Source organism: Solirubrobacter ginsenosidimutans, from assembly GCF_027587205.1.
Genome location: NZ_JAPDOD010000021.1, coordinates 1 through 55,815 on the forward strand (window position 1 = coordinate 1; position 55,815 = coordinate 55,815).

General features: G+C 71.3%; 53 protein-coding genes (1 of these 53 only partly in view). 28 read left to right on the forward strand and 25 right to left on the reverse strand.

Annotated features, from left to right (window positions below; translation table 11 throughout):
• The first annotated feature begins 108 nt into the window (after positions 1-108).
• The 7 genes from OM076_RS21150 to OM076_RS21180 all read left to right on the forward strand — a co-directional run bounded on the left by OM076_RS21150 (position 109) and on the right by OM076_RS21180 (position 6,227).
• Positions 109-420 (forward strand): AzlD domain-containing protein, encoded by a 312-nt coding sequence (locus tag OM076_RS21150; RefSeq protein WP_270042050.1) that lies wholly within the window; start codon positions 109-111, stop codon positions 418-420.
• A 199-nt stretch (positions 421-619) separates the two neighbouring features.
• Positions 620-2,737, forward strand: coding sequence for a carbon starvation CstA family protein (locus OM076_RS21155; RefSeq protein ID WP_270042051.1), 2,118 nt, complete (start codon positions 620-622; stop codon positions 2,735-2,737).
• Positions 2,734-2,925, forward strand: coding sequence for a YbdD/YjiX family protein (locus OM076_RS21160; protein WP_270042052.1), 192 nt, complete (start codon positions 2,734-2,736; stop codon positions 2,923-2,925). The genes OM076_RS21155 and OM076_RS21160 overlap by 4 nt, the downstream gene beginning before the upstream one ends.
• Entirely contained in the window at positions 2,919-3,845 is a 927-nt protein-coding gene (gene coaA / locus OM076_RS21165; RefSeq protein WP_270042053.1) for a type I pantothenate kinase, read from the forward strand. The genes OM076_RS21160 and coaA overlap by 7 nt, the downstream gene beginning before the upstream one ends.
• Positions 3,846-3,862: 17 nt before the next feature.
• The gene (locus tag OM076_RS21170; RefSeq protein ID WP_270042054.1) at positions 3,863-5,443 is read left to right on the forward strand and encodes a GMC oxidoreductase; all 1,581 of its coding nucleotides are present in this window, start codon (positions 3,863-3,865) and stop codon (positions 5,441-5,443) included.
• An 11-nt stretch (positions 5,444-5,454) separates the two neighbouring features.
• Positions 5,455-5,742 (forward strand): ATP-dependent Clp protease adapter ClpS, encoded by a 288-nt coding sequence (gene clpS, locus OM076_RS21175; RefSeq protein ID WP_270042055.1) that lies wholly within the window; start codon positions 5,455-5,457, stop codon positions 5,740-5,742.
• The gene (locus OM076_RS21180; RefSeq protein ID WP_270042056.1) at positions 5,742-6,227 is read left to right on the forward strand and encodes a DUF2017 family protein; all 486 of its coding nucleotides are present in this window, start codon (positions 5,742-5,744) and stop codon (positions 6,225-6,227) included. The genes clpS and OM076_RS21180 overlap by 1 nt, the downstream gene beginning before the upstream one ends.
• A 161-nt stretch (positions 6,228-6,388) precedes the next feature.
• Here OM076_RS21180 and OM076_RS21185 read toward each other — a convergent pair whose 3' ends face one another.
• The 3 genes from OM076_RS21185 to hisD form a co-directional block, all read right to left on the reverse strand.
• Positions 6,389-6,625: a PspC domain-containing protein gene (locus OM076_RS21185; RefSeq protein WP_270042057.1), complete on the reverse strand. Its 237-nt coding sequence runs from the start codon at positions 6,623-6,625 to the stop codon at positions 6,389-6,391.
• 257 nt (positions 6,626-6,882) lie between these two features.
• The gene (locus OM076_RS21190) at positions 6,883-7,629 is read right to left on the reverse strand and encodes an SDR family NAD(P)-dependent oxidoreductase (protein WP_270042058.1); all 747 of its coding nucleotides are present in this window, start codon (positions 7,627-7,629) and stop codon (positions 6,883-6,885) included.
• Positions 7,626-8,912 carry a histidinol dehydrogenase gene (hisD, locus tag OM076_RS21195; protein ID WP_270042059.1) on the reverse strand — a complete coding sequence of 429 codons (1,287 nt, stop codon included), beginning with the start codon at positions 8,910-8,912 and terminating at the stop codon, positions 7,626-7,628. The genes OM076_RS21190 and hisD overlap by 4 nt, the downstream gene beginning before the upstream one ends.
• Before the next feature lie 31 nt (positions 8,913-8,943).
• Between hisD and OM076_RS21200 the strand changes: the two genes are divergently transcribed.
• On the forward strand, positions 8,944-9,942 hold the full coding sequence (locus OM076_RS21200) for a LacI family DNA-binding transcriptional regulator (RefSeq protein ID WP_270042060.1): 999 nt from the start codon (positions 8,944-8,946) through the stop codon (positions 9,940-9,942).
• Positions 9,943-9,963: 21 nt separating this feature from the next.
• Here the strand turns inward: OM076_RS21200 and OM076_RS21205 are convergent, their stop codons facing one another.
• Positions 9,964-13,557 (reverse strand): serine/threonine-protein kinase, encoded by a 3,594-nt coding sequence (locus OM076_RS21205; RefSeq protein WP_270042061.1) that lies wholly within the window; start codon positions 13,555-13,557, stop codon positions 9,964-9,966.
• Positions 13,558-13,711: 154 nt separating this feature from the next.
• Between OM076_RS21205 and OM076_RS21210 the strand changes: the two genes are divergently transcribed.
• Positions 13,712-14,539: an Ig-like domain-containing protein gene (locus tag OM076_RS21210; protein ID WP_270042062.1), complete on the forward strand. Its 828-nt coding sequence runs from the start codon at positions 13,712-13,714 to the stop codon at positions 14,537-14,539.
• On the opposite strand, the gene OM076_RS21215 is transcribed toward OM076_RS21210, so the two are convergent.
• The gene (locus OM076_RS21215; RefSeq protein ID WP_270042063.1) at positions 14,540-15,901 is read right to left on the reverse strand and encodes an NCS2 family permease; all 1,362 of its coding nucleotides are present in this window, start codon (positions 15,899-15,901) and stop codon (positions 14,540-14,542) included.
• A gap of 47 nt (positions 15,902-15,948) precedes the next feature.
• Positions 15,949-17,325, reverse strand: coding sequence for an aspartate aminotransferase family protein (locus tag OM076_RS21220; protein WP_270042064.1), 1,377 nt, complete (start codon positions 17,323-17,325; stop codon positions 15,949-15,951).
• 150 nt (positions 17,326-17,475) lie between these two features.
• Here OM076_RS21220 and OM076_RS21225 point away from each other — a divergent pair, with 150 nt between their 5' ends.
• Complete coding sequence (locus OM076_RS21225; RefSeq protein WP_270042066.1) at positions 17,476-17,922, forward strand: hypothetical protein; 447 nt, start codon at positions 17,476-17,478, stop codon at positions 17,920-17,922.
• On the opposite strand, the gene OM076_RS21230 is transcribed toward OM076_RS21225, so the two are convergent.
• Genes OM076_RS21230 through OM076_RS21260 form a run of 7 tightly spaced genes read right to left on the reverse strand, consistent with a single transcriptional unit; the run spans position 17,873 to position 28,189 of the window.
• Positions 17,873-19,462, reverse strand: coding sequence for a hypothetical protein (locus tag OM076_RS21230; protein ID WP_270042067.1), 1,590 nt, complete (start codon positions 19,460-19,462; stop codon positions 17,873-17,875). The two genes, OM076_RS21225 and OM076_RS21230, sit on opposite strands and share 50 nt — an antisense overlap.
• The gene (locus OM076_RS21235; RefSeq protein ID WP_270042068.1) at positions 19,440-20,132 is read right to left on the reverse strand and encodes a hypothetical protein; all 693 of its coding nucleotides are present in this window, start codon (positions 20,130-20,132) and stop codon (positions 19,440-19,442) included. Before OM076_RS21235 ends, OM076_RS21230 begins: the two co-directional genes overlap by 23 nt.
• The gene (locus OM076_RS21240) at positions 20,129-20,797 is read right to left on the reverse strand and encodes a hypothetical protein (protein WP_270042069.1); all 669 of its coding nucleotides are present in this window, start codon (positions 20,795-20,797) and stop codon (positions 20,129-20,131) included. Before OM076_RS21240 ends, OM076_RS21235 begins: the two co-directional genes overlap by 4 nt.
• Entirely contained in the window at positions 20,797-23,850 is a 3,054-nt protein-coding gene (locus OM076_RS21245; protein WP_270042070.1) for a hypothetical protein, read from the reverse strand. The genes OM076_RS21240 and OM076_RS21245 overlap by 1 nt, the downstream gene beginning before the upstream one ends.
• Positions 23,847-24,587, reverse strand: a complete 741-nt coding sequence (locus OM076_RS21250; RefSeq protein WP_270042071.1) for a hypothetical protein — start codon at positions 24,585-24,587, stop codon at positions 23,847-23,849. Before OM076_RS21250 ends, OM076_RS21245 begins: the two co-directional genes overlap by 4 nt.
• The gene (locus OM076_RS21255; RefSeq protein WP_270042072.1) at positions 24,584-25,765 is read right to left on the reverse strand and encodes a hypothetical protein; all 1,182 of its coding nucleotides are present in this window, start codon (positions 25,763-25,765) and stop codon (positions 24,584-24,586) included. The genes OM076_RS21250 and OM076_RS21255 overlap by 4 nt, the downstream gene beginning before the upstream one ends.
• Positions 25,766-25,768: 3 nt before the next feature.
• Positions 25,769-28,189 (reverse strand): DUF6603 domain-containing protein, encoded by a 2,421-nt coding sequence (locus tag OM076_RS21260; protein WP_270042073.1) that lies wholly within the window; start codon positions 28,187-28,189, stop codon positions 25,769-25,771.
• A 172-nt stretch (positions 28,190-28,361) separates the two neighbouring features.
• On the opposite strand from OM076_RS21260, the gene OM076_RS21265 reads away from it, so the two are divergent.
• Positions 28,362-29,579, forward strand: coding sequence for an aldose epimerase family protein (locus tag OM076_RS21265; protein WP_270042074.1), 1,218 nt, complete (start codon positions 28,362-28,364; stop codon positions 29,577-29,579).
• Positions 29,580-29,600: 21 nt separating this feature from the next.
• Here OM076_RS21265 and OM076_RS21270 read toward each other — a convergent pair whose 3' ends face one another.
• The 4 genes from OM076_RS21270 to OM076_RS21285 form a co-directional block, all read right to left on the reverse strand.
• A complete protein-coding gene (locus OM076_RS21270) occupies positions 29,601-30,365 on the reverse strand; it encodes an ATP-binding cassette domain-containing protein (RefSeq protein ID WP_270042075.1) in 765 nt (254 codons plus the stop codon).
• Positions 30,358-31,464, reverse strand: coding sequence for an ABC transporter permease (locus OM076_RS21275; protein ID WP_270042076.1), 1,107 nt, complete (start codon positions 31,462-31,464; stop codon positions 30,358-30,360). The genes OM076_RS21270 and OM076_RS21275 overlap by 8 nt, the downstream gene beginning before the upstream one ends.
• 4 nt (positions 31,465-31,468) lie before the next feature.
• Complete coding sequence (locus OM076_RS21280; RefSeq protein ID WP_270042077.1) at positions 31,469-32,620, reverse strand: sugar ABC transporter substrate-binding protein; 1,152 nt, start codon at positions 32,618-32,620, stop codon at positions 31,469-31,471.
• 198 nt (positions 32,621-32,818) lie between these two features.
• Complete coding sequence (locus tag OM076_RS21285; protein WP_270042078.1) at positions 32,819-34,588, reverse strand: alpha/beta hydrolase; 1,770 nt, start codon at positions 34,586-34,588, stop codon at positions 32,819-32,821.
• A gap of 66 nt (positions 34,589-34,654) precedes the next feature.
• Here OM076_RS21285 and OM076_RS21290 point away from each other — a divergent pair, with 66 nt between their 5' ends.
• Both OM076_RS21290 and OM076_RS21295 read left to right on the forward strand, forming a co-directional pair.
• Entirely contained in the window at positions 34,655-35,920 is a 1,266-nt protein-coding gene (locus OM076_RS21290) for an nSTAND3 domain-containing NTPase (protein WP_270042079.1), read from the forward strand.
• The gene (locus tag OM076_RS21295) at positions 35,917-36,711 is read left to right on the forward strand and encodes a hypothetical protein (RefSeq protein ID WP_270042080.1); all 795 of its coding nucleotides are present in this window, start codon (positions 35,917-35,919) and stop codon (positions 36,709-36,711) included. Before OM076_RS21290 ends, OM076_RS21295 begins: the two co-directional genes overlap by 4 nt.
• Here the strand turns inward: OM076_RS21295 and OM076_RS21300 are convergent.
• Entirely contained in the window at positions 36,698-38,125 is a 1,428-nt protein-coding gene (locus tag OM076_RS21300; protein ID WP_270042081.1) for an acetate--CoA ligase, read from the reverse strand. The genes OM076_RS21295 and OM076_RS21300 overlap by 14 nt on opposite strands.
• Before the next feature lie 37 nt (positions 38,126-38,162).
• Between OM076_RS21300 and OM076_RS21305 the strand changes: the two genes are divergently transcribed.
• A complete protein-coding gene (locus tag OM076_RS21305) occupies positions 38,163-39,362 on the forward strand; it encodes an acyl-CoA dehydrogenase family protein (RefSeq protein ID WP_270042082.1) in 1,200 nt (399 codons plus the stop codon).
• A 5-nt stretch (positions 39,363-39,367) separates the two neighbouring features.
• On the opposite strand, the gene OM076_RS21310 is transcribed toward OM076_RS21305, so the two are convergent.
• Positions 39,368-40,717, reverse strand: coding sequence for a DUF8189 domain-containing protein (locus tag OM076_RS21310; protein WP_270042083.1), 1,350 nt, complete (start codon positions 40,715-40,717; stop codon positions 39,368-39,370).
• A gap of 103 nt (positions 40,718-40,820) precedes the next feature.
• On the opposite strand from OM076_RS21310, the gene OM076_RS21315 reads away from it, so the two are divergent.
• Positions 40,821-41,063 (forward strand): hypothetical protein, encoded by a 243-nt coding sequence (locus tag OM076_RS21315; RefSeq protein ID WP_270042084.1) that lies wholly within the window; start codon positions 40,821-40,823, stop codon positions 41,061-41,063.
• A 135-nt stretch (positions 41,064-41,198) separates the two neighbouring features.
• On the opposite strand, the gene OM076_RS21320 is transcribed toward OM076_RS21315, so the two are convergent.
• Positions 41,199-41,582 (reverse strand): helix-turn-helix transcriptional regulator, encoded by a 384-nt coding sequence (locus tag OM076_RS21320; protein ID WP_270042085.1) that lies wholly within the window; start codon positions 41,580-41,582, stop codon positions 41,199-41,201.
• A 158-nt stretch (positions 41,583-41,740) separates the two neighbouring features.
• Between OM076_RS21320 and OM076_RS21325 the strand changes: the two genes are divergently transcribed.
• Together OM076_RS21325 and OM076_RS21330 are read left to right on the forward strand one after the other, a co-directional pair.
• Positions 41,741-42,001, forward strand: coding sequence for a hypothetical protein (locus OM076_RS21325; protein WP_270042086.1), 261 nt, complete (start codon positions 41,741-41,743; stop codon positions 41,999-42,001).
• Entirely contained in the window at positions 41,980-42,789 is an 810-nt protein-coding gene (locus OM076_RS21330) for a class I SAM-dependent methyltransferase (protein WP_270042087.1), read from the forward strand. The genes OM076_RS21325 and OM076_RS21330 overlap by 22 nt, the downstream gene beginning before the upstream one ends.
• On the opposite strand, the gene OM076_RS21335 is transcribed toward OM076_RS21330, so the two are convergent.
• Together OM076_RS21335 and OM076_RS21340 are read right to left on the reverse strand one after the other, a co-directional pair.
• Positions 42,755-43,621, reverse strand: coding sequence for a LytR C-terminal domain-containing protein (locus OM076_RS21335; RefSeq protein WP_270042088.1), 867 nt, complete (start codon positions 43,619-43,621; stop codon positions 42,755-42,757). The genes OM076_RS21330 and OM076_RS21335 overlap by 35 nt on opposite strands.
• A complete protein-coding gene (locus OM076_RS21340; RefSeq protein ID WP_270042089.1) occupies positions 43,618-44,172 on the reverse strand; it encodes an RNA polymerase sigma factor in 555 nt (184 codons plus the stop codon). Before OM076_RS21340 ends, OM076_RS21335 begins: the two co-directional genes overlap by 4 nt.
• A 76-nt stretch (positions 44,173-44,248) precedes the next feature.
• On the opposite strand from OM076_RS21340, the gene OM076_RS21345 reads away from it, so the two are divergent.
• From OM076_RS21345 to OM076_RS21355, 3 genes are read left to right on the forward strand one after another with little or no spacing between them, the layout of a single operon-like run.
• Positions 44,249-44,596: a PadR family transcriptional regulator gene (locus OM076_RS21345; protein WP_270042090.1), complete on the forward strand. Its 348-nt coding sequence runs from the start codon at positions 44,249-44,251 to the stop codon at positions 44,594-44,596.
• Positions 44,580-45,191 (forward strand): HAAS signaling domain-containing protein, encoded by a 612-nt coding sequence (locus OM076_RS21350; protein ID WP_270042091.1) that lies wholly within the window; start codon positions 44,580-44,582, stop codon positions 45,189-45,191. Before OM076_RS21345 ends, OM076_RS21350 begins: the two co-directional genes overlap by 17 nt.
• Complete coding sequence (locus OM076_RS21355) at positions 45,157-45,807, forward strand: DsbA family oxidoreductase (RefSeq protein WP_270042092.1); 651 nt, start codon at positions 45,157-45,159, stop codon at positions 45,805-45,807. The genes OM076_RS21350 and OM076_RS21355 overlap by 35 nt, the downstream gene beginning before the upstream one ends.
• Before the next feature lie 113 nt (positions 45,808-45,920).
• Here the strand turns inward: OM076_RS21355 and OM076_RS21360 are convergent, their stop codons facing one another.
• A complete protein-coding gene (locus tag OM076_RS21360; protein ID WP_270042093.1) occupies positions 45,921-46,877 on the reverse strand; it encodes a cyclase family protein in 957 nt (318 codons plus the stop codon).
• A gap of 258 nt (positions 46,878-47,135) precedes the next feature.
• On the opposite strand from OM076_RS21360, the gene OM076_RS21365 reads away from it, so the two are divergent.
• Together OM076_RS21365 and OM076_RS21370 are read left to right on the forward strand one after the other, a co-directional pair.
• Complete coding sequence (locus OM076_RS21365; RefSeq protein WP_270042094.1) at positions 47,136-47,942, forward strand: endonuclease domain-containing protein; 807 nt, start codon at positions 47,136-47,138, stop codon at positions 47,940-47,942.
• A 24-nt stretch (positions 47,943-47,966) separates the two neighbouring features.
• Positions 47,967-48,134, forward strand: coding sequence for a hypothetical protein (locus OM076_RS21370; RefSeq protein ID WP_270042095.1), 168 nt, complete (start codon positions 47,967-47,969; stop codon positions 48,132-48,134).
• On the opposite strand, the gene OM076_RS21375 is transcribed toward OM076_RS21370, so the two are convergent.
• The gene (locus OM076_RS21375; protein WP_270042096.1) at positions 48,131-49,912 is read right to left on the reverse strand and encodes an ABC-F family ATP-binding cassette domain-containing protein; all 1,782 of its coding nucleotides are present in this window, start codon (positions 49,910-49,912) and stop codon (positions 48,131-48,133) included. The genes OM076_RS21370 and OM076_RS21375 overlap by 4 nt on opposite strands.
• 27 nt (positions 49,913-49,939) lie before the next feature.
• On the opposite strand from OM076_RS21375, the gene OM076_RS21380 reads away from it, so the two are divergent.
• The 4 genes from OM076_RS21380 to OM076_RS21395 are packed head-to-tail and all read left to right on the forward strand — an operon-like array spanning position 49,940 to position 52,994.
• The gene (locus OM076_RS21380; RefSeq protein ID WP_270042097.1) at positions 49,940-51,934 is read left to right on the forward strand and encodes a HelD family protein; all 1,995 of its coding nucleotides are present in this window, start codon (positions 49,940-49,942) and stop codon (positions 51,932-51,934) included.
• A gap of 10 nt (positions 51,935-51,944) precedes the next feature.
• A complete protein-coding gene (locus OM076_RS21385) occupies positions 51,945-52,322 on the forward strand; it encodes a glyoxalase superfamily protein (protein ID WP_270042098.1) in 378 nt (125 codons plus the stop codon).
• A 5-nt stretch (positions 52,323-52,327) separates the two neighbouring features.
• Positions 52,328-52,651: a VOC family protein gene (locus OM076_RS21390; RefSeq protein WP_270042099.1), complete on the forward strand. Its 324-nt coding sequence runs from the start codon at positions 52,328-52,330 to the stop codon at positions 52,649-52,651.
• Entirely contained in the window at positions 52,644-52,994 is a 351-nt protein-coding gene (locus OM076_RS21395) for a hypothetical protein (protein ID WP_270042100.1), read from the forward strand. The genes OM076_RS21390 and OM076_RS21395 overlap by 8 nt, the downstream gene beginning before the upstream one ends.
• On the opposite strand, the gene OM076_RS21400 is transcribed toward OM076_RS21395, so the two are convergent.
• A complete protein-coding gene (locus OM076_RS21400; protein ID WP_270042101.1) occupies positions 52,984-54,639 on the reverse strand; it encodes a cupredoxin domain-containing protein in 1,656 nt (551 codons plus the stop codon). The genes OM076_RS21395 and OM076_RS21400 overlap by 11 nt on opposite strands.
• On the opposite strand from OM076_RS21400, the gene OM076_RS21405 reads away from it, so the two are divergent.
• Both OM076_RS21405 and OM076_RS21410 read left to right on the forward strand, forming a co-directional pair.
• Positions 54,629-55,255, forward strand: a complete 627-nt coding sequence (locus OM076_RS21405; RefSeq protein WP_270042102.1) for an AAA family ATPase — start codon at positions 54,629-54,631, stop codon at positions 55,253-55,255. The genes OM076_RS21400 and OM076_RS21405 overlap by 11 nt on opposite strands.
• Before the next feature lie 13 nt (positions 55,256-55,268).
• On the forward strand, positions 55,269-55,815 hold the 5' portion of the coding sequence (locus tag OM076_RS21410) for a hypothetical protein (RefSeq protein ID WP_270042103.1). The gene runs 512 nt beyond the window's last position; 547 of the gene's 1,059 nt are visible here — the first part of the coding sequence; the start codon lies at positions 55,269-55,271; the stop codon falls past the right edge of the window.

The window sequence follows — 55,815 nt, forward strand, 5'->3', positions numbered from 1 at the left end:
CGCGGCGCGGCGCGGCGACGGTGCGGGCGGGCGCGGCTCGGCGCGGCGCGATGACGGCGCGCCTGACCGCGGTTCGGCGCGGCGCGATCTCGCCACGGGGGAAGTGGCATGAACGCGGTCTGGCTCACGATCGCCGTGCTCGCCGTCGGCACGGTCGCCACGAAGGTCGTCGGACCGCTCGTCCTCGGCACCCGCCCGCCCAACGAGCGAATGCTGTCGATGACCGGTCTCGTCGCCCCCGCGCTGCTCGCCGCGCTCGTCGTCTACGAGACGCTCGGCGCCCACGGCCAGGGCATCACGATCGACGCCCGTGCCGCCGGCCTCGGCGCAGCGCTGCTCGCGATCCTCGCCCGCGCACCGATGCTCGTCGTCGTGCTCGTCGCCGCCGCGGTGACCGCCGGCGTGCGCGCGCTCACCTGAGCCTCGCGTCCCGCCGGCGACGCCGCCATGGATCCAAGTCGTATACCGGGGACAGACCCCGGTATACGCGCGGTATGCAAGTCGTACACAGGGGTCTGACCCCGGTATACGTGCGGTATGCATGGGCGGGTGGCGTTTAGGTCGCCGTTAGGGCGGGGAGGAATTCGGGGGTCGGGAGCCTGGTAGGGGAGGAGACGCCATGAGGACGAAGTCACGTTCCATCGCGATCTGGACGGCGGTTGCGGTGGTTGGTGCGGTGGCGTGGGGCGTGATCGCCCTCGTGCGCGACGAGGAGATCAGTGCGGCATGGTTGATCGTCGCGGCGGTGATGTCGTATCTGATCGCGTATCGGTTCTATGCGCGGTTCATCGCGTACAAGGTGCTCGGGGTTGACGCCCAGCGGGCGACGCCCGCGGAGCGGCTCGAGAACGACGTCGATTTCCAGCCGACCGACAGGCGGGTGCTGTTCGGGCATCACTTCGCCGCGATCGCGGGCGCCGGCCCGCTGGTGGGGCCCGTCCTGGCCGCGCAGATGGGCTATCTGCCGGGGACGATCTGGATCGTCGCGGGCGTGATCTTCGCCGGCGCGGTGCAGGACATGGTGGTGCTGTTCTTCTCCATGCGCCGCGACGGCAAGAGCCTTGGGCAGATGGCACGCGACGAGATCGGGCCGGTCGGCGGCGCGGCGGCGCTCGTCGCGGTGCTGGCGATCATGGTGATCCTGCTGGCCGTGCTCGCGCTCGTCGTCGTCAACGCGCTGGCGAACTCCCCGTGGGGCACGTTCAGCATCGCGATGACGATCCCGATCGCGTTCTTCATGGGCTTCTACATGCGCGTGCTGCGACCGGGCCGCGTGCTCGAGGCCACAGCGATCGGCGTGGCGATGCTGCTGACGGCGATCGCGCTCGGCAAGGTGGTGCAGGACTCGAGCCTCGCCGACGCCTTCACGCTGGAGCCGGAGACGCTGGTCTTCTGCCTCGTCGCCTACGGCTTCATCGCCTCGATCCTGCCGGTGTGGATGCTGTTGGCGCCCCGCGACTACCTGTCGACCTTCATGAAGATCGGCACGATCCTGCTGCTCGCGATCGGCATCCTGGTGACCCTTCCGGTGCTCAAGAACGCGCCCGTGACCGAGTTCGCCCACAACGGCGAGGGCCCGGTGTTCGCCGGCTCGCTGTTCCCGTTCGTCTTCATCACGATCGCGTGCGGCGCGCTCTCCGGGTTCCATTCGCTGATCGCCTCAGGCACCACGCCGAAGATGATCGAGAAGGAGACCCAGGTCCGCTTCATCGGCTACGGCGCGATGCTGATGGAGTCCTTCGTCGCGGTCATGGCGCTCATCGCCGCCTCGATCATCGATCCCGGCCTCTACTACGCGATGAACGCGCCCGCGGCGCTGGTGGGATCGACCGTCCAGTCCGCCTCCGAAGCCGTCAACGGGCTCGGCTTCGCGATCACGCCGCAAGCGCTCGATGCGGCAGCCCGCAGCGTCGAGGAGACCACCCTCATCGCCCGCACCGGCGGCGCACCCACCCTCGCGGTCGGCATGTCGAGCATCTTCGCCGGCGCCACGGGCGAGGGCCTGCGGGCCTTCTGGTACCACTTCGCGATCATGTTCGAGGCCCTGTTCATCCTCACCACGGTGGACGCGGGCACGCGGGTCGGGCGCTTCATGCTCCAGGACACGCTCGGCAACGTCTACAAGCCGTTCAAACAGGTCTCGTGGAAGCCCGGCGTGTGGTTCTGCAGCGCGGTGATCGTCGGCGCGTGGGGCTACTTCCTCTACGCGGGCGTGACCAACCCGCTCGGCGGCATCAACCAGCTCTTCCCGCTCTTCGGCATCGCCAACCAGCTGCTGGCCGCCGTCGCGCTGACCGTCTGCACCGTGCTGCTCATCAAGCACGGCAAGCTCAAGTGGGCGTGGGTGACCGGCATCCCGCTGGCCTGGGACGCGGCCGTCACGCTCACCGCGAGCTACGAAAAGGTCTTCAGCTCGAATCCGAAGCTCGGCTTCTTCGCGCAGCGCGACAAATTCAGCGACGCGATCGCGCAGGGACAGGTCCTCCCACCCGCGAAGTCGATGGACGACATGCACGCCGTGGTCACGAACTCGACGGTGGACGGCGTGCTCGCAGCATTCTTTGCGATCCTGGTCATCGTCGTGATCGCCGACGCCACCCGCATCGCCATCAAGGCCATCCGCGCAGGCGGCCTGCCGACCACCGAAGTCCCGGCCGAGGCGTCGCATCTGGACGCCCCGTCGGGCCTCTTCACCCGCGACACCGAAACCGCGCACGAGCCGGCGGGGCGGACGTGACCACCCCGCGCGAGCTGGCCAAGGGCCTGCACTGGTACCTGCGCGAGGTGTCCGGGGAGTCCGCGTACGACCGTTACGTCGAGCACCGCCGCCGGGAGCACCCGGGGGAGCCGGTGATGGGGCGGCGCGACTTCGAGCGCCGCCGCCAGGACGCCCGCGAAGCCCGCCCACAGGCCCGCTGTTGCTGAAACTCAGAGCGGCGGCGTCCCCGTTCGCCGCGATCGAACGCGAACGCTGGAGGCAGCTCGGCGGCAACGGCACGACCGGCCTCGCCTATGACGAGCTCGCCGGGTTGAGCGGCCTCGGCGAGCCGGTCGCGGTCGACGAGGTCTCAGACGTCTACGTCCCGCTCGCGCGGCTGCTGGCGATGCGGATCGAGGCCGCGCGCGAGTTGTCGGCCAAGCAGGGCGAGTTCCTCGGCGAGACCCTGCGCGTGCCGTATCTGATCGCGCTCGGCGGCAGCGTGGCGGTGGGGAAGAGCACCGCGGCGCGCCTGGTCGTACGCCTGCTGTCGAGCCTCAGGCCGGATTGGCGCGTCGAGCTCGTGACCACCGACGGCTTCCTGCTCCCGAACGCGACTCTGATCGAGCGCGACATCCTCGCCCGCAAGGGCTTCCCCGAGTCCTACGACCGCCGCGCGCTGCTGCGCTTCGTCGCCGATCTCAAGAGCGGGATCCCCGAGCTGCAGGTCCCGCAGTACTCGCACCTCACCTACGACGTGCTCGACGAGACGCAGCGCGTGCGCTCGCCCGACGTGCTCATGCTCGAGGGCGTCAACGTCCTCCAGCGCGGGAGCGGGCGGGTCTACGTGTCGGACTTCGTGGACTTCGCGCTCTACCTCGACGCGGAGGAGGACGACGTCCGCCGCTGGTACCTCAGCCGCTTCCTCAAGCTGCGCAGCGGCGCGTTCCAGAACCCCGACTCCTACTTCCACCGCTATGCGCAACTCACCGACGACGAGGCGGTCGAGGTCGCGAGCGGGATCTGGGAGCGGACCAACCGCCCCAACCTGCTCAACAACATCCAGCCCACGCGCCCACGCGCCGACGTCATCCTCGAGAAGGGCGCCGACCACTTCGTCTCGCGCGTCCTCCTGCGCCGCGCGTAGTCCCGTAGGGTCTACGAGTGCACTACGACTACGACTGGCTGGTCATCGGCTCCGGGTTCGGCGGCAGCGTCAGCGCGCTGCGGCTCGCGCAGAAGGGCTACAAGGTCGGCGTGGTCGAGTGCGGGCGGCGGTTCGCCGACGACGAGTTGCCCAAGTCGACCTGGGACGTGCGCAGGTACTGGTACGCGCCGAAGCTCGGCCTCAACGGCATCTTCCGGCTGACGATCTTCAAGGACGTGGCGATCGCGTCCGGCTCGGGCGTCGGCGGCGGCTCGCTCGGCTACGCGAACACGCTCTACCGCGCGCCCACCCGCTTCTACGAGGACGCGCAGTGGGCTGGGCTGAACGACTGGCAAGTCGCACTCGCCCAGCACTACGAGGAGGCGGAGCGGATGCTCGGCGTCGCCACCTACGACGAGGACGACCCTGCCGACGACTACCTGCGCGAGTACGCGGAGGAGATCGGCGCGGCCGCGACCCACGCCAAGACCCGCGTCGGCGTGTTCCTGGGCGAGGCGGGCGTGACCGTCAAGGATCCGTTCTTCGGCGGGGACGGCCCCGATCGCACCGGCTGCCTGCGCTGCGGGCGTTGCATGGTCGGCTGCCCGCACGGCGCCAAGAACACGCTCGTCAAGAACTACCTCTGGTTCGCCGAGCGCGCGGGCGTGAACGTCATGGCAGAGCGCATGGTCACCGATATCAAGCCGCTCAAAGCAGCCGACGGCGCCGACGGCTACACGATCACCACCGAGCGCTCCGGCGCGTGGGTGCGGCGCGGCCGACAGACCATCACCGCGAAGGGCGTCGTCGTCGCCGCCGGCGCGCTGGGCACCAACCGCCTGCTCGCCACCTGCCGCTTGAACGGCTCGCTCCCACACATCTCGCCCCGCCTCGGCGAGTTGGTGCGGACCAACTCGGAGGCGATCCTCGCCGTCACGCTGCCCCACGGCTCGCCGGACGTGATCCGGCGCGTGGCGATCACCGGCTCGATCTACCCCGACCCGGACACCCACATCGAGACCGTCGTCTACGGCGACGCCGGCAACGCCATGTGGGGCCTGTTCACCATGCTGACCGCGGACGGCACCCCGCTCACGCGGCCGCTGAAGCTCGCGGGCGCGGCGGTGCGCCATCCGCGCACGCTGGCGAAGACCCTCAACCCGAGGAAGTGGTCGGAGCGCACGATCATCGTGCTCGTGATGCAGTCGCTGGACAATGCGATCTCGCTGCGGGCGCGAAAGGGCCGCAAGGGACGCGTCCGCTTGAGCACCGAGCAGGACCCGGAGCGCCCGAACCCCACGTTCATCCCCGTCGCCAACGCGTTCGCGGAGTGGCTGGCCAAGCGCACGGGCGGCATCGCGCAGAGCTCGATCATGGAGGCCGCGGCCAACATCCCTTCGACCGCGCACATCCTCGGCGGGGCCGTGATCGGCGAAAGCCCTGCAACCGGCGTCGTCGACGCCCGCCAGCGGGTCTTCGGCTACGAGAACCTGCTCGTCACCGACGGCGCCGCGATCCCGGCCAACGTCGGCGTCAATCCGAGCCTCACGATCACCGCGCTGGCCGAGCACGCGATGACTCACGTCCCGAGTGCGTAGCCTAAGCGGGAGTGTCAGTCGCTCCCGCTGAGGTCAAACTCCCCGAATCCGACGAGGACCAGGCCGCGGATCGACCGTGGATCGTCATCGTCTGGAACGACCCCATCAACCTGATGAGCTATGTCGTCCTGGTCTTCCAGAAACTGTTCGGTTACGACCGGGCGAAGGCGACGGAGCTCATGCTCGACGTGCACCACAAGGGCCGCGCGGTCGTTTCCAGCGGCACCCGCGAGAAGGCCGAGCTGGACGTCTTCCGCCTCCACGAGCACGGCCTCTGGGCCACGATGAGACAGGACTGATGTTCGGCCGCAACCGCCCACGCCCGCGCGTGTCACCGCGCGACGGCAGCTACGTGCTCAACCTCGACGATCGCGAGCGCGAGCTGATCCGCCAGATCCTCGGCGAGATGCGCGCGCTGCTGATCCTCGACGCGACCGACCCGCGGGTCCGTCGCCTGTACCCCGCCGCCTACGCCGACGACGCGAAGAAGGAGGAGGAGTACCAGCAGCTCACCCACGAGGAGCTGCGTTCGAGCCGGCTGGCGAACGTCGATGCCGTGGAGGCCTCGATCGCCGCGGAGCTGCTGACCGAGGAGCAGTTGACGGCCTGGATGCAGGCCATCAACTCGTTGCGGCTCGTCCTCGGCACGCTCCTGGACATCAGTGACGACGACCAGGAGCTGGCGTTCGACCCGGATGACCCGGAGGCTCGCACGCAAGCTCTCTACGGGTATCTCGGCGGCTTGCTCGACGAGATCGTCGACGCGCAGCTCGAGGTGCTTTGAGAGCCCGTTGAAGACTCCCGGTGCGCCCGCTGCGGCACATCCGCAGCGCCTCGCGCCACCCACGCTGCTCACGTGCCAGAGGCACGCATCGCGAGCGCGTGCGGCCCGAGGCACTGGCGGCCGCACCACATCGGTCGGACCGATCAGTCTTCAACGAACTCTTAGGCAGGGACACCCGGGAGCCGATCCTCGGTGGCGGCATCGTCACGGGGGACGACGACCAGCAGCGCGGCGTAGGCGAGCAGCGCGGCGCCGCCGGTGACGAGGGTGGCGAAGACCCAGCCGACGCGGACGACGGTCGGGTCGACGCCGAAGTGCTCGCCGAGGCCGCCGGAGATGCCGCTGACGTACTTGTCGGTGGACGAGCGGGTGAGTCGGTGGGGAGGAGTCGTGTTCATGGGATGCAAGATCGCGCAACCCGGGCCCTTCCACCATTGGGAATGACCCTTAGGGTCCCCGGGGGCCCCTAGGGTCCGACCAGGAGCGAACGTACGTCCAACCGATGGCGGATCGCCGGGCGATGAACCTACCTTGAGCATCGATGGGCGCCATCACCTTGCTCCTGGCCGTTGCCGCGCTGCTCGCTCCGCCGCGGACGACGGTGTTCGAGATGCCGTCGGAGAGCCTGGGCTGCTCGGTGCCCGCGAGAACCGGGTCACCAGGCGACCCAGCCGCCGTCGACGGCCAGGATGTGGCCGGTCACCATCGCGGCGCCGTCTGACACGAGATACAGCACCGCGGCCGCCACGTCCTCGGGCTCGCCGATCCGCCCCGCCGGGATCCGCCGCAGCACGTCCTCGCGGAACCCCGGTTCAGCGAACATCGGCTCCGTCAGCGGCGTGCGGACGAACGTCGGCGCGACCGCGTTGACCGTGATGCCCGCCGCGGCCCACTCGACGGCCAGCGCCTTCGTGAGCCCGTTGACGGCGTGCTTGCTCGCGCAGTAGACCGCCCGCCCCGGGTAGCCGACGCTGCCCATCTGCGAGGACATGAGCACGAGGCGTCCTGGCCGTGCCGCGTCGAGCAGGAGGCGGCCGAACGCCTGGGCGGCGACGAACGTCGCCCGCACATTGAGGTCCATGACCGCGTCGAAGTCCTCCAGCGCCGCGTCGACCGTCGGTCCGGGCCGGTTCGTGCCCGCCGAGGCGACGAGGATGTCCAGCGGCGCCCGCGCGTCGGCCTCGGCGATCACACGCTGCACCGCCGCCGGGTCGGTCACGTCGGCGACCGCACCGTGCAGGCCGCCCTGTGCCTCCTCCACGGCGGACGCGAGGTCCGACGCCGTGCGTGCGACGACCGTGACCTCGGCGCCCTCCCGCGCCAGCGCCAGCGCGCACGCCCGCCCCAGGCCGCGGCCGGCCCCGGTGACGAGCGCGTGCCGGCCCTGCAGCGAGCCGGTCATGACCGGAACCGCTCGACCCGCACGTCGCAGGACCGGGCGTGGCCCTCGAAGTTCTCGATCCGGCACTGGCGCGCGCAGATCTCGCCGATCTCGGCGCTCGCCCGCGGGTCGCACTCCTGGTAGGTCACCGTCTTGAGGAACTTGCCGACCCACAGCCCCCCGCTGTAACGCGCGCCGCCGCGCGTCGGGAGCACGTGGTTGGTGCCGATCGTCTTGTCCCCGTACGCCACGGTCGTGCCCTCGCCGAGGAACAGGGCGCCGTAGTTGCGCAGGCGCTCGAGCGCCCAGCGGGGCTCGCGGGTGAGGATCTCGACGTGCTCGAAAGCGAGCGCGTCGGCCAGCACCGCGGCCTCCTCGAGGTCGCCGACGAGGTGGATCTCGCCGTGCTGCTCCCACGCCACGCCGGCGATGTCCGCGGTCGGCAGCCCGACGAGCTGGCGCTCGATCTCGCGCAGCGTCGCGTGGGCCAGGCCCTCCGAGGTCGTGACGAGGATCGCCGGGGACGTCGGGCCGTGCTCGGCCTGTCCGAGGAGATCGGCCGCGACCAGCTCGGCGTCGACCGAGTCGTCGGCCACGATCAGGATCTCGGTCGGGCCGGCGATGAGGTCGATGCCCACCTCGCCGAAGAGCTGGCGCTTGGCCTCGGCGACGTACGCGTTGCCCGGCCCGACGAGGAAGTCGACGCGCTCGATCGTCTCCGTCCCCACGGCGAGGGCCGCGACCGCCTGCACGCCGCCGAGGATCCGGATCTCGTCGGCGCCCGCGAGGTGCATCGCCGCCACCGTCGCCGCGGGAGGCCGGCCGGCGAGCGGCGGGGTGACCGCCGCCACCCGCTCGACTCCGGCCACCTTCGCCGTGATCACGCTCATGTGGGCGGAGGCGACCATCGGGTAGCGCCCGCCGGGCACGTACGCGCCGACGTTCGCGATCGGGAGGTGGCGGTGGCCGAGCCGGACGCCCGGCAGCGTCTCGACCTCGACATCGGTCATGGTCGCGCGCTGCGCCTCGGCGAACGCGCGCACCTGCCGCTGGCAGAACCGCAGGTCCTCGATGACCTGGTCCGGGACCTCCGCGACGCAGCGGGCGATCTCGTCCTCGCTGAGGAGGAACGACTCCGGCGACCACTGATCGAACCGCTCGGAGTAGTCGCGGACCGCGGTGTCGCCGCGCCGGCGGACGTCGTCGATGATCGCTTCGACGGTGCCGCGCACGTCCGGGCCGCCGCCGTCGCCGTCACCGGTCGCGACGGCCGGCGCCTTGATGACTCGGGAAGTGGAATGCATGAATACGTATGCATACTACGATTCAGGCGTCTTGGCCACCACCACCCGTGACGTCGCACGTGAAGCGGGCGTCTCCCAGAGCACCGTCTCGCGCGCGCTGAACGGCGACCCGCGCGTCGCGCCCGAGACGCGGGCGCTCATCCAGGCGGCCGCCAAGCGGCTGAGCTACCTGCCCAACAGCGCCGCGCGCAGCCTGATCACGCAGCGCACGGACACGATCGGGATCCTGATCGGCGAGATCACCAACCCGTTCTATCCCCAGCTCGTGGACGTCCTGCACGACGAGTTCACGCTCGCGGGCTTCAGGACCGTCCTGCTCAACGAGCGCGCGGACGCCGGCCGGGCGGACGAGCTGTTCCCGCAGCTGCAGGGGCGCTTCGTCGACGGCATCGTCATCGCCAACGCGATGCTCGGCGCGACCTTCGTCGACGACTTCCACAAGCAGGGCATCCCGGTCGTGCTGCTCAACCGCGACGTCGACGACGCGCACGTCGATCGCGTGGTCTCCGACAACACGGGTGGGGGCGAGGTCGCCGCGACGACGCTGGTCGAGCTCGGGCACCGCAGGATCGGGCTGATCGGCGGGCCCGCGAACGCGTCGACCGCGCGCGACCGCGCCCTCGGGTTCGAGCGCGGCCTCGCCCGCGCCGGCCTCGAGGTCGCATCGCGCCGGGTGGGCGAGTTCACGCACCAGAGCGGCTACCAGTGGTGCCTGGAGCTGCTGCGCGAGCCTGCGCCGCCGACCGCGATCTTCGCCGCCAACGACGTCATCGCCTTCGGCGTCCTCGACGCGGCGAAGCGCATGGGCATTCGCGTCCCCGAAGACCTCTCGGTGATCGGCTACGACGACATCGAGATGGCCGGCTGGGAGCTGTTCGGCCTCACGACGGTCCGCCAGCCGCTCTCGCAGATGGCCAAGGCCGCCGCCCGCATGCTGATCGAGCGGATCGAGGGCCGCGTGGTGCGCGAGCCTGCGCGGCTGGTCTTCCCCGCGAACCTCATGCGGCGGCAGACGACTACGTATGCATGATCGCGGCAAGCCGCAAACACGTCAGGCGATCTGCGTCGGCGCCGGCGGCGCGACCTGGGTCGCCTCGCCGGTGTTCTCGAGCGTCTCGGCGCGCAGCTGGGCGGCGCGGATGCTGTCGCCGGGGCCGCCCCGCGCCTCGAGCATCGCGGCGTAGTCGTTGCGGACCATCGCGAAGCAGTGGTCGATGCCACCCGCGGCGTTGCGCTCGATCGCGGTGTCGAAGTGCACCTCGGCGTGCGGGTAGTCGCCCGTCGTGAACGCCAGCAGGCCGAGGTAGCGCTCAGCCGAGCCCATGCAGTTGGCCATGCCGACCATCACGTTGCGGTCGCGATGCTCGAGCAGCAGGTCGTAGAGCACGCGGGCGCGCTCGGCGTCGCCGACGACCGCGCAGGTCTGGGCGAGCAGGCACATGCTCGCCATCCACAGCATGTCGCGCGGGATCGCCGCGATGTCGGTGCCTTCGAGCACCTCGCGGGCGGCGTCGAGTTGACCCGACTGCGCGAGCGAGAGCGCGAGCACCGGGCGGTTGGTGCCGAGCTGCGGGTTCTCGCGCGCCTGCGTCTCCAGCAGCTCCGCGAACTGCCCGAGCGCATCGTGGCGCCATGCGACCGAGAGCTGGCGGCCGGCGGCCTCGATGTCGATCTCCGGAGCCTGCGCGCGGCGGCCGATCTCGTACGCGCGCATGATCAGCGCCTGCGTCTCCTCGCCGCGGTCGGCGAGCATCGCCCACATCGTCTCCCAGCGCACCGCGAAGTGCTGGTAGGTCGGCTGGCGCAGCTCCTCGGCCAGGACGGCCAGCCCGCGGCTCTCGGCGCGCGCGTCGTCGACGTTGCCGGACTCGAGCAGGTGGTAGATGTGCCAGTGCAGCGCCATGGCCTTCAGCTCACGGTCGCCGAGGCGCGCGGCGAGGTCCAGCAGCTCGCGAGCGAGCCCCACACGCTGCTCGAGGTCGGCGCTCTGCACCAGCGCGGTCTGGCGGCTCTCGAGCGCGGTCATCAGCGCGAGCGGGTCGCCGCTGCGGTGGGCGAGCTCCAGCGCCCGCGCGCTCAGCGCCTCGACGAGCTCGCCCTGGCCGGCGAAGTGCAGGACGTTGGCCAGCCGCGCCTGCAGCTGGGCGGCGAGCGCGTCGTCGTCGACGACGAGGTCCAGCGCGGCCTCCAGCAGCGCGATGCCCTCGGTGTCGATCGCCGCGGCCTGCGCGTAGCCCATCGTGCGGCCGAGCGCGGCGTGCGCGAGCGGCTCCGCGAGACCCTGTGAGCGGGCGAGCTCCGCCGCCCGCGCGAACGTCGTCGAAGCGCTCGCCTCCCCGCCACGTGACTCCGCGCCGCCGAGCGCGAGCAGCAGCGTGCAGCGGCGCTCGTCGTCACCCGCGTCGAGTCGCTCGAGCGCGTTCCGGTACTGCGCTGCGGCCTCCTCGTAGGCGAACGCGGCGCTCGCCTCGTCACCCGCCCGCACCGAGAAATCGACCGCCTTGCCCTCGCGGTCGAGGTGGCGGCTCTCGAAGTAGTGGTGGGCGACCTCGGCGGGCGCCGCGCGGCCGACCTCCTCCAGCGCGCGGGCGATCCGGTGGTGCGCGCGCACCCGCCGGCTCGTGCTCTGGCGCTCATAGAGCGTCTCGCGCACGAGCGCGTGGGTGAAGACGAAGCGATCGGCGGCGTCCTCGACCTCGGCCACCAGCGCCGCGTCGGTCGCCTCTTCCAGGGCGGAGATGATCCGGTCCTCGGGCTCCTCCACCAGAGCCTCGAGCACCTCGAGGTCGAACTCGCGGCCGATCACCGACGCCACCGTGAGCAGCTGGTTGGCGGTCTCGGTGAGGCGGGCGAGGCGGGTGCCGATCAGGTCCTTGACGCCTTCGGGCACGCCCGCGCTGCCGCCCTCGGCGAGGCTGCGCAGGGTCTCCTTGATGAAGAACGGGTTGCCGTCGGTGTTCTCGTGCAGGCGCAGCACGAACGAGTCGCTGATCTCGCCCGCGCCCTGCGTGTCGACGAGCGCGTGCGTCTCGGCGTCGTCGAGTCCGCTCAGGTCCAGCCGCTCGTACGTGGTGTCGCGGTTCAGGCGGGCGAGGAGGTCGGTCAGCTCCTCGCTGCGATGGCCGTCGGCGTCGCGGATCGTGCCGAGCACGAACTGGCGGGCGGGCTCGCCGTCGGCCAGCAGGTGGGCGAGCAGGAGCGCGGTCGACGTGTCCGCCCACTGGAGGTCGTCGAGGACGAGCACCACCGGCGCCTCGCGGGCGGCGTGGGCGAGCAGGCGGGTGACGGCCTCGAAGAGCCGGTAGCGGCGCGTCTCGCCCGCCTCGGCCAGCGGGCTCACCGCGTCGGTGTCGGTGGGCCGCCGCAGCGCGGGGACGAAGCGCGCGAGCTCGGCCAGCTCCGGCTCGAGCTCCTTCGGCAGCGTCAGCGTCTCGCGCTGGGCGAGGTAGTGCTGGACGGCGGTCACGAACGGCTGGTAGGGGACGAGCGATTCGAGGTCGCAGCGGCCGTAGAGCACGATCGCGCCGTCGGCGTGCGCCTCGCGGGCGAGCTCGGTCGCGAGCCGGGTCTTGCCGATGCCCGGCTCGCCGGAGAGGAGCGCGAGTTGCCGCGTGCCGTCGGCGGCGCGGGCGAAGCGCTCGCGCAGGCGTTCCAGCGGCGCCTCGCGGCCGACGAACGCGCCGGTCTCCGCGGTCAGCGCGCCGGGAAGGGCGACGCCGCGCGGGCGCGGGAGGGGCGTGTCGGCGAACTTCCAGCCGGGTGCGCGCTCACCCGCCGCGAGCCGGCTGACGCCGCGCGCCAGCGACGGGCGGTCGACGGCGCTCAGCGCGGCGCGAGCGAGGTCCCCCGCCGAGGCGTAGCGCTCGCGCGGGTCCTTGGCGAGCGCCTTGGCGATCACCCCGTCGAGGGCGGGCGGGACCTCTGGGACGAGCGCCGTGACGGACGGCGGCGGCGATTCCAGGTGGGCGTAGAGCTTGGCCGCGAGCGTGTCCTGCGGGTAGGGCACGCGGCCGGTGAGCGCCTGGAAGAGCACGCAGCCGAGGGCGTAGGCGTCGGTGCGCGCGTCGACGGGCTGCTCGTTGAGCTGCTCGGGCGCGGTGTAGTCGAACGTGCCGACCAGCGTTCCCGCCTGCGTGACCTGGGTGTCCGAGTCCAGGAACTTCGTCAGCCCGAAGTCGGTCAGCAGCGCGCGCTCGCTCGCGCCCGGCGCCTCGATCAGCACGTTGGCCGGCTTGACGTCGCGGTGCACGAGCCCGGCGGCGTGGGCGGCGTCGAGCGCCGCCGCGACCTGGCCGATGATGACGGCGGCGCGGACCGGGTCCAGCCGGGTCTCGACCGCGATCAGCCGCGCGAGGTCGGTGCCGTCGACGTAGCGCATCGTCACGTAGAGCAGGCCCTCGTGCTCGCCCGCGTGGTGGATCGGGATCACGTTCGGGTGCTGGATCAGCGCCGCGGCCTCGAACTCGTGGCGGAAGCGGGTGCGGAACTCCGCGTCGTCGGAGATGTTCGCCGCGAGCACCTTCAGCGCGACCTCGCGCTTGAGCGGGACGTGCAGCGCGCGGTAGACGATCCCCATGCCGCCGCGCCCGGCCACGCCGCGGATCACATGATCGGCGAAGGTGGCGCCGACGGCGAGCTCGTCCATTGCAGGGCCGTATTAGCAGTCACCCGAGCACGGCGCAATGGCCTGTATATCCGTCCGTTCACGTCGTCTTTGGTCTAGGTCCGCCCGCGTTCGCCGGCCGTCCGTCTACGGTCGGTCTTGTTCACCGCATCAACGCGCCGGAGGGGCGCCGGGGATGCCGGCCATTTCTTCTCGCCGGGAGGCGACCTTGTTCCAGCTGTCCCGCCGTGCCCTGCCGTTCCTTCTGGCCGTGCCGCTGCTCGCGTTCGCCGCGCCGGCCGCCCAGGCCATGCCGCCGGTGGTCACGCTGTCTTCGCCGGTCGGGCACCAGGCGGTCAACCCGCCGTCGTTCGCCGGCACCGCCGGCAAGAACGAGTGGGAGAGCTCCGAGATCGCCGTCGACATCTACGCGGGCAACGGCGTGGCCGGCAAGCCGATCGTCATCGGCAACGCGATCCTCAGCCGCGAGACCGGCGCCTTCAGCGGCACCCTCCCGGCGGCGCTGGCCGACGGCACCTACACCGCCCAGGCCCGCCAGTCCAACTCCGAGCAGGAGATCGGGAGGTCCGAGCCGCTGGTCTTCACGATCGGCGCCGAGGCCACGCCCACACCCACGCCGACGGCCACCGCCACGCCTGAGCCCGCTCCCGTCGTCGCCGCCGCGACGCCCGAGCCCACACCCGCCCCGGTCGTCGTCGCGCCGGCCACCAAGCCCGCCGCCCCGTACGTCTGCGCCAGCCGCCGCGACTTCACCAAGCACGTCTTCCGCCCCGCCGGCACCAAGCTGCGCGTCGCCGCCACGCTCAACGGCCGCAAGCTCAAGAGCAAGATCGGCGACGAGATGATCCGCATCCGCGTGAACCTCCGCGGCGAGCCGAAGGACACCTACACGCTGCGCGTCGCGATCACCCGCACCCGCGCGGACGGCAAGCGCATCACGACCGTCGCGGTCGAGCAGATCAACTACCACACCTGCATCCCGACCAAGAAGCCGAGCTACTAGTTAGAAGACGTTCTTCGTCAGCCAGTCGCTGCTGAAGAACGCGAGAAAGAGCGGCACGAGCGCCCACATCAGCGGGTGGATCTTGGCCGCCTTGCCCGTCGCGACCATGGTCGCGACGTAGCCGAGGATGCCGAGGCCGATCCCGGCGCTGATCGAGAACGTCAGCGGCACGCCGGCGATCACCAGGAACGCGGGGATGCCCGCCTCCGGGCGGTTCCAGTCGACCTCGGCCACCAGCCGCATCATCAGGTAGCCGATCATGATCAGCGCGGGGGCGATGGCCGGGTGCAGACCCGCTTCGCCCACGCTCTGGCCGACGACCGCGGTCAGCGGCACGAAGAAGATCGTCAGCAGGAACAAGAACGCGGTGACGACGCTCGCGAGGCCGGTGCGCGCGCCCTCGGCCACGCCCGCGCCGGACTCGACGTAGGTGGTGACGCTCGAGACGCCCATGATGCCGCCACCCGCGGCGGCCGCCGAGTCGACCAGCAGCAGTTGCTTGAGCTTCGGCGGCTGGCCGTCATCGTCGAGCAGGCCGCCGGCGCTCGACACCGCCACCGCGGTGCCGATCGTGTCGAAGAAGTCGCTCACGAAGAGCACGAAGATCACCGGCACGAGCGCCCAGGTCAGCGCGTCGGCGAGGTAGTGCGGGGCGAGTGCGTCGCCGATCGTCGAGAAGTCGCTGCTCGTCGGCCATTGCGCGACCTTGTCCGGGGCGTCGAGGACGCCGAAGATCAGGCCCACGACCGTCGAGGCGAGGATCCCGAGCAGGATCGCGCCGCGCACGCCGCGCGCGGTCAGCACGATCATCACCAGGAGGCCCGCGAGCGCGACCATCGGCGCGCCGCCGGTCAGCACGCCCAGGCCGATGCCGGTCGCGTCGTTGTTGACCGTGATGCCGGCGTCGCGGAAGCCGACGAGCGCGATGAAGAGGCCGATGCCGACGCCGATCGAGAGCTTGATCTCCATCGGGACCGCGCGCATGATCGCCTCGCGCAGGCCGGCGATGACGAGGATCAGCGCGACGACGCCCTCGATGATCACGCACGCCATCGCGACCTGCCACGGCAGCTTGCGCCCGAGGATCAGGTCGAAGGCGACCACCGCGTTCAACCCCAAGCCGGACGCCAGCGCGAACGGCAGGTTGGTCAGCAGGCCCATGGCGAGCGTGAAGATCGCCGCCGCCAGCGCCGTGGCCACGGCGACCGCGTTGAACGGCAGCCCGGCCTGCGACAGGATCGCGGGGTTGACGAAGACGATGTAGGCCATCGTCAGGAACGTCACGAAGCCGCCGAGCACCTCGGTCCGCGCCGTCGAACCGCGCTCGTGAATGGAGAACCGACGCTCGAGAGTGCTCGACATGCCGCCGGAAGCTATATCCGCTTCCGGCGGCAATGAAACGGCGTGCGCTAGCGGTTCGTCACTTCACGCGCGAACGTCTCGAAGACGTCCACGTAGCGCTGCAGGTCCGCGTCGGTGTGCAGCACGGAGAGCGTCCACTCCTCGTCCTGGCCCGGCGTCATGAAGATGCCGTTGTTCATGTGGTAGAGCCACGCGAGGTCGGTCAGGTCGTGGTGGATGACCGTCAGGTAGTCGCGGTACTCGCGCACCGGCGTCTCCGACATCACGACGCAGCCCTTCGAGCCCAGGCCGACCGTGTGCGCCGGGAGGCCGTACTCGGCGATCACGCGATCGCAGCCCGCCATCAGCTTCTCGTTGGCGGCGTGCAGCTGCTTGTAGGCGTCCGCGGTCAACACGTCGAGCAGCGTCGCCTGCGCGGCGGCCATCGTCAGCGGGTTGCCGTTGAACGTGCCCTGCTGCTTGACCTGGCCCGCCTCGATCAGCGCGGCCAGCTCGTCGGTCATGCCGATCGCGCCGCCCGGGAGGCCGCCGCACATCGCCTTGGCGAGGCAGACGACGTCGGGCGTGACGCCGAACAGCTCGGTCATGCCGCCGGCGGCGACCGCGGCGCCGGTCTTGACCTCGTCGTAGATCATCACCGTGCCGTTGGCGCTGCACAGCTCGCGCACCTTGTCGAGGTAGCCCGCGACCGGCGGGACGATGTTGATGTTCATCATCGCCGGCTCCATGATCACGCCCGCGACGCGCTCGTCGAGCGCGCCGGCCAGCGCCTCGGCGTCGTTGAACGGCACGACGCGCGTGTTCTCCGCCGTGCCGGGCGCGAAGCCGAGGCCGTACGGGACCGGGTTCGGATGCGACCGGTCGCCCATCGTCTCCGGCGAGGGCTTGACGGAGATCATCACCGCGTCGTGATGCCCGTGGTAGGTGCCCTCGATCTTGACGATGATGTCGCGGCCGGTGTGGCCGCGGGCGAGGTGGATGGCGTCCATCGTGGACTCGGTGCCGGAGTTCGTGAAGCGCCAGTGGGGGAGACCCCAGCGCCGGCGCAGTTCCTCGGCGACGATGATCGAGCCTTCAGTCGGCGCGGCGAAGTGCGTCCCCTCGTCCATCCGTGCCTTGACGGCGGCGGCGATCGTCGGGTTCGCGTGGCCGACGCACATCACGCCGAAGCCGTTGTGGAAGTCGGTGTACTGGTTGCCGTCGACGTCCCAGACCTGCGAGCCGCGACCGTGGGTGAGGTACGTAGGCCACGGGTCGTTCTTCTGGAACTGCGACGGCACGCCGCCGGGCATGACGGCCTTGGCGCGCTCGTAGTACTCGCCGGACTTGGCGGTCCGCTCGAGAAGGCGCGCCCGCTCACGCTCCATCAGAGCATTCACGCGATCGCGATCGATGTGCTGCAGGGCAGGCAGAGCTGCGGACATGCGAAAGCACCTCCTCTAAAGGTCGACCTTGGAGAGCCGGCTACCGGACCGGGTCGCCGTCGGACGAGCGTATCGCCGAAACCGGCTGATCTAGGTACGGATATCCCGCCTAAGTTGGCTGTCGGTCGACCCCGGCGGTAGGTTCTCGCCATGCCCCCGGTACCCAGCAAACCGCCTGCGTCCGTGCCGGCGCGGAAGCACGTGTTCAAATTCGGCGTCGGCTTCCAGGTGACGCTCGGAACGCACACCGTGACGCTCGAGCCCGAATCGGCGGAGTTGGACCAGTTGCTCGAGGGCACCGGCAAGTACGCGCTCCCGGACGGCGAGGAGGTGGAGATCGGCAGCCTGGCCGACGGCTGGGCCGACCTGCGCAAGTTCGCGCCGCAGCTGCCGGAGCTGCCGACGCTCCCCGACCCGCTCGACAACATCGAGAACGCCCCGATCACGATCCGCGCGTTGAAGGTCGCGTTCGTCAAGAAGGAGCTCGATCAGCTCGTCGTCAACGTCTCGCTGCAGACCGACTGGAAGGTCCCGGTCCTCGAAGCGGTCAAGGTCGATCGCCTGATGTTCCTGATCGACTACCAGGCAACTTCATGATGTAGGTCACCGCGTGCCAGGGCGGGCGTGGTGCGGGCGGGTCGGCCGCACCCACCTCGGTCACGGTGAAGCCGAGCTCGCCGGCCGGGTGCTCGTGGGCGCCTTCGTCCTTCGCGGCGAACTGCTCGAACCCCTGCGCGTCGGCGAACTCGAACGTCTTGTCGTCCGCACGTGTTGAGGCGCGGACGCTCGCCCACCCGCCGGGCGGGTCGTGGTGGTGCGCGCCCCCCGAGCCCGCGGTGACCGTGGCCGTGCCGGCGGCGAACGTGTGCGTGTGCCCGTCCTCGCCGCCGCTGGTCCCCGGCGCGGCCGTCCCCGCTCCGACGATGAAGCGCCCGTGGAGGTCCGGGGCGTCGGGATGCGTTCCGTCGCACGGCGCGTACCCCTCGGGCACGGTGGCGCCGTGCCACGCGAGGATCGCACCCGGTGGCAGCTGCGCCGGGACGACGGTGGGCGCGGTCAGCGTGAGCGTGCTCGTCTGCACGCGGCCGAGCAGGGCGTCGTAGGCCGTGAGCACGAACGTGGTGTCGCCGGGCAGGGTCACCTCGTAGCCACTGGCCTCGGGGTCGACCGCGCCCACGCCCGAGAGCTGGACCAGGCTCGCGTGCTCGACCTTCCAGCTGAGGCTCGCATCGGCGCCGTCGACGCTCCCGGACAGCGCCTCGACGATGCGCATCGGCGCGCAGCGCTTCTCGACGACGAAGCTCCAGCCGTGATCGTCATGGCCGGGAAACCCACAGGCGCGCAGCTCGGCCTGCGCGGGGCCGGCCGCGAAGCCCGTGGCGAGCCGGCGAATACCGAACTCCACGAACGCGCGCGGCTCGAGCACGCGGTGGTTGCCGGCCGCCGGGACGAGGTCCCATTCCGGCCCGAAGGCCCGCTTGACGATCGTCCAGCCCGAGCCGCGCTCGACCACGACCTCGAGGTCGTCGAGCTGGCCCGGGGTGGTCACGGCGTCGTGACCGGGCGCTTCTCCGGCGCTCGCGAAGGAGAGGGTCAGCCGCGGCGGTGAAGCGCCCCACGCCTCGTCGTCGGCGACCAGCGGCGCCGCGTGGCGATTGAAGACCCGCAGCACGAGGTCGCCGCGCTCGGGGGCGTCGGCGCGGCGGCTGACCGGCACCACCGCCACTCCGAGCTCCCCGCCCGCGCGGCGCGCGCCGAGCTGGGCGTCGAGCACCGCGGCCAGGCTCGAGTGCGGCGTCGCGGACGGCCGCACCGTCAGCTCGACCGTGGTGCGGGTGACCTGCCCCGCCGCGGTGACCAGCGCCGTGACCAGCGGCCGGCCCGCGGACACGCTCGGCCGCAGCCCGGCGATGGTCGCCTCCAGCGAGCGTTCGCGCGTGGCCGTCAGCCGCCACGCGGCTCGGGCGCTGTCGTAGGTCGCCTGCCAGCCCTCGGCGGTGACCAGGAGGTCCGCCTGCTCGTCGGGACGGGCGAACAGCGCGGCCAGCGACAGCTCGACGCGGGTGGCCGCCGGCGCCCGCAGCGTCAGCGTGTTCTCGCGCCCGCGCCGGAGCTCACCCAGCAGCGTGATCGCCATCGCCGCTCCTGACGATGAAGCACAGCGCGTGGCCCAGAGGCCGCGCGACCGGTGCCGGGTCCGTCTCCCACTCGACCTCGACGTCGACGGGGTGCGTGTGCTCGCCGGCGTCGTCGAGGTCCGGATGATGGGCGTCGTGGGTGATGCCGGTGAAGCGGTTGAGGCCGAACTTCGGCCACAGGTGCGCGTCACTGCGCGCGGACGTCCACGCCAGGTCGTGCCGGTGGTCGGGCACCGGTGCCGTCCGGCCCGTGAACCGGACCTTCAGCGTGTGCGTGTGCGAGTCCCCGTCGCCCGTCTCCCCGGGCGGGGCCTGCTCGGTGGCGCCCAGCACGAAGCGTCCCAGCAGGTTCGGCCTGCCGTCCCTGCCGTCGCAGAGCGCCCACCCTCGCGGGATGTCCTCGTGCGTGCCGGCCCACAGGCAGATCGTGCCGTGCGGCACGCGTTCGCGCGGGCGCTCGACGCTCCGCGTCCTGGACTCGATCGCTCCGAACTCGCTGCCGTAGGCGACGAGCACGAAGGTCGTCGTCGCCGTCAGCGTCACCGTGAACGCGTCCTCCTCGGCGCGGACCCGGCCGTGGCCCGAGAGCGTGACGGTCTCGGCGCCGCGCACCCTCCAGGCCAGCCGCGCGCCCCCCGGCGCCGCCTCCGCGGTGAACGTCTCGATCATCGTTTCATCAGGTAGTGGAGGGCGTGCCAGAGCGGACCCGCCGTCTCGTCACTGGACCGGTACCCGGGCGCCGGCGCGACCACGACGGGATGCTGATGCGCCTTCGCCTCGCTCCACGCCGCCTGCGCCGCGTCCTTCGCGCCGAGATCGACGGTGAACCGGCCGCCGGCGTCCTTCTCGAAGCGGGTGGCGCCCCACGCCTGCGGCGGGGCATGCCGGTGCGCCCCGTCCTCGTCGCTGGAGGCCTTCCGCTCGCCGGGCAGCGCGTGGGCATGACGGTCGGCGTGCTCGTCGGCGTGCGGCGTGTCGGCGCCATAGATGAAGCGGTCACGCAGGTCCGGCGTGCCGTCCGTGCCGTCGCAGACCGCCCAGCCGTCGGGAATCAGCTCACCGTCGCCCCACCACGGGATGATCGTGCCGGGGACGATCTCGGGCGTGACCGTGACCGTCGCCTGCCGGCAGTCCGCCTTGCCGTGGGTGGCATCGAACGCGGTCAGGACCACGGTCGTCGTCTCGGCCACGTCGAGCGGGCACGAGCCCTCGGCCTCGACGATCCCGCCACACGAGAGCAGGACGGAGGTCGCGCCCGCGACGCGCCAGCTGACCGTCACCTCGCCGTGTCCGACGACCGTCTCCGGTGCGATCTCGAGGGCGAGGATCTCCATCACGACGGGTCCAGTTGCAGCCAGCCGTCAGCGATGCGGTGGAGCTCGGGCGCCGCCGTCGGCACGAACGGCTCGAGCGCGACGGGCTCGCCGGTCGCGCTGAGCCAGCTCCACGTGCCGGCGGCGGCGGGAAGCGGCACGCCGATGCGGCCGCGCGGGACGATCACCGGCGCGGTCTGGAAGGCGTACTTCAGCGCCGCCAACCCGCGCGCCGCGACGTCGGGTCCGATCGTCAGCGTCTTCACCGGAAGCACGCCGGTGTACGCATGGACTTCGCAGCGCGGGTCGACGAGCATCGTCACGACCGTCGCGCCGGCGCCGGGATCCGCGCGGACGGTGACCGTGCTCTGCGGCGGGCGCGCGATCCGCTCGTGGGCTGTCGCGGCCTGCGACAGGAAGCGCGCGAAGTCCGGCTTGCCGTCCGCGCCCGCGGCGAAGAAGCCGGCGAGCCCGTCGCCCAGCTGGGTGAGGCTGCCCAGGAGGACCGGCAGCCGCACGCCGGCGAGCGCGCGGTCGGAGCGCCGCCGGACGTCGCCGCGCGCGATGTCCGCGCGCAACGCGTCGATGCCCATGTCGATCAGCGGCAGCCCGAGCAGCGAGAGGTCGAATGACGCTTGGACGACCGCGAGCGGCGAGCCGACCAGCACCGCGACCTCGCGATCGGCGGCGGTCTGCGCCGGCGCGATCAGCGCCCGGGCCGCGTCGAGCGTGGCGCCGAGCGCCCGCAGGTACGCCGAGTCGTCGATGCTCGCCACGAGCTCGGCGATCACGCCCGCCGGCGCCGGTACTTCAGCGCCGGGCGCGACCCGCCACTGCGGCGCGTCAACGGTGGGCGTCAACCGGCCAAGCGCACGCCCTTCCGCGTCGTAGAACATCAGGCCGTCGTCGAGGTGGTTCGGGACGACCCAACCGAGGATCGGGGTCCCGCCCGCGTCCAGCCAGCGGAAGTTCAGCTGGGCGGGCTGCGAGAGCCGCAGCGGCGGCAGCACCGCGCTGCGCCGGCGAGGATCGGTGGGGACCGTCTCGGCGACCGCGATCGCTGACACGTCGACGTCGCGCCAGCGGCCGAACTCGTCGATCAGGCGCAGCTCGGTGAGCTCGAAGCGGCCGGTGCGCAGCGGCGCGAACGGGTTGTGCATCAGCGGCGAGAACCGGCGCTCGGCGTCGATCGCGTCGCGCACGCGCGTCACGAACGCGGCGTCGAGCGGCGAACCCTGTGGGTCCTCGACCGGCAGCTGGAGCTGGTGGGCGAGCATCCCCAAGGCGCTGGTGAAGCCGCTGAGCACCTGCGCCAGCAGCGGCTGCTGCTGCAGCGGTCCGAGCAAGCCCTCCAGACCGTCATAGCGGCGTTGCTCGATGGCCGTGGCGATCTGGCGCTCGAGCCCGATGCTCGCGTTGGCGGCCAGCAGCACGCGCCCCGTGTACTCGTCCGCCAGCGCCTCGTAGCGCACGCTGTCGGATTCGAGGTCGAAGCCGTCGGGGGGCATCGCGAAGTGGTCGAGCACGACTTGCGGGTCGAGGCCGGCGCTCGTGTCGAGCTCGCGGCGCAACTGGACCGAGACGCGCCAGGCGAGCTCGACGGGTCGCCACGGCAGCTTCCAGGGCCGCGCGTGTGCGGCCCCGTACTCGAGGAGTTGCGCGACCTCCGGCGGCGCGAGCCGCTCGTAGCCGGCGGGGGCGGGACGCGTCGGCTCGTCGCCGACGAAGGGCGGCTCGTCGGCGGCGTCCGGCGCCGAGCCGGGCAGGCCGTCTCCGCACAGCACCACGACCACGTCGTTGGGTTGGTAGAAGCGCGACGCGGGCACCGATTCCAGCCGCGCGCCGTGCGGGAGCCCGGCGGCCACCTGGTCGGCCTGGACCTGGATCTGCGCAGCCAGCGCGACGAGCTCGCCGGCCAACGCGTCGATCTCGTCCGCCTGCGTCTCCATGAACGCGTCGAGCGCGTCGAAGTCGAGCTGCGGGCGCCGGTCGGAGGCACGCAGTGCCGCGCGCCGGCACCAGTCCGCGAACAACCGGCCGCGCAGCGACGCGAGCTCGGCCGTGCCGGAGTCCCACCGCCGCTGGGCCGCGTTGAGGGCGGCCAGGTCCGCCTCGCCGCCGCGGACCTCCCATTCGATGCCGCCGTCGAGCGCGGCGAACTTCGCCGCGTGCATCTGCTCTTCCAGCCGCGCGATCCCGTCGGTCTCGCCGATCCGGTCGAGCGCGCCGAGCTGGAACGCGTTCAGCAGGCGCTCGGCCACCTCGTCCGCGCCGGCGCGGCGCGCCGCGAGCGCGGCGAGCGCCTCGGCGGGGGTGTTGCCGATCGCCACGTCGGGCGTGAGCGGCGCGTGCTGCCCGCGCAGGTACGCGCCCGCGGGATCGAACGGCACGCCGGACACGGCGCCGACGCACAGCGTCCGCCGCGGCGCCGGATCAGCGCCGGCGAGCTCGCCGAACGCCGCCGGATCGGCGTCGAGCGGATCGCGCTTCGCGTCCGCGTACCAGCCGATCACCGTGTAGGTCCGCGGGCCCGGGGCCGACTCGGCGTCGAGCATGCCGAACACGTTGCGGCAGTTCACGTAACAGCCGGCGAAGTCCGGGATCCCGTAGCCGAACGCGTTCAGCGGCAGCCGATCGCCGCCCTCCGTCTCGCCCGGCCACGCTTCGAGCGCGTGGACGCGGCCGATATAGCCGCCCGGGAAGGAGGTGGGGCTGTGGAGTGGCTCGGGATCGACGTGGTTGCTCTCCACCACCCACGCCTGCGTGTCCTGCGCGCCAGTGCGCACGACGAGCCAGCGGTCGGGGGCACACGGCAAGGTGATTCGCTTCGCGTCGCGCTCCTGGCGTGCCTGGAGCAATGCGCGCGGGAGGCGCCAGTGCACGTGCACGCCGGGCTCGAACGGCTGCCCGCCGAACGGCGGGCTGAACACCTGGGCGCCGAGGTAGGGCGCCCGCGGCAGCGAGAGCGCGGAGAAGTTCGCGTGCGGGAGCACCGACCACGGACCGGCCGCGTCGGGTGCGCCGACCGGCAGCGCCTCGACGCGGATCGGGACGATCAGGGCCGGCCCGCTCATCCCGGCTCCCGCGCGATGAACCGCACCTGGTGGGCCTGCTGCACGAGCGCCTGGGCGAAAGCGCCCGGCGTGGTCGCCTCCGGCCATTGCGCGCGCAGCGCGCCGACATCGACGACGCGCCGGTTCCCGACGCGGAGGTGCGCCTCGTCGGTCACGCCGAAGTGCAGGGCCTCGGCGGGCTCGGACAGCGTCACCGCGCGCAGCCGGCCGGCGAACAGCGCGAGCAGCACTTCGGGCCCGAGGCGGTCGAGCCGCGCCAGCGCGATCGCTGCCGTCCCCGCCTCGTCGGAGAAGCCGCGCACCTCGAGCGTCGGCCAGCGCCAGACCGCCTGCGAGCGCAGCAGCAGGCCGGTGACCTCGACGCTCTCGCCCACCTGCGCTTCGAGCATCTCCGCGCGCCCGGTCGCCGCCCGCCCTGCGGCGGCCTGCGCGACCTGCTCGAGCGCGGACCGCTCGCGGTCGGCGTCGCCGGCGGCGGAGCGTCCGAGGCTGAAGGCGCCGTCGAGCAGCGCTTGCACCCAGGCCTCGTCGAGCGCGAAGAAGCGGATCGACTCCGGCGGAAGCATGCCTTCGTCGGGCACCAGGTAGCTGAACGGCACGCCCCGCAGCACGCGCAGCTCGCTCAGCCAGTCGGTGATGCGCTCCGTCTCGCGCTGCTCCTGCGCACCGGGGGCCGCGTGCGTGATCGCGTCCGCCATGGTCGCGCGCTTGCCGGTGCTGAAGGACCAGCTCCTCATGGGGTTCCGAGCTTGTCCAGGAGTGGGGTGATGACCGCGTGCGTGTCGACCTGCTCGAGCTTGCGCTGCAGCAGGTCGCGTTCGAAGCCGGCGGCGACGCTGCGCTGCTGGGTGGTCTTCCAGGCCGCGAGCAGGATCGAGAAGTCACGGTCGGCGAGCGCGAGCAGCTGCCCGAGCTGCCAGGCGGCGGCGAGCGAGACGTCGAACATGCCGGTCCGCGGGTCGTAGCGCAGCAGCGCGTCGGCGGCGTCCACGCCGAGCGCATGCGGCGCGGCCGGCGCTTCCGGGGTGGGGACGAGCGGCCCGCGGTACCACGACTTCGTCACCGTGCCGTCGCGCATCTCGTGTTCGAGCAGCGCGTAGCCGCGCGCGCCGGCCTCGTGGCTCGCATCGCGGGTACGCAACGTGGGTGGCTCGCGGTCCAGCCCGCCGACGGTCGCCGCGAAGCGGCCGCGCTCGGCGAGCGTGCCGAACGACCACGTGTCGAGCACCGCGAGCCGCACGCTCTCGCCGTGCTCCTCGGGCTCCGGCGGGAGCGCGCCGGCGCGACCCTCGAGCGAGACGAGGCAGCAGGTGGTCATGCTGCCCGGCCGCGGGAGCCGGTTGGCGACGACCACGGCGAAGCGGGCCGCCGGCGCGGTCTCGGCGCCCGCCCGGGCGGCCGCGGCGGGCGCGTCGAGCTCGCGCGCATGCGTCAGCCAGGGCAGCTCGTCCGCCTGCGGCGCGATCTCGGCGAACAGCGTCGCCGGGACGTCGATATAGCGGCATGGCTGGTCGTCTTCCTCACCCACGTCGGGCTGCGGATACGCCGTGCGGAGGTCGCCGACCGTGCCGGCCGTGACCTTCGGGGGAGGGTCGTTGGCGTCGAAGACGAGCAGGGCGAGCCAGGGCACCCCCGGCGGATCGCCGAGCTCGCGCTGCCACGGCAGCGTCGCGGCGCTGAGGACGATGTGCGGCAGCACGCCGGCGAAGTCGCCCTGCGCTCCCGCGGCCGGGAAGCGGCCGTGCAGGTCGTCGGGCGGGAGCGTGAAGCGCGGGCCTTGGACCGCGATGGTGACGGCGTCGGTGAACCTGTCCTCGACGCCGGTGCCGCTCACCGTGTGCTCGAGGCCGATCGTGTGCCGGCCGGTTCGCAGCGGGGGCTCGACGGAGTCGTAGAAGGTGAGCTCGTCCGGCATGGCTCAGGCTGCCGGGACGGTGGCGAGGATGGGCGAGGCCGTCAGCCCGAGCGCGGCGAAGTCGACCGGCCCGGGCGGCTCGTCCGCCGCCGCGGACGCCGGCAGGGACGGCCAGGACCACTCGCGGACCTCGGGCGGCGCCTCGCGCGCGAACTGGGCCGCAGGGCGTGGCTGCGCCGGGGCTGGGCACATCTCGACGCCGGTGACGGCCCCGGCGATCGTCCCGTCGGCGCCCAGCGTCGGCTTGCCGTCGCCCCACAGCGCCTTCGGCACCGTGCCCGTGACCAGGCTGGAGTGCAAGCGCGCCGCGGGCTCGATCGTGATCGCGTGCGTGCTGGTGACGGAGCCCAGGCCCATCGGGGCGATGCCGATGCGCTGCGGGCCGACCTGCTGCTCCGCTCCGTCGACCGTCACGCGCGTGGCCGCGATGACCGTCTCCGTCGCCACCACCAAGCGCTCAGGGTCGACGATGAAGTGCACCCCGGTCTCGCCGGCCTTGCCCGTCGCCGGGTCGCGCAGGTCGGCGAGGACCCCGCTGCGCACCGCGACGCGCACCGCGCCCTCCTCGCCCCCGAGGAGCTGGTGCTTGACCTCCGGCCAGCTCAGCGACTTCGGCGCTGCATCGGGGTCGTGACCGAACGGGATCGTGATGCGGATCACGCCGAGGTCGAGCTCCGCCTCGCCGCTGAACTCCGGCCCCCACATGCGCAGCTCGGCGCTCACGTGCACCGAGAGCGTCGAGGTCGCAAACCCCTCGTGCAGGACGGCGTCGACCGCGAAGTCCACGCCGACGGTGGCCTCGTAGCGCAAGGGCGCCCAGCGGCTCAGGAAGTCGACGTGGGCCTTGAAGCGCGCGCTGACCGCCCCGCTCTTGTACGTCGCGTCCAGCTGGCCGCCGAGCATCGCGGCGCCGGGCGTGAGCGCGAAGTACTGCCCGCCCTTGATCTGCAGCGGGCCGGCGTCCCAGGTCAGCCCGAGCCGCGGCACCACGGGGTAGTGCGCGGGGGCTTCGAACGCCGGGTGGTAGCCGCCGAGCGTGATCACGAAGTCGCCGCGGTGCCCGCTCCCTCCGAACCAGAAGCAGAGCGCGAAGCCGCCGGTGAGCCGGCAGGCGGGTGCGAGCACGTAGGAGTCCGACGTGAGCCGGCCGAGGATCGCCAGCTCGCCGCTGCCCGGCGTGATCGTCGTGCGGAGCGCGAGGCTCGCGCTCACGACGGCGCTCTCGAGCCCGGGTGGAAGGCGCAGCGTCGCCATCCCGAGCAGACCGATCTCGACGCGGTGGCCGAAGGCGACGGTCAGCAGCACCTTGGAGTGCAGCACGCCGAACGAGCTGACGGCCACACCGGCGGCCATCCAGTGCTGCTGATCGGCGGGCTGGATCGCTTCGCCGAGGATCGCCATCGCGTCGGCCACGCTGGTGTTCTCGGCGAAGACGTTGGTCGTGGGCGCGGTGCCCCGGATGAGCGGGAAGTCCTCGATCTCCTCGATCGGCGGGATCGTGAGCGTCCGGTTGATGCCGAAGCCGCCCGCGATGCCGTCGATGAAGAAGTACGGCGGGCCGCCCATCGGCGCCATCACCTGCAGGAAGGCGAACAGCGACGGCGGGTGCCGGTCGGCGTAGGAGCCGCGCGCCGAGAGCTCATACGCGCCGGCGCGTACCGACAGCGCGCCGTCGAATTGCCATTCCCCGGCCGGGGTGTCGGGACGCCGCAGCAGCGCGCCGCTCACGCGGACCGGCGGCGCCTCGTAGGACATCGACAGGCCGTCGAGATGGAATTCCGGGTGCAACGGGTCGTCGAGGCGCACGGTGACGCCCATGCCGATCACTTCGATCTCCACGCCGGCGTGCCCGAGCCGGGCCGTGAAGCGCACGCGCAGGCCGCCGTCGTGGAAGTCGTAGATGAGATCCTCGACCTCGACCGGCCCGAACCGGCGCTGCACCGCGTGACGCTGCGGCTCGGCGTCGACGGTGCCGGTCTCCGGGTCGGGCGTGAGCGGCACGCGAACGTCGGTCGGGGCCGGCTCACCCGCGATCCCGACGCGCGCGCCGAGGTACGCGCGGTCCTTCCCGGACTCCCGCACGACCTTGATCCCGACGGTGTCGAGGCGGATCGCGTCCTGGAGGTGATCGCCGACGAGCGGCAGGCGGCTCAAGTCCCCGAGCGGCCGGAGCGCGAGCCCGACCAGCGCCTCGAACGTCGCCTTCGCTCCGCAGACCTCGAAGGCGACACGGTCCACGGTGACCGCCGGGAGGTCGGGGAGCTCCACGTGGATGAGCTCGGCGAGCCGCTGCACCACCTCGCCCAGGTCGAGGTCCTGGCCGACGTCCGACTCGCCGCTGAAGCACCATTGGCCGGACCGGTGCGTCGCTCTGATCGCCAGCGCGTCAAGGCCTATCGCGGAGCTATGCGTGTCGGAGGCCACGCGCGCCCCGACTCTCGCCGCCCGCCGGCGGCCTGTCAAGGCGGCGTCCCCACACCTGGCGCGACCGCTGTCCCGCCGGCGGGACGGCGCGCTCTTAAGTGCTTGACAGACAAGCATGTGAGCGCTAGCACTCCGTACCACCTTTTCGTGCGTCAGACGAAGGAGGAGAGGTATGCGTGCGCTCACATGCTGCGTGACCGTGGTGCTGCTCATGGGGGTGATGACCGCTCCGGCGGCGGCCAAGCGACACGACGGCGGGCTGACGATCGACAAGGTCGCGTTCGGCACGGTGAACGGCCAAGGCGTCGACAAGTACACGCTGGGCAACGGCGACATGTCGGTCTCGATCCTCACCTACGGCGGGATCGTCCAGGCGGTCAACGTGCCCGACCGCCGCGGTCATGACGCCAACGTCACGCTCGGCTTCGCGGACATCGACGGCTACACGAACGCCGCCTACATCAAGAGCAACCCGTACTTCGGCGCGATCATCGGGCGCTACGGCAACCGGATCGCCAAGGGCCGCTTCACGCTCGACAACACCACGTACTCACTCGACATCAACAACGACCCGAACAGCCTCCACGGCGGCTTCGAGGGCTTCAACGTCAAGAACTGGGTGGCGACCCCAGTGCGCACCCAACGCTCGGTCGGCGTCAAGCTCACCTACTTGTCGAAGGCGGGCGAGGGCTGCACGCCCAGCCGGCCGAGCGTTCCGCCCTGCAGCACGGGCTATCCCGGCACCGTCCCGGTCACGGTCGTCTACTCACTCGACTCGCGCGACAACCTGCGCATCGACTACACGGCGACGACCGACAAGCCCACGGTCCTGAACCTCACCAACCACGCCTACTGGAACCTGGCGGGCGAGGGCTCGGGCACGATCTACGACCAGCAGCTGCAGCTCAACGCCGACCGCTTCACGCCGGTCGACAGCACGCTGATCCCGACGGGCGCGATCGATCCGGTGGCCGGCACCCCGTTCGACTTCCGCGGCTTCCACTCGATCGGCGAGCGGATCCGCGGGAACAACCAGCAGCTCGTGTTCGGACGCGGCTATGACCACAACTGGGTGCTCAACCGCCGCCCCGGCGACACGACGAGCCTCGTCCAGGCCGCCACGCTGCGTGACCCGGCGAGCGGCCGCGTGCTGACGTTCTACACCGACCAGCCGGGCATCCAGTTCTACTCGGGCAACTTCCTGGACGGGACGTTGTACGGCACGAGCGGCAACCAGTACCGCCAGGGCGACGGGCTCGCGCTCGAGACCCAGCACTTCCCGGACTCGCCCAACCACGCGAACTTCCCCTCGACGGTGGTCCGCCCGGGGCAGACCTACAAGACGACCACGGTGCTCAACTTCTCCACCGACCGCCACGGTCACGACTGACCGCGTACCAGCGGGCCGCCCTCATCCGGCGGCCCGCGCCCGGGCCCGGCGGTACTCCTCGACGACGATCTCGTTGAGCTCCTCGACCGACGTCTCGCCGGTCGGCTTGTCGAAGGTGATCTCGCCGTCCTGGATCAGGTTCACGCGGTCGCAGGACTCGAGCACGTGCACGTAGTTGTGGGCGATCATGATGATCGAGACCTTGCCTTCGGCGCGCAGCCGCGCGACGACGTCGAGGATCATCGCGCCCTCCTTGGCGCCCATCGCGGCCAGCGGCTCGTCGAGCAGGATGATGTCCGCGTCGGAGTGGACCGTGCGGGCGACGGCGATCGCCTGGCGCTGGCCGCCGGAGAGCCGCGCGACGGGCACGCCGAGCCGCGGCACGTTGACGCCGATCTCGTCGAGCGCCTCGCGCGTCTGTTCCCGCATCCGCTTGCGCGCGAGGAACGGGATCGGCCGGTGCACCTGCTCGCGCCGGAGGAACATGTTCTGCACGACGTCGAGCTGGTTGACCAGGGCGAGGTCCTGGTAGACGCAGTCGATGCCCAGCGAGCGGGCGTGGTCGACGGAGCGCAGCTCGGTCTCGTCGCCCTTGACGAAGAGCTTGCCCGAGTCGGGCTTCTGGAAGCCCGAGATGATCTTGATCAGCGTCGACTTGCCCGCGCCGTTGTCGCCGAGCAGGCCGAGCACCTCGCCCTTGCCCAGGTGCAGGTTGACGTCGTGCAGCGCGGTGACGGGGCCGAAGCGCTTGGCGACGTTCTCGACCCGCAGGACGTCCTCAGACACCGCTCCCCCTTCGCACGCGACCGACGTAGACGTTGATGATCATCGCGACGATGATCGCGACGCCGAGGATGAAGTCCAGGTAGTCCGCGTTGACGCCCTCGAGCGTCAGCCCGTCGCGCAGGATGCCGAGGAACAGCGCGCCGAAGAGCGCGCCGATCGCCGTTCCCTCGCCGCCCGCGAGCAGCGTGCCGCCGATCACCGCCGCCGACACCGCGCGGAACATCGTCTCCGACGCGCCCGCCGTGTCGGGCGTGACCGAGCTCGAGCGCATCGCCTCGAGGACGCCGACGAAGCCGGCGAAGAAGCTGCACAGCACGAAGTTGCGGATCACGACCGAGCGCACCTTCACGCCCGCCTCGGCCGCGCCGTGCTTGTTCCCGCCGACGGCGATCGTGTACATGCCCCAGCGCGTCCGGGTAAGCAGCAGGTGGACGAACGCGACGAACAGCAGCGCCCAGATCAGCTCCGAGTACTGGCCGGCGCCGAAGATCCGCGCGAAGGTGCCGACGTGATTGACCTGCTCGGGCAGCGTGATCGTCTGCCCGTTGACCACGTGGGTGACGTTGACCGTCGTCGAGGTCACTTCGGCGCCCGGCATCGCGACCGACTGGGCGTGGGAGATGATCAGCGTGAGCCCGCCGAGCCCGAGCAGCATGCCCAGCGTGGTGATGAACGACGAGACGCCGAACACCTCCGTGATCACGCCGTTGATCAGCCCGACGATCGCGCTCACCACCAGCGCGCCGATCAGGCACAACGTGAGCCCCAGCCCGGCCTGGTTGAACTCGTAGAACATGAAGGGCGCGAACAGGTAGACCGACCCGATCGACAGGTCGATCTCACCCGCCACCATCAGCAGCACCTCGCCGACCGCCAGGATCGCGAACGGCGCGAAGTACGGCAGCAGCGTGACGAAGTTCGCGTGGGTGAAGAAGCGGTCGGTCTTCAGCGAGAAGTACAGCGCCGCCAGGAACGTGACGACGATGATGCTGCCCTCGCGCAGCGTCAGGAACCGCAGCGCGAGCTCACGCGCGCCGGGCCGGCCGGACGGCGGGCCGCTCGCGGAAGGCGGAGCGGCCGCCGAGACGGGCGCGGACATCGTCTTAGGCCTTGGTCACGCCTGCCGCCGACGAGGTTCCCTCGTAGCGGCTCTTGGTGTTGTTGTAGTCGGCGACGGTCGTCTTGTCGAGGAACTTCAGGCCGGTGTTGGTGTCGGCGATGCCGGACAGGCCGCCCGATGCCTGGTACATGAACAGCTGCAGGATCGGGATGAAGCCCTGCAGGTAGGGCTGCTGATCGATCGTGAAGTCGATCTGGTCCGCCGCCAGCAGCTTCTGCGTCACCGGGGTGAGGTCATACCCGCCGCCCTTGACGCCCTTCTCGCGCAGGCTGTGCTTCTGGATCGTCTGCGCCAGGCTCTGCGTGCTGCCGGCGTCGACGGCGAAGTACCCCTTGGTGTCCGGATGCCCGGTGGCGTAGGAGTCGATCACCGACAGCTCGGCCGGGACGGCCGCGCCGGTCGCGATCACGTGTGGGGTGATGCCCTTGCCCGACTTCTTGATCACGTCCTGCGCGCCGTCGATGCGCGGCTGGATGTTCGAGGAGCCGGGGGTCGCGATGAACAGCGCCACGTCACCGGACGGCACGAGCTCGATGATCCGCTTGCCCATCTCCTGACCTGAGACGAAGAGGTCCTGGCCGATGTAGCAGAGCCGGGCGTTGGACACCTCGTCGGCGTTGTAGGCGACGACCGGGATCTTGGCCTTCAGCGCCGCATCGGTGGGCGCGTTGAACGCGCGCTTGTCGACCAGGCAGACGCCGATCCCGTTGGCCCCGCCGGTGATCGCCGTGTTCATCGCGTTGACCATCTCGTTGACGTTGGCGTTCTCCGAGCCGGTCCACTGGTACGAGCAGCCGAGCAGCTTGCACGCGTCCTCGGCGCCGTACTTGGTCGGCACGAAGAACGGGTTCGTCGTGACGTGGTTGACGAGCACGAACTTCAGTTTCGAGTCCTCCGCGAAGACGGCGCCGCCGCTGCTCCCCTGCGCCGCGGCGGTCGCCGTGGCCTTCGACGTGCCGGTCTTGCTCGACCCGCAGGCCGTGAGCATCGCCGCCGCGATCCCGGCAGCACCCCCCGTCAGCGCCGTGCGTCGCGTCATCGCGCGCCAGCGAGTGGCAGGGGTCTCCTCCTGCGCCTTGGCGTCCGCCCACTCCAAACGTTCGAGGGCATCGTGGACGGGATCGAGCTCGGACATGACTGTCTTCTCCTCCGGTCGACGCGCCAAAAATTAGCGATAACACGCTTGTTTAGTCAAGGCACGGGTGGGCCGTAAATGGCAAGACGACAATGCTCGAAGGGTGCGGTTCATGTGAGCGCTAACCGGACCACCGGAGTTCGGATGCCGTAACGAACCGCCGCGGCGTGGCTTAAAGAGGCACGATGCCGCTCGGACCTACCGGGCGGCGTGAACCGGGACGCCGCCGAGCGTGCCGGTCACCCCTTTGCTCGTGTACGTGAGGGTGCCCGCCGCGGCCGACGGGCCGGACACGGTGAGCGTGCCGGTGCCGCGGTCGCTGAACGCGCCTGAGATGCGCACGCCGCGGATCCACTCGACGCCGTGCAGCTCGAGCTTGGCGCGCGTCACCCGCACGTACCCGGCGCGCAGCCCCGGGAGCCGGCTCGGGAGCAACGCGAAGGCGGCGTCGTAGCCGACGCCGCCGAGGGTCAGGCTGACCGCGGAGAACGTACGGCCCGGGAGGCCGGAGACGACGGTCGGCCGCAGGTCGGTGATGGACGCGGGCACGAACGGGGCGGAGAGGCTCTGCAGCTGCGCGCCGAACGAGGTGCGCGAGCACTTCGCGACCGTCTGGCCGTGCAGGAACGCGACCGTGCCCTTCAGCGCGCACCCGCTGAAGTCCGACGTCAGGACCGAATGGCCGACGCCGGGCACCGCGAGCACCTGCGCGTTCGGGTACTGCGCCGCCGTCCGGCGGGCGTCCTCCAGCGGCGTGCGCAGGTCGGCGCGGCCGGAGAGGACGAGGACCGGCACGTCGGGGCCGAGGTAGGCGACCCCCTCGGGGCGCGGGGTGGGCGGCCAGTTCTCGCACAGCCCGACGACGCTCTGCTCGAGCACCGTCTTCGGGCTGAACGGCGCGAAGGCGTCCTGGCGCTCGGCCACGAACGCCTGCACCGCGTCCTTGCGCGTGGCGATCGCCGAGTCCGGCGCCCACGGCAGGCGGCTCTCGATGCAGGACGTCGCCAGCAGCCGCGCCGTGTTGATGTCGTCCACGTCGCCGCCGCTCGACGGCTCCAGCGCATCGAGGTGCAGGAGCGGCGCGGCGTCGCCGTCGGCCAGCGAGGCGATCGCCGCCGGCAGGCCCGCGCGCAGCGACGGCGACAGATCCGAGGCGGAGATGGCGCCGTAGAGCGCCGCCTCGCTCACCCGCGCGGTCCTCACCCGACCGGTCTTCGAGACCAGCGGCCCGCTGATCGCGCCCTTCTGGAGCCGCTCGGCGGCGGCGGTCAGCGCGGCGTCGGGATCGCTCACCGTGGCGCTGCAGGGCCCGGGGTAACAGACCTCCTTCAACACGCGCGGCGTGCCGAGCTCGCGCAGCTGGTCATAGCCGTCGAGGCCGTCGACGGGCACCGGGGAGTCCAGCACCAGCGCGGCGGTCGAGGCCGGGTAGCGGCGCGCGTATTCGCTGGCCACCTTCGTGCCGTAGGACACGCCCAGCAGCGTGAGCTTGTCCACGCCGAGCGCGAGCCGCAGGTCCTCGAGGTCCTTGGCGGTCTCCGGCGTGTTCCAGAACGCGCGCTTGTCGCCGAGCTTGGTCGCGCACGCCGCGACGTCGTCGGTGCCGTTGAACTTGCAGTCCACCGCGCCCGACGCGCCCGTGCCGCGCTGGTCGACCGTGACGATGTCGTAGTTCGAGCGCAGCGGCTTCAGGAGCGAGGCGACCGGCGTCGTCAGCGGGACCGCCGACTGGCCGGGCCCGCCGCTGAGCAGCACGATCGTCCCGGTTCGTGTCCCGGTCGCCGGCACCTTGGCGTAGGCGAGTCCGATCGTCCCCGGCGTCTGGCCGGAGTGGTCGAGCGGGACGGTCAGCGTGCCACATTGCGCACCCTTTGGACAGGCGGCGGAAGCAACGGCCGGGGTCAGCGCGAGAACCGCGAAACCGACGGCTGCGACGACTGCGGCACGGCAGGACCGGCCTAGAACCATGGGTGACTCCTGAAAGTGGTGGAAGACGGCGTTGGTCAATGTCTCCAAACCAGGCACACTTCATGCATGCCTGGTCTCGAAGAGCTCGGGTGGCTGCAGTTCGAGCGCCTGTGTGAGCTGGTGCTGGAAGCTGACGCCGGTGTCGACCCTACGCGCTGGGAAGGCTCAGCCGACACGACGCGCCACGTCGTGTGCGACGACGAGCTGCGCATCGGCGACCGGACGTTCTCGCCTCCGGTGCTGATCCGCTGCCTGTGGCGACGCGACGATCGCGTGATCGCCCCACCGAATGGGTTCGCTTCGGTCGTCACGTTCGCCAATCATCCCGCCGCCGAGATCGGGAACCTCGTCTACGGCGAGGACGAGCTGCGCGACGCGATCCGGCGCCTGCCCGGCCTGCGCCTGCAGCTGCCGTCGATCCTCTGCCTCGACGCGGCTCCGCCCGACGCGGCGGCGCTCGAGCGGTCGACGTTCGACGTCGAGGCCGCGCGCGAGCTTGCGCGGGTCTTCGTGCCCACACCGGCCTGGAGCCGCGCCGTCGCCACGCTGAAGGCGCACAACTTCCTCGTCCTCACCGGTCCGCCCGAGATGGGCAAGACCGCGATCGCCCGGATGCTCGGCCTCGAGCTCCTCACCGAGGGGTGGGAGGTGCACGAGACCACGCGGCCCGAGGAGGTCGAGAAGCTCTTCGATCGCGCCAAGCCGCAGCTCTTCATCGCCGACGACGCGTTCGGCTCGACCGAGTACCGCCCGGACGCGGCCGAACGCTGGGCCAACAACCTCGACCGCATCCTGCGCGCGACCGACGACCGCCACTGGCTGGTCTGGACGTCGCGCCCCGCGCCGCTGAGCGCCGGTCTGCGGCGCCTGCACCGCGAGCGCGGCGGCGAGCACTTTCCGCAGCCCGCCGCCGTCTCAGTCGACGCCTCGGCGCTCGGCGTGGAGGAGAAGACCCTGATCCTGTTCCGGCACGCGCGCGCCGCGAACCTCGACAAGACGCTCCGTGACCGGGTCAAGGACCACGGTGCCGCGATCGTCGGCAATCCGCACTTCACGCCCGAGCGGATCCGGCGCTTCGTCGCCCGCGGCGTCCCGATCGACGACGTCGAGCGCGAGCTGCGCGAGCCGACGGAGGCGATGACGACCTCCTACGAAGCGCTGGAGGGTGAGCACCGCGAGCTGCTGCACGCGATGCTCGACTCGCCGCCCGGCCCGGTGGCCGAACGCGACCTGGCGGCGGCGCTGCGACGCCACGCGACGAGCGGGCTGCCGAAGGCGCCCGCCGACCTCGTCGACCGCCTCGCCGACCACTTCCTGCGGGTGATCGCATGAGGGTCGACTGGGTTCACCCGAGCTGGCGCGACCTGGTGATCGAGTCGCTCGCCGCCAATCCCGACGAGCGGCGCCGGTTCCTGCGCGCCACGGGCGTCGACGGCGCCGCGGTCGCGCTGTCGCGCGAAGGCGGGATCGCGGGGGAGCGCGAACGCCCCCTGCTCGGCGAGGACGCCGACTGGGACGCGCTCGGGGACGGCCTGCACCATCTCTGCGCCGACCTCGACGAGGCCGACGCCACCCGCCTGCTCGAGGTCCTCGCCGCCGCGGGCGACGACCCCGAGGTGGCGGCGCTGCGGCAGCTCGTGCTCAAGCGCCTCGCCTGGAACGGCAAGGTGCTCAGCGTCGACGCGATCGCCGCGTGGGCGGCGGTGGCTTCGACCCTCGATCCGCGCCCTGAGCCGCCCGCGGTCGCCATGACCTGGCTGGAGCTCGAACCCTCGGCTGCGCCGCGCACGCCCGAGGAGATGGAGCGGATGGCGGACTGGCTTCGGCTGGCCGAGATCCTCCACGATCACGACACCGAGCTGCTCGACGGCCTCGGCTTCCCGAGCCGCTACTCGCTGCTGTTGGCGGACTTCGCCGGCAGCGCGCCGGCGGACGAGCCGCCGGCGGAGCGTGATCTGCGGATCGAGTCGCTGGGCCGGCTCGCGTTCCTCGACGAACGCCTGGCGGGGCTCGCGCTGGGAGAGTCGATCATGCTCAGCCAGCCGGCGCTCGAGCCCGTCGCCGACCTGCCGACGCCGATCAGCAACGGCTTCCCGATCGAGCGGGTGCTCAGAGACCTCTGAGCAGGGCGCGGCGGACCTTGCCCGAGCTGGTCTTGGGCAGGTCCGCGACGAAGTCGACGACGCGCGGGTACTTGTACGGCGCGGTCTGGCCCTTCACGTGGTCCTGGAGGGCTCGCGCGAGCGTGTCGGAGGGCTCGTAGCCGTCGCGCAGGACGACCACGGCGCGCACGATCGAGCCGCGCTCGTCATCGGGCGCGGCGACCACCGCCGCCTCCGCCACGGCCTCGTGGGCGACGAGCGCCGACTCGACCTCGAACGGCCCGATCCGGTAGCCCGCGGAGATGATCACGTCGTCGGTGCGGCCCTCGAAGTGCAGGTAGCCGTCGTCGTCGCGCACGACGCGGTCGCCGGTGTGCCACGGACCCTCGTGGGGCGCGTCGCCGAGGTAGCGCAGGAAGAACGTCGGGTCGCTGCGCGGCTGCAGCACCAGCTCGCCGTCGACGATGTCGAGCTCGACCCCGGGGAGCGGGCGGCCCATCGAGCCCGGCCGCGGCGTCTCGCCGAGCGGCGCGCCGGTCAGCTGGCCCGTCTCGGTCTGCCCGTAGCCGTCGCGGATCCAGAGGCCGATTGCCTCGTGCCAGGCGTGCAGGACCTCGGGGTTCAGCGCCTCGCCCGCGGCGACGACGCCCTTGAGGCTCGGCAGCGGCGCGAGCGTGGCCCGCTTGGCGATCACGCGGTACTCGGTCGGCGCCATGCAGAGCACGTCGACGCGCTCGCGGGCGATCAGCTCCAGGCGCTCCCGCGGGTCGAAGCGCGCGTCGTGCAGGAGCGCGGCCGCGCCCCGGAGCCAGGGCGCGATGAACGCGTTGCGGGCGGACTTGCTCCACCCCGCCGCGGCCGTGCACCACACGAGCTCGCCGGCGTGGGGAGCCAGCCAGTGCTCCGCCTGCAGGTGCTGGCCGGTGAGGTAGCGCTGGCCGTGCAGGACCGCCTTCGGCTCGCCGGACGTGCCGCTCGTGAAGGTGATCAGGCAGGGGTCTTCCGGGGCGAGCTCGGCGTGCGGGGGAGTGTGAGATGCCTCCGCTTCCCACGGCACCCACAGGGTCTCGCCGGACCAGCCGGCGTCCTTCAGCGTGGCGCTGTTGCGCACGTCGGCGACGACGATCCGCGGCTGCGCGACGGCCAGCCGCTGGGCCAGGTCCTTCGGACGGAGCTGCTCCGTGCACGGCAGCACGACGAACCCCTGACGGAAGCACGCGAGCATCGTCAGCGCCCATTCGGGCCGGTTTCCGACCAGCGTGAGGACGACGTCGCCGCGTCTGACACCGAGCGCGTCGAGGGTTCCCGCCAGGCGCCCCGCTGCCCCGCTCAGCGCGCCGAACGTGTACTCGCGGCGGCTCCCGTCGCGGGCCAGCTCGACGAGCGCGCGGGCGTGCGGCGGCGCATTTTGGACGACGTCACGCCAGAAGTTCACCGTCGCCAGACTACGACGGCGGGGATAGGATCGCCCGATGGCCGCAGCTCCCGCGTTCTATGACAAGACCGACGAGCAGAAGGCGATCCTCGAGATGGTTCGCCAGTTCGTCGACGAGCAGATCCTTCCGCAGGCCGAGCACTACGACGCCGTGGACGAGTTTCCGGAGCCGATCGTCGCGCAGATGCGCGAGCTGGGCCTGTTCGGCGTAACCATCCCCGAGGAGTACGGCGGGATGGGGCTGGATCTGACGACGTACGCGATGATCGTCGAGGAGCTCTCGCGCGGGTGGATCTCGATCAGCGGGATCGTCAACACCCACTTCATCGGGTCCTACCTGTTGATGAAGTTCGGCACGCGCGAGCAGCAGGCGCGGCTGTTGCCGAAGATGGCGACGGGGGAGATCCGGGCCGCCTTCTCGATGAGCGAGCCGGAGCTGGGCTCCGACGTGGCGGCGATCAAGGCGAGCGGCAAGAAGACCGCCGACGGCGACTACGAGCTGTCGGGCGCGAAGATGTGGGTGACCAACGGGCTTTTGTCCGGCGTCGTGTTCGTGTTGATGCGGACCGACCGCGACGCGTCGCCGCCGCACCGAGGGCTGACCTGTTTCATCGCCGAGAAGGAACCGGGGGCGTCGGAGAACCCGGGCCTGATCGTGCCCCCCAAGATCAAGAAGCTCGGCTACAAGGGCGTCGAATCGACCGAGCTGGTCTTCGACGGCTACCGCTGCCCCGCCGACATGATCCTCGGCGGCGAGGAGGCGGGCCTGAACAAGGGCTTCGCGCAGATGATGGACGCGCTGGAGGTCGGCCGCGTCAACGTCGCCGCGCGCGGCGTCGGGATCGCGCAACGCGCCTTGGAGCTGGCGTTGAAGTACGCCCAGGAGCGGCGGACGTTCGGCAAGCCGATCGCCGAGCACCAGGCGATCCAGTTCAAGCTCGCCGACATGGCGACCAAGGTCGAGGCCGCACGGTTGCTGATGCTCAAGGCCGCCCGGATGAAGGACGCCGGCGAGCGCTCCGACGTCGAGGCGGGCATGGCCAAGCTGTTCGCCTCCGAGACCGGCAAGGAGGTCGTCGAAGACTCCTTCCGCATCCACGGCGGCTACGGCTACTCCAAGGAATACGAGATCGAGCGGCTGTACCGCGATGCGCCCCTGCTGCTGATCGGCGAAGGCACGAGCGAGATCCAGCGCATGGTCATCGGGCGCAAGCTGATCGCCCGCAACAAGATCTAGCGGCCTCAACAGGCCTGCGGTTTGGTGACGCCCGGGGGCAGGCACCGGGCGGTCACCGACGGGCGCTTGCGGGCGCGGATCGTCAGCACCTTGTGGCTGCCGATCGTGCCCGGCTTGGTGGTGATGACGGTGATCTTCGTGCCGACCTTCAGCGGGCGCTTGATGAACGCCTTCAGCGAGACCGTGCCCGCCTTCTTCTTGGTCACGGTGTAGGACTTCGCCGAGCAGCCCTTGGGGCAGGTGGCCTTGACGGTCGCTCCCGCGGGCACCGCCGTGACGTTCAGCGCGCTCAGCCGGGTGGTCCTCTTCGCCGCGCTGAACTGGTAGGAGATCGTCGGGGCGAGCGTGATCAGCGGGGCCGCGGGCTGCACCGGGGCCGGCGCGGGCGCCGGAAGCGGGGCCGGGGTGTCGACCGGCGGAGGCGGCGTGCTGGGGAGGGCGATCGGGCCGAGCGACGACCACGGGCCGAACGTCGGCTTGCCCAGCAGCGGGCCGGGGACCGTCACGTCCCGGATCTGCAGGTCATTGCCGACGCGCGCGAACAGCAGTTCGTGCCCGGGCCGGTCCGACGTCCCCGCCGGCGACGAGCTCAGCGGCGTCTGGTCGACCAGGGTCCACACCATCCCGGGGGTCGGATGCTCGTGGTAGTAGAGGAAGTTGTTGGTGCCGCGCACGAAGAGGTCGAGCCGGTTGAGCCACGCGGTCGCCGACGCGGGCGCGCCGATGATCTGGCCGCCGAGGTCATACGGGCCGTTCCAGCTGCCGTTCTGCCAGTAGCGCTGGGCGACGTTGCCCCCGGCGTCGCGGGTGAAGACGTCGATCGAGCCGCTGGAATGGAACCCGACGACGGTCGGCGCCGACCCGAGGTTCTGGTCGAACTTCTCCCACGGCGACCAGCTCTGCCCTTGCACGAGCGAGCGGTGATAGAGCGCGTTGTCGGTCCCGCGTGCGGCGAGGTCGACCGTCGTGGTGTTGTAGCGCAGGCCCGCGGACGGCGCCGACGTCACCTGCCCGCCGAGCGATCGCCAGCCGAACCAGCCGCCACCGGCGTCTGCCTGGTTCCACCAGACGGCGCCGTCCTGTCCGCGCACGAACAGCATCACCGACTGCCCGAACGCGAGCGCACCCGGTCCGGAGCCGGCGCCGACGTCCAAACCCGGCACGACCGCCCAGTCGCTCCACGTCCCGCTCGTCATCCGCCGCTCGAGGATCCGGTCGCCTGAATCGCGCGCGAACACGTACACGGTGCCGTTGAGCGCCGCCGCGCTCGGGTTGTCGTCGAAGACGTCCGCGCTCGCCGACGCGGTCAGCATCACGAACAGCAGCGCCGCGACCAGGCAGATCCGATGCACCACGGGACCGACACTAATCCGTTTCAGTCGAAGTGCGCAACAGGTCCCCTGATGACGCCGTGTCAATTTGCCGCAAGGTCTGCGTCGAACGCGCGTTGTTGTCCGCGTGAACACCATCTCCTCGGGGTGGAACGGACTCGAGATCCGTCGCTGCCCGGCGTTGCGGAGGACGCATCTGGTCATCTACGGCAGCGTCGACGAGCAGCGCGTGGCCGAGACGCAGGCCGCCGTCGCGGCCGCGTTCGCCGAAGGCCACAAGGTCACGTTCGACCTCCATCACCTGACGCTCGTGGAGCGGGCGTCGATCGAAGCGCTGCTGGACCTCGCCGAGGAGTCCACGCAACCGTGACCGCGGCGCAGAGGCCGACGGTCGCCGCGGCGTGGGCGAGCGCGGCGGGTGAGCCGAATGCGTCGAGCGGCGCCGTGGCCGTCTCCTCCAGGTGGCCTTCAGCCTCGACCACGATGCTCGCGACGTCGGGCTGGTTCAGGGCCGCGCGCGGTGAGCTCGTGCAGCCACGTATCCCGCCGCATCACGCGGGTACGCCGTCGAGCGCATGGGCGACGCTGCCCGCGAACGCGTGCCACGCGGCGGACTCGCGGATGAGCGCCGACGCGCCTTGATCAGTGAGCGCGTAGTACTTGCGTCCAGGCCCGCCGTCGCCAGCTCGCCACTCGGCCCGCAGGTGCCCGAGCTTTCGCGACGCAGCAGCGCCGGGTACAGCGAGCCGCCCGCGACCGGGCCGAATCCCAGCGTCTCCAGCCGTCGCGCCAGTTCGTAGCCATACGCCTCGCCGTCGCGCAGCAGCGCCAGTAGACAGAGATCCAGTACGCCGCGCAACCAGTCGCGGTGATGATCGACAGTCTCCATAGGTAGGCAGTCTGCCTACTTGACGAACGGCCCTTTCGTGTAAACCATGTCCCATCACTTCGCCGGCCGACCAAGCGCTCACGCTCATCGCATTCCGCCAAGCGCGTCGGCGCACGTTCAACGAACGGCTGGCCGAGATCGAATTCGCGCCCGAGGCGATGCTCTACCGCTGCGAATGCGGGCTCGTCGCGTGCGGGACCGCGATCAAGCTGACGGGCCTGGACTACATGGGCGTGCGGGCCAACCCGCGCCGGTTCGTCGTCCTCAACGAGCACGCGATCCTCGAAGCCGAGGAGGTCGTGGCGACCCGCGGCGCGTGGGCGATCATCGAGAAGGTCCCCGGTCCCGCCGCCGACTTCGCCGCCGCGACGCACAAGCCGTCGGCGGCGGTCGAACGGTGGATCGGCTCGGCGACGTAGCCCGCTTCTACGCGGAGGCCTACGACGAGGACGTGCGGCTGACCCGCAGCCCGCACGGGCGGCTGGAGTTCGCCCGCACACGGGAGCTGCTGGAACGCGTGCTGCCCGCGCCGCCGGCGCGGGTGCTCGACGTGGGCGGCGGGACCGGGATCCACGCGCGCTGGCTCGCCGCGGCCGGCTACGAGGTCACGCTGCTGGACCTGACGGCGCAGCATGTCGCGGCGGCCGCGGCGATCGACGGGGTCACCGCCTCGGTCGGCGACGCCCGCTCGCTCCCGTTCACCGCCGGCGCGTTCGACGTCGTGCTGCTGCTGGGACCGCTGTATCACCTGGTCGAGGCGGAGGAGCGGATGCTGGCGCTGCGTGAGGCGAGGCGGGTCGCGCGGCCGGGCGCGCTCGTCGCCGTCGCGGCGATCAGCCGGTACGCGGGGCTGCTCGACTTCGGCGCCCACGGCGGCATCACGGCCGCGACCGAGCCGCTCGTCCGCGACGTGCTCTCGACCGGTCGCCACGACCCGCGGCTCGGCTTCACGACGGCGTACGTCCACCGCCCGGAGGAGCTCTCGGCCGAGCTGGTCGCCGCGGGGCTGCGCGACGTCGAGGTGTTCGGCGTGGAGGGTCCTTGCGGCCCGGCGCTCGACGCCCACGGGATCGAGCAGATCGACGAATTCCTGCCCTCGGCGATCGCCTGCGCGCGGATCGCGGAGCGCGACCCGGCGCTGATCGCCGCCAGCGCGCACTTCCTCGCGCTGGCTACGGCACCTCGATCGTCTTCCCGTCGAAGCTGACGCTGATCACCTTCTCGGCGCCGACCGCCCACACGTTGCGACCCACCTGGAGGCGGCGGGTCGTGCCGTCGGCTTCGTGGAGCTCGATGACGGCGACGCCGTCCGGCACGAGCCCCACCGCGCTGCGCAGGCGCTCGTTCTCCTGGCGGCTCGAGATCACCGCCTGGCCGGCGAGCGCGTCGGCGATGTCCACGCACGTACCGCCCCAGCCGGCTCCGTCATGGACCTGCAGGCAGAGCCCGGCGCGGTTGGCCAGCACGCGCACCGGCCCGGCGGCCGTCTCGACCGTGCGGTTCGTCGCCTCGCGCAGGAAGGCGAAGCCGTCCAGTAGACGCCTGGCGGGGGTGGCGTAGTCCTGACCGAGGACGGCGACGACGTCGTAGGACTTCCCGTCACCGAAGCTCGGCGGTGGTGACCCGACACGGTCGACGTCGAGCAGCTGCGCGACCCGGCGCGCCTGGGCGGCGTGTCCCTTGGAGAAGTAGACCGTCGAGTATTTGCGCTCCCGGCCGGGCGGGACGGTCTCGGCCGTCGCCCAGTTCTGCGGGACGAGCACGCGGCTGGCGGTGGTCGAGAGTCCCGGCGTGCCCGCCGCGTTGTACACACCGATCCGCGTGTCCGCGAGCGAGACCGCCTTGGGCTTCGTCGCGCGGCCGTCGTCGGTTGAGGGGCGCCCGGGCAGCAGGATCATCGCGACGACCGCGACCGCCGCCGCGGCGACGAAGCTCAGCGTCGGCCAGAGGCGCGGCCGCGGCGGGCGGGCCCGCTCCGCCGCCTTGCGGTGCGCGGCGGCGGTCAGTTGCAGCTCGAGCTCTTTGAGGAAGTCGCTCACGGTGTGTGCTCCAGTCCTGACCGCAGGCGGGCGAGGGCGCGCGAGACCCGTTTGCGGATCACGGTCTCGGACGTGTTGTGGGTCCCGGCGATCTCCGCGTACTCGCGCTCGTGCACGACCCGCGCGGTGACCGCGTGCTGCTGCTCGCTCGGCAGCGTCTCGAGCAGTTCGTTGATCAGCCGGCCGGTCGACTCCGACGCGGCGAACGCCTCGATCCGCTCCAGCGCGTCGTCGTCGACGCTGATCCGCGGCAGGTCGAGCTTGCGGCGCGCGTCGTCCTCCACCCGCCCGCGCTCGAACGTGCGAGCCAGCTTGTGGCGGGCGATCCCGTACAGCCAGGCGGTGGCGGGACCGAGGTCCGGCTTGAAGCGGGGGAGACCCTCGAGCGCGGCGGCGAACGTCTCGGCCGTGAGGTCCGCCGCGACCTCCGCGTCACCCACCCGCCTCGTCAGATACCCGAGCAGCGTGGGCGCGTGGCGGCGGTAGAACTCGCCGAACGCCTCCCCGTCGCGGAGCGCGTCCTGGAGCAACTGCTCGTCGGTCGGTGCCATTCGTGGGGGTATTGCGGTTGGGCGCGTGGGTGTGACCGCGTTGACGAACATCGCCGTGCCAGGTACCTTGCGGTGCATGGCACCGGTCATCTCCCAGCTGCGGCGGGGCGTGCTCGAGTACTGCGTCCTCGCACTGCTGCGCGACGGGGAGCGCTACGCGTTCGAGCTCGTGCGCACGCTGTCGGAGGCCGAGGGAATGGTCACCAGCGAGGGGACGCTCTACCCGCTGCTGGGCCGGCTGCGCCGCGAGGGCCTGGTCGAGACGACCTGGCGGGAGTCGCCCTCGGGGCCGCCGCGCCGCTACTACACGCTCACGGGAGAAGGAGCGTCAGTTCTGGAAGCGTTCACCGTTGAATGGGGGCGCTTCCGCCGATCCGTCGATGGCTTCTTGGCCACAGGAACACCGCATGCACCCGCTCGCTGAGGACTATCTCGACCGGCTCGAACGGGCCGCCGACCATCTGCCGCGCGCCCGCCGGCGCGAGCTGGTCGACGACATCGAGGCGCACCTCGGCGAGGCGCTCGGGCCGAACCCGATCGACGCGGAGGTCCTGACCGAGCTCGAGCGGCTGGGGGAGCCGGAGGTCATCGCCGAGGCCGAGGCGCCGCGGCCGGTGCCGAGCGACGAGCGCGGGCGGCGCGAGTGGGCGGCGCTTGGGCTGATCCTGTTCGGCATTTCGGTCGGCCCGGCGCTCTTCGGTCTGTTGGCGGCGCTTGCGTGGCCGGTCGGCGTGGTGCTGCTGTGGCGCTCTCGCGCCTGGAACGTGCGCGACAAGTTGATCGGGACCCTGCTCGTCCCGGTTGTCTCGCTGTCATCGGCCTTGGTTTGGGAATCCATTCGCAGGCCGGCGTACTGCGGCCTGCGGCTCTGCGAGCAGAACGAGACCGCACAGCTCGTCCTCTACGTCATCGCCTATGCCGTCCCGATCGGCGTCTTGGTCTACCTGGCCTGGCGCGCCAGGCTGGCACTATACTTTCTGAAGTATGAGCGACGTGATCAAAGTGGACGTGTGGTCTGACATCGCCTGCCCTTGGTGCTACATCGGCAAGCGCAAGTTCGAGGCCGGTGCCGAGGCCTTCGGCGGGGAGGTCGAGGTCGAGTACCACAGCTTCGAGCTGTCGCCGGACACGCCGGTCGACTTCGAAGGCTCGGCGGCCGACTATCTCGCCGAGCGCAAGGGCTTTCCGGCCGATCAGGTCAAGTCGATGCTCGATCGCGTGATCGGGATCGCCGCCGAGGTCGGGCTGGACTACGACTACGACGCGTTGCAGCACACGAACACCGTCAAGGCGCACCAGCTGATCCACTTCGCCAAGGCGCACGGCAAGCAGGTCGAGATGAAGGAGCGCCTCCTGCGCGCGTACTTCGTCGAGGGCCGGCACGTGGGCCGCGACGACGACCTGGCCGATCTGGCCGCCGAGATCGGGCTCGACCGTGAGGCCGCCCTGCGCTCGCTGCAGACCGACGAGTACCTCGCCGACGTCCGCGCCGACCAGGATCAGGCGATCCAGTACGGCATCCAGGGCGTCCCGTTCTTCGTCGTCGACGGCAAGTACGGCGTCTCCGGCGCGCAGAGCGCCGAGACGTTCACGCAGGTGCTGACGAAGGTCGCCGAAGAGCGCGTGGCGTCATGAGCGCGTCGCCCTTCGAGCCGGTCGGCGACCCGGACGCGGCCGTCTGCGTGGACGGCGTGTGCGCCGTCCCGCGCCCCGAGCCGCAGCCCGAGGACGCGGAACGGCACGACGACTCAGCGGACGCGCGTCCCGGTGGCGTCGTCCCAGTGCAGCGGTGAGCTGAACTTCTTCAGCGGGGCGTCGGCGCGCGAGATCTTCTCGCCCTTGACGCCGGGCGGGCAGATCGCGGTGAAGCTCGCGAGCCCGCCGGTCCCGCCCTTGAACCGCGGGAACCCGATGCTGACCAGGCAGCCCGTCTCGGGCACCTTGTCGAGGTTGTCGACGCCCTCGGCCTGCGTGTAGCCGTGGTGCATCAGCCACGACTCGCCCTCGAGCGTCGGCGTCGTGTCCGTGTCCAGCGGCTCATGGCCATGGAAGAGGATGTGCCGCTTGAGCTGGAGGAACTTGATCGCGTCCAGTGACACGCCCGGGAAGACCGGGTCGGCGGCGAGCGCCGCGGCCTTCTTCGGGTCAGACGTCCACTTCTTCGACCAGTCGGAGCGGACCATCACGACCGACCCCTCGGGGATCCGGCCGTTGGCCTTCTCCCACTTCTGGATGTCGGCCACCTGCAGGTGGTAGTCGCCCTTCTTCTTGACCTGGTCGACGATCGAGATGACCACCAGCGGCCGGACGGCGAACGTCGCGGGCAGTTCGTCGATGCCGGCGTACTCCGGCGCCCAGTGCGCCGGCGGATCGAGCTGGGTGCCGAACTGGTCGGTCGAGATGTCGTAGTGGGTCGCCGCGAATCCTTCCTTCTCGTACGTGTACGGCTGCTTCGTCGCCGGGTCGACTGTCGGTGAGAACGTCGACGGTCCGAACCCCTTCCACACCGGCATCGTCGGCGTCAGGACGTGGTTGAGGCTGATGTAGCGCGCCTTGGTCAGCACGTCGGAGTAGGTCTTCCAGAGGTTGACCTGCGTGCCGTTCTGCGCGGTGGCGACCGGCGTGGACTGGTTGGCGCCGACGGCGTACGCGCCGACCGCGAGTGCGGCCGCCGCAGCACCTGTCGCGAGATTCCGTGCCCTCATTCTGCCCCCTTCTGGTAGGACCTCCCGAGCCGCGACACATTACGGGTTCGACGCCCGTCTCCGCTCGACGACGACCACGCGTGAATTGGCACAGAGATGTCACAGTTTCGTGACATCTCTGTCTTGTTCTGTTGCAGCGGTTCGGGCGATGCTCGGGGGGTGATGTACAAACGAGTCCCCACAGGACCTGATTGCGCATCACCCCCTGCTCGTTACGGGCTGACGACGAGCACCGAGCTGGGTCTGAGCCCGAGTGCGTTGAGCAAGCGGGTGGCCCGCGGGGCGTTGCACCGCCGGTACCCGGGCGTGTACTCGTTCGGCCCTGGCGAGCTCTCTCCCGAGGCCGAAGCGATGGCCGCCGTGCTGGCGGTCGGTGACGGGGTCCTTTGCAACCGGCCTGCGGCGACGTTGTTACGGATCTCTCGGTTCCGATCGTCGGTTCCGCACGTACTCGTCACGCGCCGTCATCGGCCAGTCGAGGGCATCGTCATCCACCACTGCCGCGATCTCGACCCGCGCGACGTCACGGTGCACCGCGGCATCCCGATGACCACGGTGCCTCGCATCCTGCTCGATCTCGGTGAGGACCACACGGTGTGGCAGGTCACGAACGTGATCCACGAGGCGGCGTTCCGGAAGTGCTTCGACGTCGCGGCCACCCGCCGCATGCTCGCGCGCTCGACCGGCCGGCGCGGCGTAGCGCTGGTCGAGCGCGCGATCGCGTTGCACCTCGCCGGCAGCGCGGGGACCAAGAGCGCGCTCGAAGACGCGTTCATCGCGCTCGCGACCGACTTGCCCGAGCCGCTTGTCAACACGATCCACGAGGGTGAGGAGCTCGACTTCCTCTGGCCCGATTGCCGGCTCAACGTCGAGGTCGACGGGCCTGGGCACCGACGGCCGGCGGTCAGGCGCGACGACGCGCGGCGGGACCACAAGCTCAAGGCCGCCGGCTACACGGTCGTGCGGCTCACCGACATCGAGGTCCAGCGGGCGCCGGAGGCGGCGCTCCAGAAAGTTCTCCGCAACTGGCCAACCTCGATCGTGCTGCGGGGGTCCTGCGCGTGACACCACTTCGACGGAAGGATTCCCATGAAGCGCATCGCCCTGCTCGCCGTGCTCGCCGCCTTCGCGACCATGCCCACCGTCGCCTCGGCGGCGGAACCGACCCACACGCCCGGAACGAGCGCGAACGGGATCATCGCGATCCTGATCGGCCTGCAGTTCACGCCGCCGATCGGTTCGAACAAGGGGTCCTAGCCCGCTGTCTCGGCGGCCTCGAGCCACTCGCCTTCCAACCGCTCCCGCTCCGCCGCGTTGGCCGCGAGCTCCGCTTGGAGCTCGCGCAGGCGGACGAAGTCCGTCGCGGCGTCGGCCATCGCGGCGTGCAGCGTCTCCTCGCGCTCGCCGAGCTTCTCCAGCGCGCGTTCCAGCCGCGCGACCTCTTTGCGCGCCGCGCGCACGACCGTCTGGTTCGGCACCGCCTTGGTCGCGACCGCGGCGGTGACGGGGATCTCGGGCGGGCGGCGGAGGTCGAGGTACTGCTCGATCCCGCCGGGGAGGTGGCGGATGCCGCCTTCGCCCATCAGCGCGTAGACGTTGTCGCACACCCGCTCGACGAAGTAGCGATCGTGGGAGACGACGACGAGCGTGCCGGGCCAGCCGTCGAGCAGGTCCTCCAGGGCCGTCAGCGTGTCGATGTCGAGATCGTTGGTGGGCTCGTCGAGCAGCAGGACGTTCGGCTCGCCCATCAGCAGGCGCATCAGCTGCAGCCGCCGGCGCTCGCCGCCGCTGAGGTCCTTGACGAGCGTCCGGCCCTTCTCGCCGCCGAACCCGAAGCGCTCGCAGAGCATGCCTGCGGTCAGTTCGCTGCCGTCGCCGAGCCGGGCGCGGCCCTTGATCGCCTCGACGGACTCGAGCACCCGCAAATGGCCGGGGATCTCGGCGGTGTCCTGGGAGAGGAAGGCGAGCTTGACCGTCGCGCCGCGCTCGACCTCGCCGGAATCGGGCTCCTGCTCACCCGCGATCAAGCGCATCAGCGTCGTCTTGCCCGAGCCGTTGACGCCGACCAGCGCGAAGCGGTCGGCGGGTCCGAGGCGCCAGGTGGCATCGCGCAGGATCCGGCGGTCGCCGTAGGCCAGCGAGACGTGCTCGGCGTCGATGACCTTGTTGCCGAGCCGCGTCGTCGCGAAGCGCAGCAGCTCCGCGCGGTCGCGGGGCTCGGGCTCGTCGGCGATCAGCGCGTTGGCGGCCTCGATGCGGAACTTCGGCTTGGAGGTCCTCGCCGGCGGCCCGCGCCGCAGCCAGGCCAGCTCCTTGCGGATCAGCTGCTGGCGGCGCTCCTCGCGTGCCGCGGCCTGCCGGGAGCGCTCCGCGCGGGCGAGCGTGTAGGCCGCGTAGCCGCCCTCGTACTGGTGCACCGTCGTGTCCGCGACCTCCCACGTGTGGGTGCAGACCGCGTCCAGGAACCAGCGATCGTGGGTGACGACCAGGATCGACCCGCGCCGTGCCGCGAGATGCCGCGCGAGCCAGTCCACGCCCTCGACGTCGAGGTGGTTGGTCGGCTCGTCGAGCAGCAGCAGCTCGGGGTGGTCGAGCAGGACCTGCGCGAGCGCGATCCGGCGCCGTTCGCCGCCGCTGAGCGGCTCGATCTTCGTGTCCAGCCCTTGCGGGAAGCGCGCGATCTCGACGCCGCCGAGCAGCCCGTCGAGGACGTTGCGGTAGGCGGCGTCCGCCATCCACTCGTGGTCCGCGCGGCCGCCGACGAGCTCCTCGCGGATCGTGCGCTCGGGGTTCAGGTCGTCGCCCTGGCCGAGCATCGCGACGTGCAGCCCGCCAGAGCGGGTGACCGCGCCCGAATCGGGCTGTTCGGCGCCGGAGATGAGCCTCAGCAGGGTCGACTTGCCGTCTCCGTTGCGTCCGACGACGCCGATCCGGTCGCCGGCGGAGATGCCGAGCGTGACGTCGGCTAGCACCGTGCGGGCGGCGTAGCCCTTGGTGGCGTCCTTGAGGTTGACGAGGTTGCGCGGCGAGGTCATCGGCGCCAAGCAGCCTACGATCTCTCGGTGCAAGCACTCGAAGAGGAACAGAAACACCTGGATGAGACGAGTGCGGCGTATGACCTGGCCTTCGCCGCCCTGGTAGGGCGAAAACGGTCGCAGGGCATCGACGACTTCGCCAACGAAGCGCTCGAGCAGATGCGGCGCGAACGCATTCGCGTCTACACCGAGGCGAGCGGCCCGCTCTACTTCGGTCGCATCGACCAGACCGACGGCGACACGCTCTACGTCGGCCGCCACGCCGTCTGGAGCCCGGACAACGACCTGCTGTCGGTCAACTGGCGCGCCCCCGCCGCCGAGCCGTTCTACGCCGCGACCGCGCACGAACCGCGCGGCGTCAAGAAGCGCCGCCGCCTGGACATCGAGGAGCGCAAGGTCGTCGGCTTCGTCGACGAGACGCTCACCCAGGACGACGACGATCACCTCACCGACGCGATCGTCGAGGACATCACGCGCAAGCGGGTGGGCGAGATGCGCCAGATCATCTCGACCATCACGCCGGACCAGTACGAGCTGATCAGCCGTGAGGCCGAGGGCGCGCTGGTCATTCAGGGCGGCCCGGGTACGGGCAAGACCGCCGTCGGCCTGCACCGCGCCGCCTGGCTGCTCTACACCGACCCGGAGCTCACCCGCCAAGGCGTGCTGGTCGTCGGCCCCAACGAGACGTTCATCCGCTACATCGAGCAGGTGCTGCCGGCGCTCGGCGAGGGCGGGGTCGAGCAGCGCCCGATCGGGTCGCTGATCGCGCAGCCGCACGGCGAGGTCGACGAGACGCGCGAGCTCGCCTCGCTGAAGGGCAGCGCGCGGATCGCCGTCGTCATGGAGCGGCTGCTGTGGGGCCGGTTGAGCCTGGAAGGCGGCGAGGTGCCGTTCGGGCGGCGGAAGGTCGTGACCGTCACCCCCGAAGACCTGCGGGAGATCGTCGTGTCGGTGCGCGAGCGCACGTTCAGCTACGAGGCGGGGCGCGAGCGCTTCCGCGAGCGCCTGGCCGGCCTGATCGCGGGTCGCCTGCTGGACCGCGACTCGCTCGCCGGGCAGGAAGAGGCGATCAGCGCCGTGCGCAAGACCAAGGAGTACCAGCGCATGACGACCAAGGCGTGGCCGCGCGAGTCGCCGGAGGCGCTGGTGGAGCGGCTGTTCAAGAACCGCGCGCGCTTGACAGAAGCGGCGGGTGACCTGCTCAGTGACGACGAGATCAGCCTGCTGCTGAAGGCGAGCGCGGCGACCAAGCGCAAGGACATGACGCCGACGGACGTCGCGCTGTTGGATGAGGCGCATTGGCTGATCGATCCGAGCTTCCGGCGGTTCGGGCATGTGGTCGTGGACGAGGCGCAGAACCTGACGCCGATGGAGCTGCGGATGACCGTGCGCCGCGCGCGCGGGCACTCGCTGACGATCCTCGGCGACCTGTCGCAGCGCACCGCCGACGCGGGCGTGTCGTCCTGGGACGCGGTGCTCGACGAGGCGGGCGTGTCCGACCACGTGGTCTCCGAGCTGACGATCAGCTACCGCGTGCCGAGCGACTTCCTCGTGCTCGCCGGCACGCTGCTGCCCGAGGGCGCGCCCGCGCCGCGCGGGGTGCGCGATGCGCCTTTCCCCGCGCTGGCGATCGACACCGACGACCTCGGCGCCTCCGCCGCCCGCGTCGCCGCGCGCTACGCCGACGAGGTCGGCAGCGTCGGCGTCGTCGTGCCGCACGTGCACATGGACGAGGTTCGCGCCGCGCTGGGCGACTTCGTCGACGCGACGGGCGGAGCGCCGCTGGGCTCGGGCGTGAACCTGATCGACCTGCACGTGGCCAAGGGCCTCGAGTTCGATGCGATCGTCGTCGTCGAGCCGGAGGCGATCCTGCACGAGCGCCCGGACGGCGGCGTCGGCGGGCTCTACACCGCGCTCACCCGCTCGACGCGGGCGCTGGCGATCGTCCACGCGCAGCCGCTTCCCGAACCGCTGCGACACACAACCGTGTTGCGGACAGAAACTGACCGCAATCCCGCGTAGTCTGCGTTTCATGGACTTCAAGCTCGAGCTGGTCACCATCCCCGTGTCCGACGTCGACCGCGCGAAGGCGTTCTACGTCGACCAGGCAGGCTTCAACGCCGACCACGACTTCCAGGTCGACGAGAACCTGCGCTTCGTGCAGCTCACGCCGCCCGGTTCGGCGTGCTCGATCGCGATCGGCACCGGGCTCACCGAGGCCGAGCCCGGCTCCGTGAAGGGCATGCAGGTGGTGGTGACGGACATCGAGGCGGCGCGCGCCGAACTGGCGGGCCGCGGCGTCGACGTGTCGGACATCCAGCGCTTTCCGTGGGGTGCGTTCGTGTTCTTCTCCGACCCGGACGGGAATGCTTGGGCCGTGCAGGACTTGACCGGAACGCGTCCCGAGTAGCCGCCTTGGCCGAGCTCTTCGCCGCCATCCCCACCGCGGACTTCGCGGTGGGCCGCGCCTGGTGGCAGGAGCGGTTCTTCGGCGGCCGGGCGCCGGACCTGATCCCGAACGACCACGAGGCCTGCTGGCGCGTCGCGGACTCCTGCTGGCTCTACGTCATCGGCGACGCCGACCGCGCCGGCAAGGGCCTGGCGACGCTGCTCGTCGACGACTTCGACGCGTGGGTGAAGCGGTTGGGCGACGTGGGCGAGATCAGGACGATGCCCGGCGGGATCCGGACCTGCCACATTCGCGATCCCGAAGGGAACACGGTCCAGCTCGGTGGCTAAGTACACGGTCAACCCAAAGGCCGTCGCCCGTGCGGAGGAGCTGATCGACGCGCGCCAGTACGTGCTCCAGAGCGAGTGGGGGAGCGTGCAGCCGAAGGCCGCGGAGGAGAACGCCTACCTCGAGAAGCACTCGTTCGAGGAGTACGAGCTCTGGCACCTCGGGCTGACCGACGGCGCGGCGGACGGGACGAAGGCGCGCTACGCGTTCGTGTACGGCGACTTCCGGCGAGTGCACCGGATGGGCCTGATCGCGTGCGTCTACCGCGCCGCGGAGTGGCGCCACAAGGAGATCGAGCTCGCGGCGCACGACCTCCTGCAGCGCCTGGACCGCCTTACTTCTTGACCGACACCGTCCGCTTGACCGCCGGCGCGCCGGCGGCCGAGACGGTCACCGACAGCTTCGACGCCTTCTTCGCGTCCGTGGCCGAGAGCTTGAGCGTGCCGCTGAACTTCCCGCCCTTGATCGCGACGCTCAGCGTCTTCTTGACCGACTTCGTGCCGACCTTGTAGGTCAGTTCAACCTTGACCTTGCCGGTGACGGTCGTCGTGCCGGCGACGGTCAGCGTGCGGTTGGAGCGCTTGAACGAGGCCGCGGAGATCCTCGGCGCGTTCGGTCCGGGGGTGGGGGTGGCCACGGGTCCGGGGCCGGGTTGGGCGATCGGCGTCGCGGTGGCCTCCGGCTCCACCTGCGGCTGCGCGGTCGGCGTCGCGGTCGCGGTGGCTGTGACGGTCGGCGTCGCCGTGGCAGTTGCCGTGGGCGTCGGCGTGGCCGACGCCGTTGCGCTCGGCGTGGCCGTGGCCGTCGCGGTCGGCGTGGTGGTGGCCGTTGCGGTCGGCGTGGCCGTCGCCGTTGCGGTGGCCGTCGGCGTGGCGGTCGCGGTGACGGTCGGCGTTGCCGTTGCGGTGGCTGTCGGGGTCGCCGTGGCCGTCGCGGTCGCGGTTGGCGTGGCCGTCGCGGTTGCCGTTGCGGTTGCGGTTGCGGTTGCCGTGGCCGTAGCCGTTGCGGTCGGCGTGGCGGTGGCCGTGGTCGTCGGCGTGGCCGTCGCCGTCGCCGTCGCCGTCGGTGTCGGCGTCGCGTCGGGTTCGACGATCACCGTGCCCGTCATCTCCGGGTGCACGCTGCAGACGAACGTGTACGTCCCCGCGGCGGTGAACGTGCAGTAGCCGTCCCAGCCCGCCTGCTGCGGGACGCCGGGCAGCGGCGGCGCGTCATTGGTGTCGATGAACCCGGTTGGGGGCGCCTTGATCTGCGGACACGACGCCGGGATGGGGCTTGGGGCCTTGAAGGTGACGTTGTGGACGCTGGCTCCGGCCGGGAAGGCGAACCCGACCCGCTCGCCCTGCTTGACGGTCACGCTGTTGTCGGTCTCGCTCGCCGATGACCGGTCCTGCCACCAGTTCCGCGCGCCGGCGTCGTGCGCATCGATCCGGGCGGCGGGGGTCGGCGTCGCGGTTGCCGTTGCCGTCGCGGTTGCCGTTGCGGTTGCGGTCGCCGTCGCCGTGGCGGTTGCCGTGGCCGTCGCCGTCGCCGTCGCGGTTGCCGTCGCGGTTGCCGTCGCGGTGGGGGTCGGCGTGCCGGTCCCGGTCACTTCGATCGTGCCCTGCATCTCGCTGCTATGCGCCTGGCAGAAGAAGCGGTAGGTGCCGGGAGTGTCGAAAGTGCAGTACCCGGCCCAGCCGACGCCTTGGGTGATGGCGGGCATGGGCGGGTCGTCGTCCGGGTCGATGGTGTCGCCGGGCCCGGCCGCGGTCTGGACGCACTCCGCCGGCTGCGGGCTGTCGGACTCGAACTGCACGTTGTGGACCGACCCGCCGTCTAGGTAGGCGAACGAGACCTTCCCGCCGGTGGTGATCGACACCGTGTGGTCCTCGGTGTCGCTCCCGGCGGCGTCCTGGAAGTACGAATCGTGAACCGAGAAGGCGGCATCGACGGTCCGGGGCGCGCTGTCGTCGCCCCAGGCGAGCGCGGGTACCGCGATGACCAGCATCACGGCACAAACCATCCATGGCAGATGCTTCCTGCTCACCGACTCAACTCCCCATCGACCGACCGAATCCGGTGTCGACGATAACGCTCGGTCTAGCGTTCTGGCGATGATTCGCGCCATCTTGCTCACCGGGTCGCCGGGTGCCGGCAAGTCGACCGTGCTCGAGGCGCTCGCCGGCCTGCTCGCCGAGGACCGGGTTCCGCACGCGGCGTTTGAGAGCGAGCAGCTCGCCGCGGGGTATCCCTGGCTTGCGGAAGAGCAGGCCTACGCCGCGCTGGCCGTGACCTGCCGGGCGCTCAGGGAGCTTGGGCGCGACCTGTTCCTGATCGCCGGAACGACCGAGACCGACGCCCATATCGAAGGGCTCAAAGCAGCGGTCGGGGCGGATGAGACCATTGTCGTCTGCCTCCGGGCCGATCCGGAAACCGCCGCCCGCCGCGTGTTCGAACGCGAACCACCGGAGTGGGCGGGGCGTGACGCGCTCGTCGCCGCAGCACGCGGGCTCGCGACCCAGATTCCCGCGCTGCGCGGCATCGACCTGCTCGTCAACACGGATGGACGCCGCCCGCGCGACGTCGCGCGCGAGATCCGTTCGAAGCTGCCCGCGCTGCAGTAGCCTGAGATCCGCAATGGTCAGCGCGCGCCGAACGGTCGCCGTGACCGCGGCGCTGCTCGCGTCGCCCGCGGCCGCGCCGGCACACGCACAGACCGCGACACCGCTCGGCATCGTCGAGCAGACGTTCGGGCACTTCGATCGCGACACGCTCACGCCGCTCGCCCCGAGCCTGCCGCTGCGCGAGCCGCACGCCCGCCCGGTCTTCTCGCCGGACGAACGCCGCCTCGCGCTCGGCCTCTCGGCGCCCGGCACGAGCAACGGGCGGGTCGGGGTGTGGATCGTCGACCCGGCGCGCGTGAAGGTCCTGCACGAGGTGGTCACGGGGATCGCCGCCGAGGCCGTCGTCTACCCGGGAGTCGTCGGAGCGCTGCTGCAGAACGGGCAGCTCGTGATCATCGACCCGGCGAGTGGGAAGATCCGCAGCCGGCGCGAGATCGGCCGCACGAGCTGCGCCCCCGATGCGGTGCAGACCGCGACCCGCGGCGTGATCGTCAACGAGATCGGCCGTGACACGGTCGAGGTCACGATCGTCGACCCGCGCGGCAAGATCCACACGCTCC

Bases quoted from the DNA above. Each gene is read 5' to 3' on its own strand.
- OM076_RS21280 (WP_270042077.1), bottom strand. From the start codon at position 32,620: ATGTCCGAGCTCGATCCCGTCCACGATGCCCTCGAACGTTTGGAGTGG.
- OM076_RS21385 (WP_270042098.1), top strand. From the start codon at position 51,945: ATGGACTTCAAGCTCGAGCTGGTCACCATCCCCGTGTCCGACGTCGAC.
- OM076_RS21255 (WP_270042072.1), bottom strand. From the start codon at position 25,765: ATGCCGGACGAGCTCACCTTCTACGACTCCGTCGAGCCCCCGCTGCGA.
- OM076_RS21355 (WP_270042092.1), top strand. From the start codon at position 45,157: ATGAGCGACGTGATCAAAGTGGACGTGTGGTCTGACATCGCCTGCCCT.
- OM076_RS21265 (WP_270042074.1), top strand. From the start codon at position 28,362: ATGCGTGCGCTCACATGCTGCGTGACCGTGGTGCTGCTCATGGGGGTG.
- OM076_RS21275 (WP_270042076.1), bottom strand. From the start codon at position 31,464: ATGTCCGCGCCCGTCTCGGCGGCCGCTCCGCCTTCCGCGAGCGGCCCG.
- OM076_RS21305 (WP_270042082.1), top strand. From the start codon at position 38,163: ATGGCCGCAGCTCCCGCGTTCTATGACAAGACCGACGAGCAGAAGGCG.
- OM076_RS21155 (WP_270042051.1), top strand. From the start codon at position 620: ATGAGGACGAAGTCACGTTCCATCGCGATCTGGACGGCGGTTGCGGTG.
- OM076_RS21295 (WP_270042080.1), top strand. From the start codon at position 35,917: ATGAGGGTCGACTGGGTTCACCCGAGCTGGCGCGACCTGGTGATCGAG.
- OM076_RS21230 (WP_270042067.1), bottom strand. From the start codon at position 19,462: ATGGCGATCACGCTGCTGGGTGAGCTCCGGCGCGGGCGCGAGAACACG.
- OM076_RS21340 (WP_270042089.1), bottom strand. From the start codon at position 44,172: ATGGCACCGACCGACGAGCAGTTGCTCCAGGACGCGCTCCGCGACGGG.
- OM076_RS21375 (WP_270042096.1), bottom strand. From the start codon at position 49,912: ATGACCTCGCCGCGCAACCTCGTCAACCTCAAGGACGCCACCAAGGGC.
- OM076_RS21325 (WP_270042086.1), top strand. From the start codon at position 41,741: ATGCTCTACCGCTGCGAATGCGGGCTCGTCGCGTGCGGGACCGCGATC.
- hisD (WP_270042059.1), bottom strand. From the start codon at position 8,912: ATGCATTCCACTTCCCGAGTCATCAAGGCGCCGGCCGTCGCGACCGGT.
- OM076_RS21245 (WP_270042070.1), bottom strand. From the start codon at position 23,850: ATGAGCGGGCCGGCCCTGATCGTCCCGATCCGCGTCGAGGCGCTGCCG.
- OM076_RS21405 (WP_270042102.1), top strand. From the start codon at position 54,629: ATGACCAGCATCACGGCACAAACCATCCATGGCAGATGCTTCCTGCTC.
- OM076_RS21370 (WP_270042095.1), top strand. From the start codon at position 47,967: ATGAAGCGCATCGCCCTGCTCGCCGTGCTCGCCGCCTTCGCGACCATG.
- OM076_RS21205 (WP_270042061.1), bottom strand. From the start codon at position 13,557: ATGGACGAGCTCGCCGTCGGCGCCACCTTCGCCGATCATGTGATCCGC.
- OM076_RS21225 (WP_270042066.1), top strand. From the start codon at position 17,476: ATGCCCCCGGTACCCAGCAAACCGCCTGCGTCCGTGCCGGCGCGGAAG.
- OM076_RS21210 (WP_270042062.1), top strand. From the start codon at position 13,712: ATGCCGGCCATTTCTTCTCGCCGGGAGGCGACCTTGTTCCAGCTGTCC.
- OM076_RS21240 (WP_270042069.1), bottom strand. From the start codon at position 20,797: ATGGAGATCCTCGCCCTCGAGATCGCACCGGAGACGGTCGTCGGACAC.
- OM076_RS21215 (WP_270042063.1), bottom strand. From the start codon at position 15,901: ATGTCGAGCACTCTCGAGCGTCGGTTCTCCATTCACGAGCGCGGTTCG.
- OM076_RS21360 (WP_270042093.1), bottom strand. From the start codon at position 46,877: ATGAGGGCACGGAATCTCGCGACAGGTGCTGCGGCGGCCGCACTCGCG.
- OM076_RS21185 (WP_270042057.1), bottom strand. From the start codon at position 6,625: ATGAACACGACTCCTCCCCACCGACTCACCCGCTCGTCCACCGACAAG.
- OM076_RS21150 (WP_270042050.1), top strand. From the start codon at position 109: ATGAACGCGGTCTGGCTCACGATCGCCGTGCTCGCCGTCGGCACGGTC.
- OM076_RS21345 (WP_270042090.1), top strand. From the start codon at position 44,249: ATGGCACCGGTCATCTCCCAGCTGCGGCGGGGCGTGCTCGAGTACTGC.
- OM076_RS21320 (WP_270042085.1), bottom strand. From the start codon at position 41,582: ATGGAGACTGTCGATCATCACCGCGACTGGTTGCGCGGCGTACTGGAT.
- OM076_RS21220 (WP_270042064.1), bottom strand. From the start codon at position 17,325: ATGTCCGCAGCTCTGCCTGCCCTGCAGCACATCGATCGCGATCGCGTG.
- OM076_RS21350 (WP_270042091.1), top strand. From the start codon at position 44,580: ATGCACCCGCTCGCTGAGGACTATCTCGACCGGCTCGAACGGGCCGCC.
- OM076_RS21290 (WP_270042079.1), top strand. From the start codon at position 34,655: ATGCCTGGTCTCGAAGAGCTCGGGTGGCTGCAGTTCGAGCGCCTGTGT.
- OM076_RS21235 (WP_270042068.1), bottom strand. From the start codon at position 20,132: ATGATCGAGACGTTCACCGCGGAGGCGGCGCCGGGGGGCGCGCGGCTG.
- OM076_RS21400 (WP_270042101.1), bottom strand. From the start codon at position 54,639: ATGCTGGTCATCGCGGTACCCGCGCTCGCCTGGGGCGACGACAGCGCG.
- OM076_RS21285 (WP_270042078.1), bottom strand. From the start codon at position 34,588: ATGGTTCTAGGCCGGTCCTGCCGTGCCGCAGTCGTCGCAGCCGTCGGT.
- OM076_RS21190 (WP_270042058.1), bottom strand. From the start codon at position 7,629: ATGACCGGCTCGCTGCAGGGCCGGCACGCGCTCGTCACCGGGGCCGGC.
- OM076_RS21180 (WP_270042056.1), top strand. From the start codon at position 5,742: ATGTTCGGCCGCAACCGCCCACGCCCGCGCGTGTCACCGCGCGACGGC.
- OM076_RS21250 (WP_270042071.1), bottom strand. From the start codon at position 24,587: ATGAGGAGCTGGTCCTTCAGCACCGGCAAGCGCGCGACCATGGCGGAC.